Source organism: Curtobacterium sp. MCBD17_013, assembly GCF_003234565.1.
Classification (GTDB): domain Bacteria; phylum Actinomycetota; class Actinomycetes; order Actinomycetales; family Microbacteriaceae; genus Curtobacterium.
On sequence record NZ_QKTU01000004.1, the window covers coordinates 1 to 55492 of the forward strand.

General features: G+C 73.1%; 58 protein-coding genes (1 of these 58 cut by a window edge). 12 read left to right on the top strand and 46 right to left on the bottom strand.

Translation table 11 applies throughout. From position 1 onward, the window contains the following. Positions 1–41 precede the first annotated feature (41 nt). From DEI81_RS06085 to DEI81_RS06110, 5 genes are read right to left on the bottom strand one after another with little or no spacing between them, the layout of a single operon-like run. Positions 42–635, bottom strand: coding sequence for a hypothetical protein (locus tag DEI81_RS06085; RefSeq protein ID WP_111009646.1), 594 nt, complete (start codon positions 633–635; stop codon positions 42–44). Further along, positions 632–1354, bottom strand: a complete 723-nt coding sequence (locus DEI81_RS16170) for a hypothetical protein (RefSeq protein ID WP_181435335.1) — start codon at positions 1352–1354, stop codon at positions 632–634. The genes DEI81_RS06085 and DEI81_RS16170 overlap by 4 nt, the downstream gene beginning before the upstream one ends. Continuing rightward, complete coding sequence (locus tag DEI81_RS16175) at positions 1351–1839, bottom strand: hypothetical protein (protein WP_181435336.1); 489 nt, start codon at positions 1837–1839, stop codon at positions 1351–1353. The genes DEI81_RS16170 and DEI81_RS16175 overlap by 4 nt, the downstream gene beginning before the upstream one ends. Continuing rightward, complete coding sequence (locus DEI81_RS06105) at positions 1836–2027, bottom strand: DUF2273 domain-containing protein (protein ID WP_111009649.1); 192 nt, start codon at positions 2025–2027, stop codon at positions 1836–1838. Before DEI81_RS06105 ends, DEI81_RS16175 begins: the two co-directional genes overlap by 4 nt. Beyond that, positions 2024–2569 carry an Asp23/Gls24 family envelope stress response protein gene (locus DEI81_RS06110; RefSeq protein ID WP_111009650.1) on the bottom strand — a complete coding sequence of 182 codons (546 nt, stop codon included), beginning with the start codon at positions 2567–2569 and terminating at the stop codon, positions 2024–2026. Before DEI81_RS06110 ends, DEI81_RS06105 begins: the two co-directional genes overlap by 4 nt. Before the next feature lie 162 nt (positions 2570–2731). Between DEI81_RS06110 and DEI81_RS06115 the strand changes: the two genes are divergently transcribed. Next, on the top strand, positions 2732–3568 hold the full coding sequence (locus DEI81_RS06115) for an exodeoxyribonuclease III (RefSeq protein ID WP_111009651.1): 837 nt from the start codon (positions 2732–2734) through the stop codon (positions 3566–3568). A gap of 64 nt (positions 3569–3632) precedes the next feature. Here the strand turns inward: DEI81_RS06115 and DEI81_RS06120 are convergent, their stop codons facing one another. Further along, positions 3633–4553, bottom strand: coding sequence for an AEC family transporter (locus tag DEI81_RS06120; RefSeq protein WP_111009652.1), 921 nt, complete (start codon positions 4551–4553; stop codon positions 3633–3635). Between the two features lie 122 nt (positions 4554–4675). On the opposite strand from DEI81_RS06120, the gene DEI81_RS06125 reads away from it, so the two are divergent. Next, positions 4676–5275 carry a nitroreductase family protein gene (locus tag DEI81_RS06125; RefSeq protein WP_111009653.1) on the top strand — a complete coding sequence of 200 codons (600 nt, stop codon included), beginning with the start codon at positions 4676–4678 and terminating at the stop codon, positions 5273–5275. A gap of 127 nt (positions 5276–5402) precedes the next feature. Here DEI81_RS06125 and DEI81_RS06130 read toward each other — a convergent pair whose 3' ends face one another. Then, positions 5403–5918 carry an AAA family ATPase gene (locus DEI81_RS06130; RefSeq protein WP_111009654.1) on the bottom strand — a complete coding sequence of 172 codons (516 nt, stop codon included), beginning with the start codon at positions 5916–5918 and terminating at the stop codon, positions 5403–5405. A 101-nt stretch (positions 5919–6019) separates the two neighbouring features. Between DEI81_RS06130 and DEI81_RS06135 the strand changes: the two genes are divergently transcribed. Beyond that, positions 6020–6790, top strand: coding sequence for an HAD-IIB family hydrolase (locus tag DEI81_RS06135; RefSeq protein WP_111009655.1), 771 nt, complete (start codon positions 6020–6022; stop codon positions 6788–6790). Between the two features lie 183 nt (positions 6791–6973). Here the strand turns inward: DEI81_RS06135 and DEI81_RS06140 are convergent, their stop codons facing one another. After that, positions 6974–7600, bottom strand: coding sequence for a phosphoribosylanthranilate isomerase (locus DEI81_RS06140; protein WP_111009656.1), 627 nt, complete (start codon positions 7598–7600; stop codon positions 6974–6976). A gap of 147 nt (positions 7601–7747) precedes the next feature. Beyond that, a complete protein-coding gene (locus DEI81_RS06145; RefSeq protein ID WP_111009657.1) occupies positions 7748–8815 on the bottom strand; it encodes a serine/threonine-protein kinase in 1068 nt (355 codons plus the stop codon). Between the two features lie 176 nt (positions 8816–8991). On the opposite strand from DEI81_RS06145, the gene DEI81_RS06150 reads away from it, so the two are divergent. After that, complete coding sequence (locus DEI81_RS06150) at positions 8992–9192, top strand: DUF2945 domain-containing protein (protein ID WP_111009884.1); 201 nt, start codon at positions 8992–8994, stop codon at positions 9190–9192. A gap of 177 nt (positions 9193–9369) precedes the next feature. Here DEI81_RS06150 and DEI81_RS06155 read toward each other — a convergent pair whose 3' ends face one another. The 14 genes from DEI81_RS06155 to DEI81_RS06220 form a co-directional block, all read right to left on the bottom strand. Further along, the gene (locus tag DEI81_RS06155; RefSeq protein ID WP_111009658.1) at positions 9370–10035 is read right to left on the bottom strand and encodes a DedA family protein; all 666 of its coding nucleotides are present in this window, start codon (positions 10033–10035) and stop codon (positions 9370–9372) included. A 217-nt stretch (positions 10036–10252) separates the two neighbouring features. Next, positions 10253–10816: a DUF2231 domain-containing protein gene (locus DEI81_RS06160; RefSeq protein ID WP_111009659.1), complete on the bottom strand. Its 564-nt coding sequence runs from the start codon at positions 10814–10816 to the stop codon at positions 10253–10255. Positions 10817–10964: 148 nt separating this feature from the next. Continuing rightward, complete coding sequence (locus DEI81_RS06165) at positions 10965–12158, bottom strand: ABC transporter permease (RefSeq protein ID WP_111009660.1); 1194 nt, start codon at positions 12156–12158, stop codon at positions 10965–10967. After that, on the bottom strand, positions 12155–12973 hold the full coding sequence (locus DEI81_RS06170; RefSeq protein ID WP_111009661.1) for an ABC transporter ATP-binding protein: 819 nt from the start codon (positions 12971–12973) through the stop codon (positions 12155–12157). The genes DEI81_RS06165 and DEI81_RS06170 overlap by 4 nt, the downstream gene beginning before the upstream one ends. Then, positions 12970–14061 (bottom strand): peptidoglycan-binding protein, encoded by a 1092-nt coding sequence (locus DEI81_RS06175; protein ID WP_111009662.1) that lies wholly within the window; start codon positions 14059–14061, stop codon positions 12970–12972. The genes DEI81_RS06170 and DEI81_RS06175 overlap by 4 nt, the downstream gene beginning before the upstream one ends. A gap of 44 nt (positions 14062–14105) precedes the next feature. Further along, a complete protein-coding gene (locus DEI81_RS06180) occupies positions 14106–14654 on the bottom strand; it encodes a hypothetical protein (RefSeq protein WP_146244028.1) in 549 nt (182 codons plus the stop codon). A 68-nt stretch (positions 14655–14722) separates the two neighbouring features. Continuing rightward, positions 14723–15256 carry a hypothetical protein gene (locus tag DEI81_RS06185; protein ID WP_146244029.1) on the bottom strand — a complete coding sequence of 178 codons (534 nt, stop codon included), beginning with the start codon at positions 15254–15256 and terminating at the stop codon, positions 14723–14725. A gap of 47 nt (positions 15257–15303) precedes the next feature. After that, positions 15304–16512: a HAMP domain-containing sensor histidine kinase gene (locus DEI81_RS06190; protein ID WP_146244030.1), complete on the bottom strand. Its 1209-nt coding sequence runs from the start codon at positions 16510–16512 to the stop codon at positions 15304–15306. 50 nt (positions 16513–16562) lie between these two features. Continuing rightward, positions 16563–17216 carry a response regulator transcription factor gene (locus tag DEI81_RS06195; protein WP_111009666.1) on the bottom strand — a complete coding sequence of 218 codons (654 nt, stop codon included), beginning with the start codon at positions 17214–17216 and terminating at the stop codon, positions 16563–16565. A gap of 182 nt (positions 17217–17398) precedes the next feature. Continuing rightward, the gene (locus DEI81_RS06200) at positions 17399–19567 is read right to left on the bottom strand and encodes an ATP-dependent Clp protease ATP-binding subunit (RefSeq protein ID WP_111009667.1); all 2169 of its coding nucleotides are present in this window, start codon (positions 19565–19567) and stop codon (positions 17399–17401) included. A 73-nt stretch (positions 19568–19640) separates the two neighbouring features. Next, positions 19641–21134, bottom strand: coding sequence for an MFS transporter (locus tag DEI81_RS06205; RefSeq protein WP_111009885.1), 1494 nt, complete (start codon positions 21132–21134; stop codon positions 19641–19643). After that, positions 21131–21982, bottom strand: coding sequence for an SDR family oxidoreductase (locus tag DEI81_RS06210; protein ID WP_111009668.1), 852 nt, complete (start codon positions 21980–21982; stop codon positions 21131–21133). The genes DEI81_RS06205 and DEI81_RS06210 overlap by 4 nt, the downstream gene beginning before the upstream one ends. A 176-nt stretch (positions 21983–22158) precedes the next feature. Next, positions 22159–22431 carry a twin-arginine translocase TatA/TatE family subunit gene (tatA, locus tag DEI81_RS06215; protein ID WP_111009886.1) on the bottom strand — a complete coding sequence of 91 codons (273 nt, stop codon included), beginning with the start codon at positions 22429–22431 and terminating at the stop codon, positions 22159–22161. Positions 22432–22578: 147 nt separating this feature from the next. After that, positions 22579–25395 carry a glycoside hydrolase family 2 protein gene (locus DEI81_RS06220; RefSeq protein WP_111009669.1) on the bottom strand — a complete coding sequence of 939 codons (2817 nt, stop codon included), beginning with the start codon at positions 25393–25395 and terminating at the stop codon, positions 22579–22581. 247 nt (positions 25396–25642) lie between these two features. On the opposite strand from DEI81_RS06220, the gene DEI81_RS06225 reads away from it, so the two are divergent. From DEI81_RS06225 to DEI81_RS06235, 3 genes are all read left to right on the top strand, one after another. Then, entirely contained in the window at positions 25643–26068 is a 426-nt protein-coding gene (locus tag DEI81_RS06225; RefSeq protein WP_111009670.1) for a pilus assembly protein CpaE, read from the top strand. Between the two features lie 262 nt (positions 26069–26330). Next, positions 26331–27167, top strand: coding sequence for an aldo/keto reductase (locus DEI81_RS06230; RefSeq protein WP_111009671.1), 837 nt, complete (start codon positions 26331–26333; stop codon positions 27165–27167). Positions 27168–27320: 153 nt separating this feature from the next. Next, a complete protein-coding gene (locus tag DEI81_RS06235) occupies positions 27321–28268 on the top strand; it encodes a hypothetical protein (RefSeq protein ID WP_111009672.1) in 948 nt (315 codons plus the stop codon). Positions 28269–28388: 120 nt separating this feature from the next. On the opposite strand, the gene DEI81_RS06240 is transcribed toward DEI81_RS06235, so the two are convergent. The 9 genes from DEI81_RS06240 to DEI81_RS06280 form a co-directional block, all read right to left on the bottom strand. Then, positions 28389–29537, bottom strand: coding sequence for a class I SAM-dependent methyltransferase (locus tag DEI81_RS06240; protein ID WP_111009673.1), 1149 nt, complete (start codon positions 29535–29537; stop codon positions 28389–28391). A gap of 38 nt (positions 29538–29575) precedes the next feature. Then, positions 29576–29989 (bottom strand): heat shock protein transcriptional repressor HspR, encoded by a 414-nt coding sequence (locus DEI81_RS06245; RefSeq protein ID WP_111009674.1) that lies wholly within the window; start codon positions 29987–29989, stop codon positions 29576–29578. Between the two features lie 4 nt (positions 29990–29993). Beyond that, a complete protein-coding gene (locus tag DEI81_RS06250; RefSeq protein ID WP_111009675.1) occupies positions 29994–30992 on the bottom strand; it encodes a DnaJ C-terminal domain-containing protein in 999 nt (332 codons plus the stop codon). A 104-nt stretch (positions 30993–31096) separates the two neighbouring features. Further along, a complete protein-coding gene (locus DEI81_RS06255) occupies positions 31097–31804 on the bottom strand; it encodes a nucleotide exchange factor GrpE (RefSeq protein ID WP_111009676.1) in 708 nt (235 codons plus the stop codon). Positions 31805–31807: 3 nt separating this feature from the next. Next, positions 31808–33667: a molecular chaperone DnaK gene (gene dnaK / locus DEI81_RS06260; protein ID WP_111009677.1), complete on the bottom strand. Its 1860-nt coding sequence runs from the start codon at positions 33665–33667 to the stop codon at positions 31808–31810. 166 nt (positions 33668–33833) lie between these two features. Then, positions 33834–35093, bottom strand: coding sequence for an ABC transporter permease (locus tag DEI81_RS06265; protein WP_111009678.1), 1260 nt, complete (start codon positions 35091–35093; stop codon positions 33834–33836). Beyond that, entirely contained in the window at positions 35090–36037 is a 948-nt protein-coding gene (locus DEI81_RS06270; protein WP_258368529.1) for an ABC transporter ATP-binding protein, read from the bottom strand. The genes DEI81_RS06265 and DEI81_RS06270 overlap by 4 nt, the downstream gene beginning before the upstream one ends. A gap of 67 nt (positions 36038–36104) precedes the next feature. After that, a complete protein-coding gene (locus DEI81_RS06275; protein ID WP_111009679.1) occupies positions 36105–36971 on the bottom strand; it encodes an alpha/beta fold hydrolase in 867 nt (288 codons plus the stop codon). A gap of 58 nt (positions 36972–37029) precedes the next feature. Further along, positions 37030–37734 carry a GntR family transcriptional regulator gene (locus DEI81_RS06280; RefSeq protein ID WP_111009680.1) on the bottom strand — a complete coding sequence of 235 codons (705 nt, stop codon included), beginning with the start codon at positions 37732–37734 and terminating at the stop codon, positions 37030–37032. Between the two features lie 75 nt (positions 37735–37809). Here DEI81_RS06280 and DEI81_RS06285 point away from each other — a divergent pair, with 75 nt between their 5' ends. After that, positions 37810–38997: an MFS transporter gene (locus tag DEI81_RS06285; protein ID WP_111009681.1), complete on the top strand. Its 1188-nt coding sequence runs from the start codon at positions 37810–37812 to the stop codon at positions 38995–38997. 107 nt (positions 38998–39104) lie between these two features. Here the strand turns inward: DEI81_RS06285 and DEI81_RS06290 are convergent, their stop codons facing one another. Next, a complete protein-coding gene (locus DEI81_RS06290) occupies positions 39105–40322 on the bottom strand; it encodes a Vms1/Ankzf1 family peptidyl-tRNA hydrolase (RefSeq protein WP_111009682.1) in 1218 nt (405 codons plus the stop codon). Beyond that, positions 40303–40614 (bottom strand): hypothetical protein, encoded by a 312-nt coding sequence (locus tag DEI81_RS06295; protein WP_111009683.1) that lies wholly within the window; start codon positions 40612–40614, stop codon positions 40303–40305. The genes DEI81_RS06290 and DEI81_RS06295 overlap by 20 nt, the downstream gene beginning before the upstream one ends. 237 nt (positions 40615–40851) lie before the next feature. Between DEI81_RS06295 and DEI81_RS06300 the strand changes: the two genes are divergently transcribed. Further along, positions 40852–43977 carry a glycoside hydrolase family 2 TIM barrel-domain containing protein gene (locus DEI81_RS06300; RefSeq protein ID WP_111009684.1) on the top strand — a complete coding sequence of 1042 codons (3126 nt, stop codon included), beginning with the start codon at positions 40852–40854 and terminating at the stop codon, positions 43975–43977. 107 nt (positions 43978–44084) lie between these two features. On the opposite strand, the gene DEI81_RS06305 is transcribed toward DEI81_RS06300, so the two are convergent. Next, the gene (locus tag DEI81_RS06305; protein ID WP_181435042.1) at positions 44085–44501 is read right to left on the bottom strand and encodes a DUF3151 domain-containing protein; all 417 of its coding nucleotides are present in this window, start codon (positions 44499–44501) and stop codon (positions 44085–44087) included. Between the two features lie 128 nt (positions 44502–44629). Here DEI81_RS06305 and DEI81_RS06310 point away from each other — a divergent pair, with 128 nt between their 5' ends. Beyond that, entirely contained in the window at positions 44630–45760 is a 1131-nt protein-coding gene (locus DEI81_RS06310) for an L-dopachrome tautomerase-related protein (RefSeq protein ID WP_111009686.1), read from the top strand. 12 nt (positions 45761–45772) lie between these two features. Here the strand turns inward: DEI81_RS06310 and DEI81_RS06315 are convergent, their stop codons facing one another. The 5 genes from DEI81_RS06315 to DEI81_RS06335 all read right to left on the bottom strand — a co-directional run bounded on the left by DEI81_RS06315 (position 45773) and on the right by DEI81_RS06335 (position 48850). Then, positions 45773–46105 carry a DUF3140 domain-containing protein gene (locus DEI81_RS06315; RefSeq protein WP_111009687.1) on the bottom strand — a complete coding sequence of 111 codons (333 nt, stop codon included), beginning with the start codon at positions 46103–46105 and terminating at the stop codon, positions 45773–45775. Between the two features lie 56 nt (positions 46106–46161). Further along, positions 46162–46857 (bottom strand): SDR family oxidoreductase, encoded by a 696-nt coding sequence (locus DEI81_RS06320; protein ID WP_111009688.1) that lies wholly within the window; start codon positions 46855–46857, stop codon positions 46162–46164. A gap of 91 nt (positions 46858–46948) precedes the next feature. Then, the gene (locus tag DEI81_RS06325; RefSeq protein WP_111009689.1) at positions 46949–47983 is read right to left on the bottom strand and encodes a YihY/virulence factor BrkB family protein; all 1035 of its coding nucleotides are present in this window, start codon (positions 47981–47983) and stop codon (positions 46949–46951) included. Between the two features lie 50 nt (positions 47984–48033). Then, positions 48034–48438 (bottom strand): hypothetical protein, encoded by a 405-nt coding sequence (locus DEI81_RS06330; RefSeq protein WP_111009690.1) that lies wholly within the window; start codon positions 48436–48438, stop codon positions 48034–48036. Between the two features lie 7 nt (positions 48439–48445). After that, the gene (locus tag DEI81_RS06335) at positions 48446–48850 is read right to left on the bottom strand and encodes a YtxH domain-containing protein (protein WP_111009691.1); all 405 of its coding nucleotides are present in this window, start codon (positions 48848–48850) and stop codon (positions 48446–48448) included. 167 nt (positions 48851–49017) lie between these two features. On the opposite strand from DEI81_RS06335, the gene DEI81_RS06340 reads away from it, so the two are divergent. Then, entirely contained in the window at positions 49018–49755 is a 738-nt protein-coding gene (locus DEI81_RS06340; RefSeq protein WP_111009692.1) for an MBL fold metallo-hydrolase, read from the top strand. Positions 49756–49876: 121 nt separating this feature from the next. On the opposite strand, the gene DEI81_RS06345 is transcribed toward DEI81_RS06340, so the two are convergent. From DEI81_RS06345 to DEI81_RS06370, 6 genes are all read right to left on the bottom strand, one after another. After that, on the bottom strand, positions 49877–50803 hold the full coding sequence (locus DEI81_RS06345; RefSeq protein WP_111009693.1) for a prenyltransferase: 927 nt from the start codon (positions 50801–50803) through the stop codon (positions 49877–49879). After that, positions 50800–51171: a lycopene cyclase domain-containing protein gene (locus DEI81_RS06350; protein WP_111009694.1), complete on the bottom strand. Its 372-nt coding sequence runs from the start codon at positions 51169–51171 to the stop codon at positions 50800–50802. Before DEI81_RS06350 ends, DEI81_RS06345 begins: the two co-directional genes overlap by 4 nt. Positions 51172–51244: 73 nt before the next feature. Next, entirely contained in the window at positions 51245–51610 is a 366-nt protein-coding gene (locus DEI81_RS06355) for a lycopene cyclase domain-containing protein (RefSeq protein ID WP_111009695.1), read from the bottom strand. Beyond that, the gene (gene crtI / locus DEI81_RS06360; RefSeq protein WP_111009696.1) at positions 51610–53238 is read right to left on the bottom strand and encodes a phytoene desaturase family protein; all 1629 of its coding nucleotides are present in this window, start codon (positions 53236–53238) and stop codon (positions 51610–51612) included. Before crtI ends, DEI81_RS06355 begins: the two co-directional genes overlap by 1 nt. Beyond that, complete coding sequence (locus DEI81_RS06365) at positions 53235–54176, bottom strand: phytoene/squalene synthase family protein (RefSeq protein ID WP_258368532.1); 942 nt, start codon at positions 54174–54176, stop codon at positions 53235–53237. The genes crtI and DEI81_RS06365 overlap by 4 nt, the downstream gene beginning before the upstream one ends. Continuing rightward, positions 54173–55231, bottom strand: coding sequence for a polyprenyl synthetase family protein (locus DEI81_RS06370; protein WP_111009697.1), 1059 nt, complete (start codon positions 55229–55231; stop codon positions 54173–54175). The genes DEI81_RS06365 and DEI81_RS06370 overlap by 4 nt, the downstream gene beginning before the upstream one ends. 21 nt (positions 55232–55252) lie before the next feature. Here DEI81_RS06370 and idi point away from each other — a divergent pair, with 21 nt between their 5' ends. Beyond that, positions 55253–55492 carry the 5' portion of an isopentenyl-diphosphate Delta-isomerase gene (idi, locus tag DEI81_RS06375; RefSeq protein ID WP_111009698.1) on the top strand. Its footprint extends 294 nt past the window's final position, so only the first 240 of its 534 coding nucleotides appear in the window; the start codon lies at positions 55253–55255; its stop codon lies beyond the right edge, outside the window.

Below are 55492 nucleotides of genomic sequence, written 5' to 3' on the forward strand. Positions count from 1 at the left end.
CACCCCCGGTGCCACACGCCCCCCGGCCGGCCAGCCGCCCCTCAGTGCACCCGAACCGGCTGCCCGGCCGCACCCCCGCGTGCGATGTGCAGCAGGACCGGCAGCCGCATCCCGAGCACGGCGTCGAGGTCGCCGACGACGTCCTCGATCCGCGTCGTGAGATCTCGCGGCGCCGAACCCTGCCGGGGCCGGACCCGGATCCGAACGGCACGGGCGCCCCGGACGCGGTAGACGTCCACGGCGAGCGAGTGGACCTCGGGCAGCGCACCGATGGCCGAGGACAGCGCGTGCTGCACCGCGGTGGAGTCGATGGTCACGAGGCCGTCGACGGGGGCGGCGGTGCCCTCGTCCTCGATCACCGTGGCGATCCGACCGCCACCGCGGGTGGCGAGCACCACGAGCGCGAGGACCGCGACGAGCAGGGCCACACCGAGCGCGATGGACCACGCCGTGACCGACGTCGGACGGTCGGCACCGGACCCGAACCCGGCGAGGGCGCCCGGTGCGATGCGGTGCCACGTCCGTGCGGCACCCGGCACGGTGCCGAGCGCGACCACGGCGAGCCCACCGGCCAGGAGCACCAGGCCGACGAGGACGAGCAGCACGCGGCCGAGGGTGCGGTTGCTCGCGGTCATCCGTCGACCCTTCCGGCCGGTTGCACGCGCACCCGCACGCTGATCGCGGGTGTGGGGTCGATCGTGTCGACCTCGGCGCGCACGGCCTCGGTCACGGCGACGACGGGGACGTCGACGCCGGCGGCGGGCCGCAGCACGACCTCGGCGGTTCGGCGCCCGACGGTGCCGACCGCGCCCTCCGGGCCGAGGCGCGTGACGCTGCGGGCGGCGCGCGCGGTGGCGGAGGCCAGCACCTCGTCGTCGACGACGACGGCGAGCCGCTGTGACGGCATCGTGTGCCGCGCGCGCCGCTTCGGCAGCACACCGAGCAGCACGAGGACGAGCCCGAGGAACGCCACGAGCCCGCCCACCACGTCCAGGACCGGGAGGACCGTCCCGGCCGGAGCGGCGACGGCTGCGTCGACGACGGTGCGCGGTTCGAACCCCGCGAGGCGTTCGTGGAGCAGGACGAGGACCGCGGCGAGCGCCACGGCGGCGGCCACGAGGACGACGCAGACCATGGTGACGGAGACGGCGACGGACCGGGAGACGTGCGTCTCGCGCCGCAGGAGCCGACGGTGCACGCGGTCGTGCTCGGCGGGGTCGTCGGCGGACCGGTCACGGGGGTCGCCGAAGCCGGGCGGGGTGGCGAGACCGTGGCGCGATCCGCTGCCGTGGGAGGCGCGGGGACCGTCGGGACCGTCGGGCGAGCCGGCGCGGTCGCCGGTCTCCATGCTCATCGGACCCGCCCCGGGACCTCGACGATCGACGACGTGAACACCACGGACACACGGGACACGTGGCGCCCGGTCACGGTGTGCACCCGTTCGGCGATGACGCCGCGGGCGCGGTGCGTGCGGGCGAGGACCGGCTCGTCGGGCACCCGGTGCGAGCCGAGCTGTGGCAGCGCGAGCGGTCCGCGGACCTCGATCGCCAGGGCACCGCGGCCGTCGTCGGCGACGCGCGCGCGGACCTCGCGGACGGGCACGTGCAGGGCCTCGGCGGCGGCGGCCTGCGCGGTGTGGACGAGGGCGGGCGCGGCGATGCGGTCCCAGCCGGGGACGGGCCTCCCGGCCGACCCGACCGAGGCTGCCGACGCGACCGACCCGACCGACCCGACGGACCGGGCCGACCCGACCGACCCGGCCGACCCGGCCGACCCGGCCGACGCGACCGACCCGGCTGACGCGACCGACCCCGCCGGCCCGTTCGGCTCACTCGTCACGACGAACTCCGGCGTCCACGCAGGACGTCGGCGAGCCGGCGGACGTCGATGTCGCCGCTGACGAGCCGTCCGACCAGGGCGCCGACGGCCATGAACACCGCGACGACGACGAACGCCCAGAACCCGAGCGTCACGGCCACGATCGCGAGGACCGCGCCGGCGCCCATGCCGACCACCGTGGCGTTCACTGGACCCGCGCCTCGGTCGGTTCGCCGTTCAACGCGGGGATGTTGACGTCGTTGATCGCGACGTTGACCTCGGTGACCTCGAGGCCGACGAGCGTGGTCAGGGCGGCGGTGACGGCCGAGCGGACGTCCTGTGCGACCTCCATCATCGGCATCGGGTACTCGACCACGATGGTGAGGTCCACCGCGACCTGGGTCTCGCCGACCTCGACGCGGACGCCCTGCCCGAGGTCGCTCGAGCCGATGGCGTCGCGGATGGCCCCGAACGCGCGGGCGGTGTTGCCGCCGAGGGCGAAGACGCCGGGGACCTCGCGCGCCGCGATCCCGGCCACCTTCGCGACGACCGCGTCGTCGATGACGGTCCGGCCGTGCGTCGTGATCTCGGTGGTCGTGGTGGGGTCCGCGACGACCGCGCTCGAACCGTCGACGCGCGAGGACCCGCCCGCCGTCGTGCGCGCTGTCGTCACCCGCGTCGTGCTCGCGCCGGTCGTGCCCGCGCGGCCGGGGGTCGCCGCTCCGCCCGCGCCGTTCGTGGTGGTTGCCATGTCCGCTCCCGTCGTCGATGTCGTGATGGAGGTCCTGCGACCGTGCGCCGCGGGCGCCGGGTCTGCCGTCCAACCAACACCCTGCCGTGCGGGGCCGACCGCCCCGGTCGGGAGACCCCCAGGGACCGCCGGGCGTCGGGGGCGGCCGGTAGGTTCGTCACCATGCGTGTCGCCTCGTGGAACGTCAACTCGATCCGATCCCGCGCCTCCCGTGTGGTCGACTGGCTCGTGGGTGAGGACGTCGACGTGCTCGGCATGCAGGAGATCAAGTGCAAGCCCGAGCAGTTCCCGGTCGACCTGTTCGAGGCCGCGGGCTACACCGTCGAGGCCCACGGCCTGAACCAGTGGAACGGCGTCGCGTTCGCCAGCCGACTCCCGATGGAGGACGTGACGCGCGACTTCCCGACGCAGCCCGGGTTCCTCAAGGGGCACGAGGGCGACGACGTCCCCGTGGAGGCCCGGGCGATGGGTGTCACGGTCGACGGCGTGCGGCTGTGGAGCCTGTACGTGCCGAACGGCCGCGCGGTCGGCGACCCCCACTACACGTACAAGCTCGACTGGCTCGCGCGGCTGGCAGCCCGCACCGAGGAGTGGATCGCCGCCGCTCCGGACCAGCCGCTCGCGCTCATGGGCGATTGGAACGTCGCCCCCTTCGACGAGGACGTTTGGGACCGCGCGCTGTTCGAGGGCCACACGCACGTGTCCGAGCCGGAGCGGGCCGCGTTCCGCGCGTTCGAGGGCATCGGGCTGACCGACGTCGTCCGCCCGCTCGTGCCCACCGGGTACACCTACTGGGACTACAAGCAGCTGCGGTTCCCGCGGAACGAGGGCATGCGCATCGACTTCGTCATGGGGTCCCCCGCATTCGCCGAGGTCGTCACGGCAGCCGCCATCCACCGCAACGAGCGCAAGGGCGACGCCCCGAGCGACCACGTGCCGGTGAGCGTCGACCTCGACCTCGACACGAGTCTCGACGACGACCGCCCGATGATCTTCTGACGCGGCATCCGCCGGACGGGAGGGCCGGGGCGGCCGGTCCCGCGCCTCCCGGCCGGCGGTGGCGTCAGTGCAGCAGCGCCGCCACGACGACGAGGACGGGCACCGCGCCGATCGTCGACACGAGCACGACGTCCCGCGCGACGGGCACGGCCGCGTCGTACCGCTGCGCGTAGTTGAAGACGTTCTGCGCGGTCGGCAGCCCGGCGAGCACCGTCAGGACGAACAGGTGCTCGTGCGACACGTGGAACACGAAGCGCGCGATGACGTAGGCGAGCACCGGCATCACGAACAGCTTGAGCGCGCTCGCCACGACCACGTCCACCCGGGTGTCCGGGTCACGGAAGGGCGCGTTGCCGTGCAGGCTCATCCCGAACGACAGCAGGACGACGGGTACCGCGGCCGCGCCGACGAGCGAGAACGGCTCCATCACCGGGTCGGGGATCCGCACGCCGGTCAGCGACACGACCAGGCCGAGGAGGGACGCGATGATGAGCGGGTTGCTCACCGGTCCGAGGATCCGCCGCCGCAGGCCCCCGCCCGAGGACGTCGCCGTGTCGAGGATCGTCAGCGCGATCGGCGCGAGCACGACGAGCTGCAGCAGGATGACCGGCACCACGTACGCCGGATGGCCGAGCACGTAGACGGCGACGGGCAGGCCGATGTTGTTCGAGTTGACGTACCCGGCGGCGAGCGCCCCGACCGTGGTCTGGGCGAGGTCGCGGCGCAGCACGAACCGGAACACGGCGGCGGTCCCGAGCGCGACGACGAGCGCGGTCACGAGCGACACCACGAGCATCTCGGACAGCAGCACGTGGATGTCCGCCGTCGCGATCGTGTGGAACAGCAGGCACGGGGTCAGGACGAAGAACACGAGCCGGCTCATGACGAACTGCGCGTGCGGGCCGAGGACCCCGAGCCGTCCGACGAGGTACCCCGTGGCGATCACGACGCCGATGATCGCGAACCCGATCAGCACTCCGCTCACGGGTCCATCCTGGCATCGAGCTCGTCGACGGAGGGACGGCCGTCTGATCCGACATCGGTCGCCGGTCGGAGTCGACGACACCCGTGGGAATACGTTCGCATGGAACACCGTTGGGAGGCACCATGACCGCGACGTCCGACACCACCACGCTGACCCGTTCCACCGACTCCAGCCGCCCGCTCGTGCCGCTGCTCGAGGAGCGCTGGAGCCCCCGCTCGTTCGACGAGACGGCGACGATCGACGACGACACCGTGACCACGCTGCTCGAGGCCGCGCGCTGGGCCCCGTCCGCGTCGAACACCCAGCCCCGCCGGTTCGTGGTGGGCCGCCGCGGCACCCCGACCTTCGACGTGATCATGGAGCACCTCATGGGCTTCAACCAGGCGTGGGCGCACCGTGCGAGCGCCCTCGTCGTCGCGATCGCCGAGACCGCTGACGAGGACGGTCAGCCCCGCCGCTGGGCGGAGTACGACCTGGGTCAGGCGATCGCCGCGCTCGCCGTCCAGGCGCACGCCGAGGGGTTGCACGTGCACCAGCTCGGCGGTATCGACGTCGACGGCCTCCGCACCGCGTTCGCGTTGCCCGAGCGCTTCGTGCCCGTCACGGTGACCGCGATCGGGACGGTCGCCGACCCGTCGCAGCTCGACGAGCAGGCCGCCGCCCGCGAGCTCGCGCCCCGCACGCGCCTGCCCCTCGACGAGCTGGTGCTCGCGCGCGACTGACCCCGGGGCCCCTGTTCCGCCGAGATCGCAGAAGATGCCGCTTCGACCCCTGTCAGAGCGGCATCTTCTGCGATCTCGGCGAGGGGGTGGGCGGGACGCGCCCCGGCAAGGGCGGCCGGCGGGCCCGTCAGGGGCGCGGCGGCCGCACCGCCCCGAGCGCCGCGGCCACCAGGGCCTCGACCGGCTCCGCCGCGTCGAGCACCGTGCGCTCCGCCGCCCATCCGTCGAGGGCGTCCGCACGCCGAGCCAGGGTGTCCCACCCCGGCTCCGGGAGGCGCGTGAAGCGCTGACCCCGGCCCTCCAGACGGGCGCGGTGCCGGTCCGGGTCCGCGAGCCGGAGCTCGAACCAGTGCGTCTCGGCGCCCGACCGTTCGGCGAGCCCGATCCACTGCTCGCGAGCGCGCGGGTCGTCGTTCACAGCGTCGACGACGACCGATCGTCCCACGGCGAGCTGCGCCTCCGCGACGCGTTCCACCACACCGTAGGCGGCGACACCCGTGGTGGACCCGGCAGGCAGCCCGGCCGCGAGCAGTGCGTCCTCGACGAGGTCGACGGCGAGCACGACCGCGTCGACCCGGGCCGCGAGCGCCGCCGCGAACGTCGACTTGCCGACACCGGGCAGCCCCGCCAGGACGATGAGCACGCGCTCACCCTACCGACCCTCAGGAGACCCCTGGCCAGCGCGGCCGGCCTCGTCCCCGCGGACCCTCCTGCCGCCCCGGCGCCTCTGCCAGGATGGTCGCCATGCCCGTACCCCGTCTCGTCGCCTTCGACCTCGACGACACCCTCGCCCCGTCGAAGTCCCCGCTCGACCCCCGCATGCTCGACACCTTCGCCCGCCTGCTCGACGCCGTGCCCGTCGCCGTCATCTCCGGCGGCCAGTTCGCCCAGTTCGACCAGCAGCTCGTCGCCCCGCTCCGGGCCCGCGACGGCCTCCGCCTCGACGACCTGCACCTCATGCCGACCTGCGGTACCCGCTACTACCGCTGGCTCGACGCCGACTGGCACCTGGAGTACGCCGAGGACCTGACCGAGGACGAGCGCACCCGAGCGATCGCCGTCGTCGAGGACCAGGCGAAGCAGGCCGGCCTGTGGGAGACCGAGACCTGGGGGCCGATCATCGAGGACCGCGGCTCGCAGATCACGTTCTCGGCGCTGGGACAGGCCGCTCCGGTCGACGCGAAGAAGGCGTGGGACCCCGACGGCAGCAAGAAGGACCACCTCAAGCGGCTCGTGCAGGCGCAGCTCCCCGACCTCGAGGTCCGCTCGGGCGGCTCCACGTCGATCGACATCACCCGCAAGGGCATCGACAAGGCGTACGGGATGACGAAACTCGCGCAGATCACGGGCATCGCGCTCGACGACATGCTGTTCGTCGGCGACCGCCTCGACCCGGAGGGCAACGACTACCCCGTCAAGGCGCTCGGCGTCCCCTGCCACGCGGTCACGGGCTGGCCGGACACCGCCGACTATCTCGACGAGCTCATCCCCCGCTTCCGCGCGCCCGTCGTCTGACGCCGGCCCGCGCATGCGCTGGCCGGGAGGCCCGGCCCGGCCCCGGCCCTCCTGCCCGGCCGCGCAGGTGCGCGCGTGGACGACGAGTGCGCCTGCAGACGACGGCGCAGTTGTCGTCGGCGCGCGCCCGCTCGTCGTCGGCGCGCGCCCGCGACACCGCGGCCCGCCCCTCCGCGCGGCGGGTCAGGCGATGCTGCGGACGGCCTCGACGAACGCCCGGATGCGCGCCGGGTCCTTGACGCCGCGCGAGGACTCGACCCCGCTCGACACGTCCACGCCGTCCGGGTCCAACAGCTGCACGGCGGCGCGGACGTTCGCCGGCGTGAGTCCACCCGCGAGGATCCAGGCCTCGTCGACGCGTCCGGCGATCGTGCTCGGGTCGACGAGCTTGCCGGCCCCGGGTTCCGCTGCGTCGAGCAGGAGCAGGTCGTGGTCGTACGCGGCGCGCTGCTCGGGCGTCTCGCGGAGGTAGTCCTGGGCAGCCACCGCCCGGATCGTGAAGAACCCGGCGTCGCGTGCGCGCGCGAAGTCCGAGGGGGTCTCGTCGCCGTGGAGCTGGAGCGTCGTGAGCCCCACCGCCGAGGCGACCCCGACGATCTCGTCGATCTCCTGGTCGCGGAACACCCCGACGGCGTCGATGCCCTCCGGCACCCGCTCGACGAGTTCCTTCGCCTGGTCGGCCGTGACCGTGCGGGGGCTCCCCGCCGCGAACACGAAGCCGAGCGCATCGGCTCCGGCGTCGATCGCGGCGTCCACCGTCTCGGGGGTCGACAGTCCGCAGATCTTGATCCAGAGGGCGTCGGTGGTCATGCTCCGATCCTGCCCGACCGCACCTGCGCTGTCACGGCCGCGGGTCCGTCGGCGTCGCCCCGGGCGTTTCCCGTGACCCTCGGTGCTCGACCCGTGCCGACCTCACAGCGCGAGGGTGCACGACGCGTCGTGCACCCGCGGCGTCGTCTAGTGCGCGGCGGCGCCGAGCAGGTACGACCCGAAACAGGCCGCGACGACGCCGATGCCGGCCAGGCTGCCGACGATCGTGTTCCGGCGGCGCCACCGCCGCACCGCGTCGAACGTGCCCCGGCGGGTGTGCCGGTGTGCGGCGCGGTGCAGCCGGTGCTCGGCACGGTGCGACGAACGGGAGGACCGGGTCCGGCCGAGCGGGACCGGTCCCGTGACGCGGGACGCGCCTCCACGCAGGACGCGGGCGACGGTGACGGCGCTCGGTCGCTCCTCGGGGTCACGCGACGTCATCGCCACGAGGAGGTCACGCCACTCGCTGCCGACCGTCTCGGGGATCTCGGGGTCGTGCTGCAACCGGGCGAGGGCGGCCTCGATGACCGTGCCCGAGTACTCCTGCTTGCCGGTGAGGGCCTCGAGGAGCACCAGGCCGAGGGAGTACACGTCGGTCGCGAAGGTGATGGACTCGCCCGCGACCTGCTCGGGGCTGAGGTACGCAGCGGTACCGATGATCGTGCCGTCGCCGGTCAGGCGGGAGCCGTCGACGAAGTGGGCGACGCCGAAGTCGGTGAGCTTGACGGTGCGGGCGAACCCGGCGGACCCCTCGTCGTTGATGAGGATGTTCGCCGGCTTGACGTCCCGGTGCACGATGCCGCGGGCGTGCACGTACGCCAGGGCGTCGGCGAGCTGCGCCCCGAGCGAGGCGACCTCGTAGTTGTGCAGGGGTCCGTCGGCGAGGCGGCGCAGGAGCGTCGGGTCGGAGATGAGCTCCATGACGATGAACCGGTGGGGCCCGTCGACGAGTTCGTGGGTCCCGGCGTCGTACAGCGGGATGAGTCCGGGGTGGCTCAACATGCTCAGCAGCCGGATCTCGCGCTCCTGGCGGACCCGGTCCGCGTGCGTCATCGACTGGGGCGTCGCGAACAGCTTGATGGCGACGTCGCGGTAGGTGTGCTCGTCACGGGCGCGGTACACGGTCCCCATGCCGCCGGTGCCGATCACCTCCGTCAGCCGGTATCGCCCGGCGAGGACGGTGTCGGCCGTCACCGTGCTGGAGACCAGACTCATTCGGGTTCGTCGATCCTCTCGGGGCGCCGGGAGTGCGCAGCGCGCCGCTGGGTGGGCGACGCACCATCCACGCTACGCGTGCACCTTCGGCGCGCATGCCGTGTTATCCACTTGTGACCGGTGGATGTACCGCGAGCGCTGCACTTCCTCGCAGGTCGCCGGGTATGGTCCAGCGCATGGCGATCCACGAGGGCGACGAGGTGCACTGGAACACCTCGCAGGGCGAGACGACCGGCACCGCGCGCGAGAAGAAGACGAAGGACTTCACGTTCGACGGGCAGGACTTCAAGCCCACCGACGACGACCCGTACTGGATCGTCGAGTCGGCCAAGTCCGGCAAGAAGGCCGCGCACAAGGAGTCGGCGCTCCGGTCCTGAGGGCAGTTCCCCGGCCGTACCGGTGATCCCGGCGGCACCTGCGCGTGTCGACGACAACTGCGCGTGCTGGCGCGAGCGCAGTTGTCGTCCGCGCGCGTACGACCCGCGCTCGACGCGCGCGCACGACCCGCGCTCGACGAGCGTGCACGACGAGCCGCGCAGTCGGGCTCGAGGGGCTCAGCCCCGCTGCCGGCGCTCCCGCCCCCGACGCCGGACGCGCCGCACGACGAACACGGCGACGACGGCCACGAGCGCGGCGTACACACCGCGGTCGATCCACGCGGACCAGCCCTCGAGCAGCTCCCACCGCGAGCCGAGCGCCGCGCCCGCGAGGACGAGCGCCGTGTTCCACACAACGCTGCCGAGCACGGTGTACACCGAGAACGTCACGAGGTGCATCCGCCCGGCGCCGGCCGGCAGCGAGACGAGGCTCCGCACGCCCGGGACGAGCCGCCCGAGGAACACCGCCGCCGCTCCGTGCCGGTCGAACCAGTGCGCGGCGCGACGCAGGTCGTCCTCGTCGACGAGCGGCAACCGCGCGGCCCACCCGATCGAGCGCTCGAGTCCGACCCGGGCCCCGAGCGCGTAGAGGGCGAGCGCCCCGAGCCACGAGCCGATGGTCGCCGCGACGAGGACGAGCGCCAGGTCCATCGCTCCCGCGCCGGCGAGGAACCCGGCGAGGGGCAGGATGACCTCGCTCGGGATCGGCGGGAACACGGTCTCCGCGAACAGCAGGAGTCCGACGCCCCACTCGCCCAGGCGGTCGACCACCTCGAGCACGAACCCCGTGAGGCCGCCGACCCCGCTCGGACCGTCGGTGCGGGCGGTGGCGGTCATCGTCATGCCCGCACGGTACCGACGGCGCCTGGACACGCGGTGCCGGGTGGCCGGACACCCCCTCGGAGTGGGAACGGGAGGCGGCGCCCAGTCGGACGCCCGCCTCCCGCCGATGCCACCCCGGCATCTCCACCCCGGCGCCACCCCTGACGCCGGAGACCCCCGGACACTACCGCGTCCGGCCGTGTGCGACCAGTCCCGCCGGTGGCACCCTGCGTCGGTCTCAGGCGCCGACGGGAGGACGCTCGAACGGCACCTCGCCGTGGTCGCTCACGCCTGCACGCTGGCGGTAGGACAGGTGCCCCCCGAGGTAGCCGCCGCCGGACACGACCACGAGTCCGAGCATGCCGAGGACCTTGCCGCGCAGGTGGTTCCCGCGCTTCCGCTGCCACCACGACAGCCCGTAGAGCGTCATCGCGGTGCCGTTCACCACGGCGTGCACGTACCCCGTGCGCTGCTGCTCGCGGTCGAGCTCCGACCAGTCGGTGAGCCCGGCCGTGGTCGCGACGCCGGCCGACACCACGCCGACGCCGACGAGCGTTCGGGACGACCGGTGCGTCCCCGGCAGCAGGTCGAGCAGGGCCGAGGACAGCCACGCGCCGAGGGGTACCTGGACCATGAGCGGGTGCAGCGGGTGCCCGAACGGCACGCCGTGCAGCAGCTGCTTCAGGGCGTCGGGCTGGACGAGGGCCTTGACGGCCTTCACGTCGACGTCGATGAGCTTGTCGAGCACGCTCGCGTGCTCGATCGCGCTGGTCAGACTCTGCAGTGCACGGATCTCCCGCATGACGCTCCCTCGGATCGGCTGTCCCAGACCGTAGTCGGCGGACGGGAGGCCCGCTCGGGTCGGTCCCGGACCTCCCGGCCGGTACGCAGGAACCCGGGGACGGGAGGCGCGGCGACCGTCCGGTGCCGCGCCTCCCGTCCGTCCCGGGTCATGCGGCCGCGAGCGCCGACGTCGGCGGGATCCGTGCCGCCCGCGCGGCTGGGTAGATGCCCGAGACGCCGCCGATGAGGACGGTCGCCCCGACCCCGCCGAGGACCGCCCACGCCGGGATCGCGACCGGCCACCCCTGGGCGAGCGCGAACCCGACCGTCACGGCGACCCCGATCGTGACGCCGGCCACGCCGCCGAGGAGCGACAGGAGCAGCGACTCGACGAGGAACTGGTCGCGGATGTCCCGTCGGCGTGCCCCGAGCGACCGGCGGACCCCGACCTCGGCTCGGCGCTCGAGCACCGTGATGACCATGGTGTTCGCCACGCCGATGCCGCCGACGAGCAGCGCGACACCGCCGATACCGACGAGCAGGCCGGTGAACGAGTCCTGCGACGCGTTCTTCGCGGCGAGCGCGTCGGAGGGCCGGGTCACGGCGACGTCCTTCGGGTGGAGGGGACTGATCGACCGGGGCAACCGTTCGCGGGCCTCGGCGACCGCGTCCGGGTCCACCCGCGTGAGGATCTGCGTCGGATGCCCGTCGAACCCCATCCCTGCGGCCGTGGAGCGCGGGATGAACACCTGCGTGTCGAGCTGCGGCGCGAGGGCGAGTGGCTCGAGGATCCCGACGACCGCCAGCCGATGTCCGTCCGTCCAGATCGCGGTGTCGTCCGTGACCCGGTCGATCCCCAGGCGCTTCGCCGCTTCCGCGCCCAGGACCGCCTGCTCCGGCGCGGATGCGTCGTCCGCGCCGACGAGCCAGTGCCCCGCGGCGAACCGACCGGCGAGCACGCGTGGGACGTCGCCGAACGCGGCCACGAGGCCGATGCCCTTCGACTCGAGCGCGGGGACCCGGGCGCTCCGGTAGACGCGTCCGTCCTCGACCCGCCCGACACCGGCGGCGTCGAGGACGTCGGACTGTCGGACGGCCGTCGACACCCCGTCGACGGGGAGCGGTTCCGGCTCGCCGAAGCCGGTGGCCTGCTGTGCCGCGAGCACGTTCGTCCCGAGCGCGTCGAGCAGGGCGTCGAGCTTCGCCTTGCTCGAGCTCGAGATGCCGACCACCGCGACCATCGCGGCGATGCCGATCGCGATGCCGAGCGCCGAGAGGACGACCCGGGTGGGACGGGTCCGCAGCCCGAACAGTCCGAGCCGCACCAGGTCGCCGGCGTGGACGTGGCCGGTCGCGGTCATGCCCGCGCCTCCGTCCCCGTGCCCGCTGCCCGGATCGCGTCGGCGAGCGTCGTGGCGTCGACGCGCCCACCGCGTCCGTCGTGCCCGTCGCCTCCGCCGTGGGTCTCGTCCGCGATCCGGCCGTCGCGCATGCGCACCTGCCGGGGCAACGAGGCCGCGAGCTCGAGGTCGTGGGTGATCACGAGCACCGTGGTGCCCCCCGCGTTGAGTTCACGGAGCAGGTCGAGCACCGCTGCGCCCGACGCGGTGTCGAGCGCGCCCGTCGGCTCGTCGGCGAGGAGCACGGTGGGGTCGCCCACGATGGCCCGGGCGATCGCGACGCGCTGCTTCTCGCCGCCGGAGAGTTCGTGCGGACGGTGGTCGAGCCGGTGTCCGAGCCCGACCCTGCGGAGCGCGTCCGCGGCCCGTTCGGTGCGCTCGCGGCGGCCGGTGCCCGTGTAGAGCAGGCCGTCGGCGACGTTCTCGACGGCGGTGGCGCCCTGCGCCAGGTGGAAGTGCTGGAACACGAACCCGATGTGGTCCGCGCGGAGCCGCGACACCGCGTCGTCGGACATCGTGCCGACGTCGTGCCCGGCGATGACGACCCGGCCCTCGGTCGGCAGGTCGAGGGTTCCGATGATGTTGAGCATCGTCGACTTGCCGGAGCCACTCGGCCCGACGACCGCGACGAGTTCGCCCGCCGACACCCGCAGGTCGATCCCGCGCAGGGCCTCGACCTCGCCGTACCGCTTCGTGACGCCCTCGAGGACCAGGACGCGGCCCTCCGGGTCGTCCGGCGCCGTCGTCCGCCGGGGGACGGTCGCGACCGCGGTCATGACGGCACCACCACCCGGTCGCCCTCGTGGACCCCGCCGCTGACCTCGACGCGCCCGTCGGCCGCGAACCCGACCTCGACCGGTACCCGCTCGGTCTCGCCCGACGCCCGGACGCGATCCACGGCGTACCCGTCGCCGCGCGCGGCCAGCAGTGCCCCGACCGGGACCGAGAGCACCCCCTTCCGCGTCTCGCCCTCCACCTGGACGTCCACGCCAGCCGCCTCGGCCACGCCCGACGGGACCGCGGCACGGAGGTCGATCTCGACGACCAGGCCGCCGTCGTCCGACGACGGGTCCGCGCCCACCGAGCGCACCGTGCCGTCGACGTGCTCGGTCGATCCGGAGAAGCCGACCGAGACGGTGGACCCGACCGGGAACGAGCCGGCCGCGAGTTCGTCGATCGGGACCGTCACCGTGCGGGTGGTGCTCGTGTACCCGTAGAGCGGTCCACTCGCCGGGGAACCGACCGTGGCCTTCGGCTCGGCGACGCGCACGTCCCCGTCCACGAAGGCGATGTCGTCCGCCGTGAGCCGTCCGGTCACCGCGAACCCGCGGTCCCGCTGCCACTGACGCACCGCCGCGGCCGTCCGAGTGCCGAAGCGGTCGTCCTGCGCGACGTCGTACCCGAGGGCAGCGAGGTTCCGGTTGAGCTGCGCCACGTCGGTGCCGCGCAGGCCCCGTTCGAGCGGACGCCACAGTGGGACCGCGCCGTGCATCGCCCGGACCGGCCGTTCGTCGCGCCAGTACAGCGCCTCGTCCCGGTGCACGACCTGTCCGTAGTCGGGCAGGCCGGTCAGGGTGCCGCTCCCGGACCCGAGCAGGTCCTTCGGCGTCCCGTGGCCGAGCGTGCCCGCGAACGTGCGGCGTTCCGTGAGGTCGCCCCGGACGACGGGTGCCGTGGGGCGTCCGTCCGCGGTGCGCTTCGGGGCTCCGCCCCCGGAGGACGGGGTCGCGCTCGCGGACGCGGCCTTGCCGGGCGCGGCGACCGCGCGATCGTCCTCGGGCACGACGGTCGTCACCGCGACCGTGGCGCTCGCGACCACCACCACGACCGCGGCGCCGACGGTGACCGCCGTCCCGCGGCGCACCCGCGTGGGCCGCGTGGGTCGTCGCGCCGGCCGTACGCGGCGGCTCACTTCGCGATCTCCGCGCCGTGGACCTGCTTCCAGCACGTCTCCTCGGCCGCGAGGAACGCGCTCGAGGGCGGGTCACCGGGGTCGTAGTCCACCTGGCCGTGCACGGGGTCGGGGTAATCGGTGATCCCGTGCTCGCGCATGCACCGGGACACCTCGGGATCGGCGTCCACCGCCTCCGCGGGCTCGGCACCACCGGCGCGTTCCTCCGCGCACGACACGAGTGCACGCTGGTAGGCGTCGGGGTCGACGCCTTCCGGTACCGCTGCACGTTCGCCCCCCTGCGTCGGGTCGCTGTCCTCCATCGGGATCCCCCGGTCCCGCATGCACGCCGAGAACGCGTTCGCGTCCGTGCTCGGTGCCGACGAGCGGGTGCGGCCCGCCTCGTCCCGCCCGCTCCCAGCCGCGCAGCCGGTCGCGCCGGTCACGCTGAGCAGGGCGAGGACGACGGCGAGCGTCACCCGGACCCCGTGGGTCGGTACCGACCCGCCGAGTCCGGAGCGCCGTCCGTCATCGCGGAGCGACCTCGTGGTCGTGGTCATGGTCATGGTGGTCCTCCTGTGCGTCGTGGTCGCCGCCTCCCGGCGACCCGGTTCGGTGAACGGCGTCTCCCGGGTCATCCGGTCGTCCCCCAGTCGGCGAGGTACCGATCGCTGCACTCCTCGTCGGCCTGCGTGACGGTCGGTGAGTCGCGCAGCGGTTCCTCGGCGTACTTGCCGTAGTCGAGCCCCGATTCCGGCTCCGGCTCCGGGAAGTCGTCGAGGCCGTGCTCCCGCATGCACGCCGAGAAGTCGCGGAGCTCCTGGTCCCAGATGGCCTTCTGCTCGTCGGAGGCCCTGGGCGCGTCGTCCCCCCGGCAGCTCGCGGAGGCGCGCTGGAACGCGTCACCGTCCGCGCCGGACGGAGCACGGACGACTCCGGAGGACCACTCCGCCTCGGACGGGTCCTCGATGTCGAACCCCGCGTCCCGCATGCAGGAGCCCCACGCGGCGGCGCCGACGGAGCTGGAGCCCCCGCGCGAGGACGAGGATCCGGGCGCGTCGGAGCACCCGGACAGGACGACGCTCACCGCGAGCGCCATCGTGGAGGACAGGAGGAGCGCCGCACCGGGCCTCCTCCGCGGCCGGTCGGTGTCACTGGTTCGTTCCATGCGGACAGTCCAGCGGGCGGGCCGTTTCGCGGGCGTCCGGTCGACGGTCACACGGGCGAAACACCGTGGACGCGGACCACCAGGCCGCCCGCCGACCGGGGCGTGATCGCCAGGCGCCACCCGTGCGCCCGCACGACGGCGTCGACGACCGACAACCCGATGCCGCTGTGTCGACGGCCCGGGTGTTGCTGCTCCGCGCGCGTGAACGGCTCGGTCAGGGTGCGGGCGGTCTCCGGTGACACGAGTGGCCCACTGTTCTCGACGACGAGCCCGTCGTGGGTCACCTCGATGCGCACGAACCCGTCCGGTCGGTTGTACTCGAGCGCGTTGTCGACGAGGTTCTCGACGAGGTGCCGGACGAGCACCGGATCGCCCGCCACCCGGAGGCCGTCGCCCGGCTGGACGTGGAGGTCCAGGCCCGCGGACCGTGCACGAGTCCGGGACGCGTCCGCGGCGCCCTCGACGACGTCCGCGAGGTCGACCTCCTGGGCCCGGCCGGAGACACCCCGTTCCGCCTCCGCCAGGTCGAGCAGGCCCTCGACCAACTGTTCGTTCCGCCGGTTCGCGTCGAGGAGCTCCTGGCGGACGGCGCGGATCGTGTCGGGGTCGGCGTCGTCCTCGAGCCCGATCTGGATCGCGGCCCGTTGCAGGGCGAGCGGCGTCCGCAGCTCGTGGGACGCCTGGGCGACGAAGCGGCGTTGCCCCTCGAACGCCTGCTCGAGCCGTCCGAACAACGCGTCGATCGTGTCCGCGAGCCGTCGGACCTCGTCGTCGGGGCCGCCGAGGTCGATGCGTTCGTGCAGGGTCGTCGCGGAGATCCGCTCCGCGGTCGCGCGGATCAGACCGATCGGACGGAGCACGGCCCGGGCGACCAGCCAGCCGGCACCGGCGGCGACCAGGCCGGCCGTCCCGATGCCGACCGCCGACCACAGCCACTGCTGCGACGCCACCAGCTGCCCGACACGGGCGACGCCGGCGACGGATCCGCTCGGGCCGGTGTGGCCCTCCGGAGGGGGCGCACCCGGCAGCGCCGCGCGCGCCGACGCGGTCGCCTCGGGGACCGTCCACACCGGGCTCGCGCTCGTGCCGCACCCCGCGACGTCGGCACGGGGACACGCTCCGCCGTCGTCGAGTTCGAGCACCGTCACGATCCCGCGCTGCGTCATGAGGTTCACGAACACCAGGACCGCCGCGGCGAGCACCATCGACAGGCCGCCGAACGCCACCGCGGTGCGCGTGTGGATGCTCCACCGCATCCGCGGTCCTCGACCGGGGCGCGACCCGTCGGCGCGACCCGACCCGGTCGTCACAGCGCGTACCCCTTGCCCGGCACCGTCCTGATCGGATCGGGCTCACCGAGCTTGCGGCGGAGCTTCGACATCGTCACGCGCACGGCGGACGTGAACGGGTCGACGTTGACGTCCCACACCTTCTCGAGCAGCTCCTCCGCGCTCACCAACCGGCCGTCGGCCCGGAGGAGGACCTCGAGCAGCCCGAACTCCTTGGGCGTCAGGTCGAGCGGGCGCCCGTCGCGGGTGGCCATGAGCCGGTTCGTGTCGAGCACGATCCCGTCGTGCCCGAGCACCGGCGGGGCAGCGGGGGCGCTCCGGCGGCCAAGTGCCCGCACCCGCGCGACGAGCTCCGGGTACTCGAAGGGCTTGGGCAGGTAGTCGTCGGCGCCGAGCTCGAGCCCGGCCACGCGGTCCGCCAGGGTCGTCGCGGCGGTCAGCATGAGCACCCGCGTGCACCCACCACGGGCGGTGCAGCGACGAGCGACCTCGTCGCCGTGGAGGCCGGGCAGGTCGCGATCCAGGACGACGACGTCGTAGTCGTTCACCGCCAGGAGTTCGTCCGCCTCGTCGCCGCGGAACACCACGTCGACGGTCATCCCCTGCCGTTCCAGCCCACGGGCGATCAACTCGGCGAGGGACTGCTCGTCATCCACCACCAGCACCCGCATCCCGTGGAGGGTAGGGCCCCGGGTCCGGGATCCGCACCTTCCGCGTACACGACATGGCGCTGCCCACGCGATGTCTCACCCGCCGGATCGCCGGGAGGCACGGCGTCGGTCACCCGCACCACGGACGGGAGGCGCGGCGTGCGTCCTCCGCACCCCGCGCCTCCCGTCCGTCCCGCCGAGCGCTACTCGACGAACTCCGGCACCACGAACGGCTCGACCGTCAGCGACTCGCCGTCGTCGGCGACGTCGACGCGGACGGTGTCGCCGTCGCGGACGTCGCCAGCCAGCAGTGCCCGGGCGAGCTGGTCGTCGATCTGCCGCTGCATGAGGCGACGCAGCGGCCGCGCGCCGTACACCGGGTCGTACCCGCGCTCCGCCAGCCAGGTCCGGGCCGAGGGCGTGACCGCGAGCTCGAGCCGACGGTCCGTGAGGCGCGTCGCGAGTCGGTCGACGGAGAGCGACACGATCTGACCGAGGTCGTCGGTCGTCAGCGCCTGGAACACGACGATGTCGTCGAGGCGGTTGACGAACTCCGGCCGGAACGCCTGCTGCACCATGGCGCGGACGGACTCCTCGCGCTCCGCCGCACCGAGCGACGGGTCGGTCAGGAACTGCGACCCGAGGTTCGACGTGAGCACGAGGATCGTGTTCCGGAAGTCCACCGTGCGGCCCTGACCATCGGTCAGACGGCCGTCGTCGAGCACCTGGAGCAGGACGTCGAAGACCTCGGCGTGCGCCTTCTCGACCTCGTCGAGCAGGATCACGGAGTACGGGCGGCGACGGACGGCCTCGGTGAGCTGGCCGCCGGCCTCGTACCCGACGTACCCGGGCGGGGCGCCGATGAGTCGCGCGACCGAGTGCTTCTCGCCGTACTCGCTCATGTCGATGCGGACGAGGGCCTTCTCGTCGTCGAACAGGAAGTCGGCGAGCGCCTTCGCGAGCTCCGTCTTGCCGACGCCGGTCGGGCCGAGGAACAGGAACGACCCGGTCGGGCGATCGGGGTCGGAGATGCCCGCCCGGGAACGCCGGACGGCCTCGGACACGGCCGTGACGGCCTCGCGCTGACCGATGATCCGCTTGCCGAGTTCGGTCTCGAGGTGCAGGAGCTTCTCGGTCTCGCCCTGGAGCAGCCGCCCCATGGGGATGCCCGTCCACGCGGCGATGACGGCGGCGATGTCCTCGTCGGTCACACGATCGTTCACCATCTGCGGACCGGCCGGCTCGTTGCGCTCGGCCTCCGCGAGTTCCCGCTCGATCACCGGGATCTCGCCGTAGAGCAGCCGGGAGGCCCGCTCCAGGTTGCCTTCGCGCTGGGCGCGCTCGGCCTGCATGCGGAGGTCGTCGAGCCGGGTCTTCAGTTCACCGACGCGGTTCAGGGAGGCCCGCTCGAGCTCCCAGCGCTGCTGCAGCTCCGTCAAGCGCTCCTGCCGCTCCACGAGGTCGGCGCGGAGCTTCTCGAGGCGGTCCTTCGAGGCGTCGTCCTTCTCCTTCTTGAGCGCGAACTCCTCGAGCATGAGGCGGTCGACGCTCCGCTTCAGCTCGTCGATCTCGACGGGGCTCGAGTCGATCTCCATCCGGAGGCGCGACGCGGCCTCGTCGATGAGGTCGATGGCCTTGTCGGGCAGCTGCCGACCGGTGATGTAGCGGTCGCTCAGGGCCGCGGCGGCGACGAGGGCGGAGTCGGCGATCGTGACCTTGTGGTGCGCCTCGTAGCGCTCCTTGAGCCCACGGAGGATCGCGACGGTGTCCTCGACGCTCGGCTCACCGACGTACACCTGCTGGAACCGGCGTTCGAGCGCGGCGTCCTTCTCGATGTACTCGCGGTACTCGTCGAGCGTGGTCGCCCCGATCAGGCGGAGCTCACCGCGGGCGAGCATCGGCTTGAGCATGTTCGCGGCGGCCACGGAGCCCTCGCCCCCGCCGGCGCCCATGAGCGTGTGGAGTTCGTCGATGAACGTGATGACCTGGCCGTCGGAGTCGTCGATCTCCTTGAGGACGGCCTTGAGGCGCTCCTCGAACTCGCCGCGGTACTTCGCCCCGGCGACGAGCGCGGCGAGGTCGAGCGAGACGAGCCGCTTGTCCTTGAGGCTGTCGGCGACGTCACCGGCGACGATGCGCTGCGCGAGCCCCTCGACGACGGCGGTCTTGCCGACGCCGGGCTCGCCGATGAGCACGGGGTTGTTCTTGGTCCGGCGCGTGAGCACCTGCGAGATCCGGCGGATCTCCGAGTCGCGTCCGATCACCGGGTCGAGCTTGCCGCTCCGCGCGATCGCCGTGAGGTCGACGCCGTACTGCTCGAGTGCGGTCTTCTGCTGCTCTTGCGACGCGGGAGCGCCCTGCAGGTTGGCCATGGGGGCGTCCTTTCCTGTGGTCCTGATGTCCTGGTGCGGTGGTTCCGGCACCTTGAGTCTTGTTGGCTCAAGTTTACTCCGACGGCACCGCGTCCGCCAGCGTCGGGCGATCGCGGCGCGGGTTCCTGATGCCGATCGCCGACACGGTGCCGCCCGCCACGAGCAACGCGGCCATGACGACGACCGCGCGGTGGAAGCCGGCCACGCTCATGCCGTCGGCGCCGAGCACGACCCCCGCCAGGGCCACGAGCACCAGGCTCGCGATCCGTGCGACCGCGTTGTTCACGGCCGAGCCGACACCCGCCCGCGTCTCCGCGACGGACCCGAGCACGGCACTCGTCAACGGCGCCACCATGAGGGTCAACCCGACACCCATGAGGAGCATGCCCGGGAACACGGTCGCGAAGTACCGCGGGCGGTCCCCGGCGCCGAGCATGACCAGGACGCCGAGCCCCGCGAGCACCGGACCGCCCGCCATGAACCACCGGGGCCCCGTGCGGCCGGACCACCGCCCGACCGTCGTGGAGAACCCGAGCAGCACGAGCGTCGGGGGCAGGGTCGCCACGCCCGCCAACCAGGCGGAGAGCCCCCAGACCTCCTGCAGGAACAGCGTCACCGTGAACCCGGACAGGCCGAGCGCGCCGTAGACCGCGAGCGTCGTGAGGTTCCCGACCGTGAACGACCGGGCACGGAACAGGTCGAGGGGCAGCAACGGGGCCGCCACGCGGCGCTCCCACGGCACGAACACGGCGAGCGCCCCCACCCCGACGGCGAGTGCGACGACCACGAGCGGCGACGCCCACCCGAGGCGCTCCTGCTCGATGAGACCGAGGACGAGCGCCCCCACCCCGAGCACGGCGAGGCCGGCACCCACGACGTCGATCGCGGGCCGGTCCGTCGCGCGCACGTCCCCGGTGACCCGACGGACGAGCGGGATCGTCACCGCGATCGGCGCCGCCGTGAGGACGAACACCCAGCGCCAGCCGATCGAGTCCACCACGACCCCACCGATCACGGGCCCGGCGATGACCGACGCGCTCGACCACGCCGTCCACGTGCCGATCGCCCGGGCCCGTGCCGCACCCCGGTACGCGGCGATGACGAGCGCGAGCGAACTCGGCGTCACGAGCGCGCCCCCGACGCCCTGCACGGCCCTCGCGCCCACGAGCACGCCGCCCGTCGGGGCGATCGCACACGCGACCGACGCGAGCCCGAACAGGACGAGTCCCCAGGTGACGACCCGGACCCGCCCGACGAGGTCGGACACCGAGCCCGCGACCAGGATGAGCGCCCCGAGGGTCACGAGGTAGGCGTCGACCGTCCACTGCTGCACGACGATCCCGCCGCCGAGCTCCCGGCCGATCGACGGCAGGGCGACGTTCACGACGCTGCTGTCGAGGCCGACGACGAACGTGGCGAGGACCGCGACCACGAGCACGACGCGACGGTCGCGGTGGAGGGGTGCCGGGCCTCCCGGCCGATCGGCGTCGACGCTGCCGGACGCGCCGGACGCGCCGGACGCGCCGGATCTGCCGGAGGCGCCGGATCCGTCGGCCCCGTCGGTCATCCGGCGGCCGGCTCGCCGGCGTGCGTCCCGCCCTGCGCAGCGAGCGACACCGGCTCCCACTCCACCCAGGTCCGCAGGCGGTCGGCATAGAGCGTCTTGACGAGGTGCGTCGGCTGCTCCCCGAACAGCACCCGCAGGGGCTTGTCGTCGGCGTCGACGATGCGGAGCAGCGCCGCCCCGGTCGCCGTGGGGTCACCCCGGCCGGCACTCGCGGCGGCCCGCCCCGCGAGGACCTGCTCACGGAGCCCGTCGTACGCCGGCAGGGGCGCGGAGTGCCGGGCGCTCGACCCGGCCCAGTCCGTCGAGAACCCGCCGGGCTCGACGAGCGTCACGTCGACGCCGAAGCCGCGCACCTCCTGCGCGAGGGCCTCGGTCAGCCCCTCGAGCGCCCACTTCGACGCGTGGTACGCCCCGATCATCGGGAACGCCGCGATGCCGCCGATCGTCGAGATCTGCACGATGTGACCGGAGCCCTGCGCCCGCAGGATCGGGAGCACCGCCTGCGTCACGTGCAGCACCCCGAACAGGTTCGTGTCGAGCTGGTCCTGGAGCTCGGCGTCGGTGAGCTCCTCGACGAACCCGAAGTGGCCGTACCCGGCGTTGTTGACCACCACGTCGAGGCGTCCGAAGCGTTCGTGCGCGCGGCGGACCGCGTCGTCGACCTGCGCGCGGTCGGTGACGTCGAGCGTCAGCGGCAGGACCGCGTCACCGTAGGCGGCCACCACGTCGTCGAGCGTCGCCGCGTCGCGCGCCGTCGCCGCGACCCGGTCACCGCGCCCCAGGGCGGCGAGGGCGAACTCACGGCCGAGTCCGCGGGACGTGCCCGTGATGAACCACACCTTGCCCATGGGGGCCTCCTCTCGGCGCCCACGCGTCGGGCACCGCCACCGACGCTATCCCCGGGAACGACGAGACCGCCGCGCCTCACAGAGGCTGCGGCGGTCTCGGTCCCGGGGCTGGGAGTCCTCCGGCGGTGCCGGCGGGGCATGCAGCGGGCCGCGCGCGGCGACCCGGACGCGGTGTCTCAGACGCGGTGGTCCGACTGCGGCTGGACCGACGGGGCCGGGTTGAGGACCGGCTCCTGCTGCACGGTCGGCTGCACGGTGCCGGCCTGCGGCGCCGCCGTCGTGGTGGTCGTCGTGGTCGGAGCGTCGTGGTTGGTCTCCATCTCCTTCTTGAAGATGGTGATCGACTGCCCCAGACCCTTGGCGAGGGCCGGCAGCTTCGTCGCACCGAACAGCAGCACGATGATGCCGAGGATGATGATCAGGTGGATGCCGGTGAGGCCCTGGAACATGATGTCCACTCCTTGTCTGGAACTCGTCGGGAGCGCATCGCCGTCGAAGCGACCCCGGGGAGTCCGTGATGCTCCATGGTACCGCCGCCTCGCCCGGAAGCCCAGTGGCACCGGGATGCTCTCAGGACAGGCTCGGTGCCGCCCGGGCTAGCGGGTACTGGCGGCCGCGGCCTCGTCCGCGAGCACCCGGTCGAGCGTGAGCAGCACGGGCGCCCGCACGAGCTCGGCGCTCCGGTCGGCCCGGACGCCGTCGAGCCGGAAGGGCACGCGCTCCCCCGGCAGCAGCGTCATGAACCCGCGGTCGACGCGGCCCGTCGGACTCACCCGGTCGGGCTGGACGAGCAGGTCGCGGACGAGCCCCTGCGCCTCGACCGTGAGCACCGACCCCGACGCGGCGTCCTCGACCCACACGCGGTACTCGGCCGGCCGCCAGTGCATCTCCTGGTCCGGCAGGGGCGTCCACACCGCCCGGCGCCAGTCCATGTCCGCCACGATGAGCTCCTCGGCGGGGTCGTCGACGACACCGACGTGGTCGGGCACCGCGAGCCGCAGCACGCCCGGTCCGGCGAGCTCGACCGGCAGGACGACCTCTTGCAGGATCCGTCCGGACATGTCGATCCGTCGCACCCGCACCGTGGTCGTCAGTCCCCGCCGGGAGGACCGGATCGCGATCTCGACGGGCACGCGGCGGTCCGCCTCCCGGTCGCGTCGTCGACCGCGCACGGTCCCGGGGTCGATGACCGCGGTGTCCGCGAGGTCCCCGAGGGCCTCCTCGTCGCTGCCGACCGTCGGACGGCCCGGCTCGGTGGCGGGGTCGGCCGCCCCGGGGACGGGGAGGGACAGGGTCGCGGGGTGCGCGCCTCCCGGGTCGGCGGCACGGTCCCGTCCGTCGAGAGGCCGGTCCCGCTCCCCCGCCGCGGGTGGCTCGATCGGCACGATCGCCAGGAGCACGTCGTCGTACAGGCGGCGCAGCTCGTGGAACAGGGGCTTCGGACGTCCGGCGCCGTCGACGGCCGACCACGACGCGACCGGCCACAGGTCGTTGAGCTGCCACACCACGACGCCCGTGTTGTGCGGCCAGTGCGTGCGCCAGTGCTCCACACCCGTCGCGATGGCCCGGGTCTGCTGCAGCTGCGTCAGGTAGTGCCAGCGGTCGAACACGTCGTCGGTGTCGCCCTGCGGCACGGGGAACCGCGGCGCGAGGCCACGGGCGAGCTTGCCCATGCCGTCCTCGGCCTTCTGGTGGTGCACCACGCCGGGCGACGTCGGGGTCATCGGGTCGTCGTCGACGGCCTCCCGGATCGTCCGCCACTGCGGGGGTGCCTGCCAGCCGAACTCGCTGACGAACCGCGGCACGCTGTCGCGGTAGTGCTCGTCGCCGATCTGGTTCCAGACCTGCCACGAGTGGTGGGTCTCGTGGTCGACGTCGTTCGCGTACACGCGCTCGTCGCCGGACCAGGGGCTCGCCGCCGTGTAGAAGCGCGACGGGTCCACCGCGTCGACGATGGTCGGCAGCAGGTCCAGGTAGTAGTCGAGGCCCCACGGTCGGTCACCGAGCTCCGCCGCCCAGCCCATGTCGTCGTGGAGCCAGATGTTCTCGTTGTTGCCGTTCCAGACGACCAGGCTCGGGTGCCGGCTCAGGCGCGCCACGTTGTCCCGGGCCTCGGCGATGACCTCGGAGCGCATGGGCTCGCCCTCCGGGTACGCCGAGCAGGCGAACAGGAAGTCCTGCCACACGAGCAGGCCCCGGGCGTCGCACTCCTCGTAGAAGTCCCGCGACTCGTACACGCCGCCGCCCCACACCCGCACGAGGTTCGCGTTGCACGCCGTCGCCTGGGCGAGCCGCGCGGCGTACCGGGCGCGGTCGACCCGGGACACGATGACGTCGTCGGGGATCCAGTTCACCCCGCGCACGTCGATCGGCACGCCGTTCACCACGATCGTGAACGGGCGGCCGGTGGCGTCGGGCTGGGTGTCGACCCGGAGGGACCGGAAGCCCGTCCGGAACACGTCGCGGTCGAGGACCTCGCCGTCGGTGGTCTGCACCTGCACCTCGACGTCGTACAGCGCCTGCTCGCCGTACCCCCGGGGCCACCAGAGCCGCGCGTCGGGGATCCGGACCGTCACGACGGCCTCGTCCTCCTTCGGTGTCACCGTCACCCGCGACCGCTGCTTCGTGTCGTGCCCGGACACCGTGACGACGAGCACGAGGTCGTCGTCCTCACCGTCGTGGTCGCGGTCCGCCGTCGTCGCACCGGCCGGCGTCGGACCGGAGCGTTCGATCGCGATGTGCGCGTCGAGGACGCCCTCGCCCGCCTCGACGTCGACGAGCGGACGGACGTCGCGCAGCCGGGCGGTCGACCAGCGCTCGATCGCGATCGGCCGCCAGGGCCCGCTCGTCACGCACGTCAGGCCCCAGTCCCAGCCGAAGTTCGACGCCATCTTCCGCACGTACGCGAACGGCTCGTCGTAGGGGCCGGGCATGCTGCCGAACCGGTCCGCCATGCGCTCGGTCTCGCGGTAGGGCGACTCGAACAGGATCTCGAGCTCGCGGTCCGTGCGTTCGTTCGTGCCCCCGGTCCGGTCCCGCAGGTCGAACCGGTAGCGCCGGTGCATGTTCCGTGTCGACCCGATCGACACGCCGTCGAGGGACAGCGACGCCACCGTGTCGAGACCGTCCGCGACGAGGTCGACCCGGTCGTGTCCGCGCGGGTCGACGTCGATCCGCCGCCGGTACGCCCAGTCAGCCTGGCCGACCCAGCGCACGAGCTCCTCGTCGCGGTTGCGCGTCGGGTCGGGCACGAGGCCCACACGCTCCAGGTCCGTGTGGATCTGCCCCGGCACCGTCGCCGGGATCGCCGTGCCGCGGACCCCTGCCGGGAGGCCCGTGGGCACCCCGCTCGTGGCGTCCTCCGCGAGCATGGCGGTCCAGTCGGTTCGCAGTTCCTCGCGTTCGAGGGTCATCTGGGTCCTTCTCTCGGCCCCGCGCTGCGGTGCCGGCGGTCGGGACACGGTGCGGCATCGGCCGCGTCGGGCCCCCACCGCTCCGGTCGTCGTCACCTTGCGGCGCGGTCCCCGGACCTCCCGGGGACGCCGCCTTGAGCTGCGACGGAATGTTAGTCCCTGCGTCCACGACACTCCGTCAGACTCCGTGTACCGGCGGTCGGCGGCACCCGAGTCCGGATCCACCACCGCGTGGCATGGTGGAGCCATGATCAGCGTCGACCTGGCCCGGACCCTGCGCGAGGCGGGACTCCGGTGGCACCCCGAGACCGGGGACCGCTTCGTCATCGACAAGCCCGGGGTCGACGACGACGTCTACACCGTGTCCGAGATGACGATCGAGAAGCACGAGTACCCGAGCGGCACGATCCTCGGCTTCAACGGCACGACCGAGTGGGCGCTCGACTCCGTGGCGGCCGACGACGCACTCTGGATCCCACGCGAGGACCAGCTCCGGACGCTGCTCGGGCCGGCGTTCGTGGGGCTCACGCGCATCGAGACCGCGGACCGGGGCGCCGTGCACACCGTGACCTGCCGCATCGACGACGTCGAGCGGACCTTCGCCGCGCCGGACGCCGCGACGGCCTACGGCGAGGCGCTGCGCTCCTACATCACGGCCTCGCTGGCCATCTGAGGGACCGGGCCCGATCACCGGGCGGGAGGCGGGCCTCCCGCCCGGACCTGCCGCGGGCGGTGCCGGGCCTCCCGGCCGGACCGGACCTGCCGCGGGCGGTGCCGGGCCTCCCGGCCGGACGCGCCCGCCGGACGGGTGCCGGGCCTCCCGGCCGATCCCAGCCGGACGTTCCCGGAGCGTCCGCTCGGAGCGGGGTGTTGACTCGACGGGTGCCGTTCGGCACGGGTGCCGCACGGCACCACGACCCAGACCAAGGAGCACCGTGACCAGCACCGTTCCCGACATCACCCTGAACGACGGCCGCACCATTCCGCAGCTCGGCTTCGGGGTGTTCCAGATCCCCGCGGAGCAGACCAAGGAGGCGGTGCTCACCGCCCTCGAGGTCGGCTACCGCCACATCGACACGGCCGAGATGTACGGCAACGAGAAGGAGGTCGGCGAGGCCGTCGCCGCATCGGGGATCCCTCGTGAGGAGATCTTCATCACCTCGAAGCTCAACAACGGGTTCCACGCTCCCGACGCCGCGCTCGAGAACGGCAAGAAGTCGGCCGAGCTGCTCGGTGGCTACATGGACCTGTTCCTCATCCACTGGCCGCTCGCGACCGTGATCGACTTCGTGCCGACGTGGAAGGCGCTCGAGGAGCTCTACCACGCGGGGACGTCCCGCTCGATCGGCGTCTCGAACTTCCAGGCGCACCACCTGCACCGTCTGCGCGACGAGACGACGGTCACCCCCGCGGTGAACCAGATCGAGGTGCACCCCTACCTCGTGCAGGACCCGCTGCGTGCGGCCGACAGCGAGCTCGGGATCGCCACCGAGGCGTGGTCCCCGATCGCGCAGGGCCTCGTGCTCGACGACCCGACGATCACCCGCATCGCCTCGGCCCTCGACAAGACGCCCGCGCAGGTCGTGCTCCGCTGGCACATCCAGCGCGGCGACATCGTGTTCCCGAAGTCGGTCACCCGATCCCGCGTCGAGGAAAACTTCGCCCTGTTCGACTTCGAGCTCTCGGGCGAGGACATGACCGACATCACGTCGCTCGACAAGGGGCAGCGGACCGGGCCGGACCCCGACACGTTCGACTACGTGCCCGCCTGAGGGCCGGCGCGCGCGGCTCCGCTCGCCGGAGTGCGCGTGACAACGACAAGTGCGCGGTCGTCTGACCGCGCACTTCGTCGTTCCGGCGCGCACTGCACGCCCGCCCTGTGGAGAGCGCCAGCGCGACGACGCCGGGACCGGGAGCATCGGCAGATGCTCGAACTCATCCGCGTCGACGTCCGCACCCCGCCGGACGTCGCTCGCTCGCTGCAACGCGCCGCCCTGCAGGCACAGCCGGGAGGCACGGCGCGGGAACCGACGCTGGTCCGGCTCCTCCGCGGAACCTACGTCCACCGGGACGCGTGGGAGCGCCTCGACGAGCGTGAGCGGCACCTCGTCCGGATCGCGGCCGTCGCGCCGACACTCGGGGAACGCCGGATCGTCGCGCACTGCTCGGCCGCCGCGGTCCACGACTGGTCGGTCCTCGGCGGGTGGCCGGACCGGGTCGCCCTCACCGAGCCGGACCGGGTCCGCAGCGAGACCCGCCGCCGCTCCGTCGTGCTCCACCCCACCACGTCCACCGACAGCATCGCCGTCACGGTGCTCGGCCACCTGGTGCGCGCGAGCAGCCCCACCGCCACGGCCGCCGACCTCGCCCGCACCATGGCCTTCCGCTCGTCGGTGATCGTGCTGGACCAGGCGCTCCGGCGGGGCCTCGACCGTCGGTCCGTCCTCGCACTGGTCCACGGCGCGGGGCCTCGCGGGGCGGCACGAGCCACTCGGGCGATCGCGTTCGCCGATGCCCGAGCGGAGTCCGTCGGCGAGAGCCTGATGCGGGTCGTGCTGCACGAACTCGGCGCACCGACGCCCGTGCTCCAGCACGAGTTCCGTTCACCGCGCGGCAGCCTCGCCCGTGTCGACTTCTGGTTCCCGGACCAGGGCGTCGTGCTCGAGTTCGACGGCGAGGGGAAGTACCGCGATCCGGCACTCCGTGGCGGCCGGAGCGCGGAGCAGGTCGTCATCGACGAGAAGTACCGGGAGGACTGGGTGCGGGCGCTGCCCGAGGTCCGAGCCGTCCGCCGCGTTCGGTGGGCGGAGCTCTTTCGGCACCACGACCTCGCGCGCAAACTGCTCGGTGCGGGGCTACCGCTGCGACCATGACCGGCGAGGGTGCGCTCGCCCGCGACGAGTGCGCGCGAGAGTGCGCTCGCCCGCGACGAGTGCGCGCGTCAACGACGGCGCAGTTGTCGCTGGGGCGCGCAAGCGAGGCGACGGACGAGCTCAGCGGCGCGTCGAGGCCGTCACCGTGAACTTCGGGGTGCGCGTGACCTGCCGGGTCGGCCCCACGAGGCGCTCCAGGATCGGGCGGTAGCGCAGGTGCGAGTTCCAGACGACCCAGAGCTCGCCGCCCGGGCGGAGGACCGTGGCCGCGTGCCGGAACATCTCCACCGCGACGTCCGTGGTCACCGCGGTCTCGTCGTGGAACGGCGGGTTGCACAGCACGAGGTCGGCGCTCTCGTCGTCGAGCTCGTCGCCGGCGTCGGACCGCACCGTCGTCACCCGGTCGCCGACCCCCGCGAGGTCCGCCGTCAGCCGCGCCGAGGTCACGGCCGACGTGGCGACGTCGGTCGCGACGACGTGCACCCCACGCCGACGGCGCGCGACCGCGGTCGCGATCACACCGCTGCCGCACCCCAGGTCGACCACGTCCCGGGCGCCGGGCACCGCGTCGTCGACCACGTCGAGCAACACCCGCGTGCCCTGGTCGAGCGCGGTGCCCGCGAACACCCCGCCGTGCGCGGCGACGGTGAACCCGAGTTCGTCCGAGAACACCCGTCGGGGCCACGGGTCCGTGATCGAGGCCCGGTTCGCCGCGGCCCGGAGCGGGTCCGTCGCGACGAGCAGGCGGGAACGGTGGCGCCCCCGGCTCGCCGTGACGTCACCGAACGAGCGGCGGAGGACGTCGTTCTGCGACAGCGTCATGTACTTCGTCCGGCCCCCGGCCAGGAGCACGACGTCGGGAGCGGCGAACCGCGCCACCGATCGGGCGATCTCGTCGAGCCGGTCGAGCGACTTCGGCAGGCGGAACAGCACGAGGCGCGCGTCCTCGAAGGCCTCCTCGTCGTTCTGCGGGTGCTGGAAGCCGCCGCGGCCGAACGTGCCGGCGTTGGCGGCGAGCGCCCGCTCCCCCACGAGCGAGTCCTGCAGGACGCGGACCTCGCTCGCGCCGTGCAGCGCGATCACACCGAGGGTGAGCACCCCGAACTGGTCGTCGACGACGGTGACGGCGCCGGGGTGCCGGAGCGCGTCGCCGTGGATGAGCGGCGCCTCGTCGAGCATGAACCGGTCGGTGCCGTCGATCGCCATGAGATCGGGCTCCTCGACCTCCGGGAAACGCCGGAAGTGGTCCACGAAGTCGAACGAGGGCATCGTGGGAGGCTACCGGGCCGCGCTGGGAACGCCGGGCCTCAGTCCCCCCGGGGACGCCAGAGCACGACGGCCGTGTTGCGCTCCGGCCGGGACCCCGCACGGAGCGGTACCGCCCCTCCGGTCATGGTCGCCGCGAAGATCCGTGCGCCGGGACGGCTGATGAGCTCGTCGGCGAGTGCGCTCTCGAGCTCGCGGACCCGGGCGCGGAGCGCGGTGTTCTCGTTCTCGAGGTCGATCACGCGGCGGATGCCCTCGAGGCTGACGCCCTCGGCGCCGAGCCGCGCGACCTCGCGCAGCTGCGTGACGTCGCGCATGGAGTACCGGCGGGACCCACCCCGCGTCCGCTGCGGCACGACCAGCCCGAGCCGGTCGTACTGCCGCAGCGTCTGCGGGTGGAGCCCCGCCAGTTCCGCCGCCATCGCGATCGCGAGGACCGGCGAGTACTCGTCCATGGCCTCAGGACTCCCGGGCGCGCGCGATCAGGTCGTCGCGCGGGTTCTCGGCCGGGAGGGCCGTGGCGAGTGCCTCCACCGCCTCGCGTGCCGACGGGGTCAGGTGGGACGGCACGGCGACCTGGACGGTCGCGAGCAGGTCGCCCGTCCCGTTCTTCGTCGTCACGCCGCGGCCCTTGACGCGCAGGACGCGTCCGGACGGTGTCCCCGGAGCCACCCGGAGCTTGACCGGGCCGCCGCCGAGCGTCGGGACCTCGATGGTGGCGCCGAGCGCGGCCTCGACGAACGTCACGGGGACGTCGACGCGGAGGTTCAGCCCGTCGCGCTCGAACACCGGGTGCTTGCGGACCTGGACGGTCACGACGAGGTCGCCGGCCTCGCCACCGTCGGGGCTCGGCTCGCCCCGACCCTTGAGCCGGATCTTCTGGCCGTCGGCCACACCGGCGGGGATGCGGACGTTGACGGGGCGTCCGGAGCCCTGCGTCAGCTTGACCGTGTCGCCCGCGATGGCGGTCGTGAAGTCGAGCGTGGTCGACGCGGTGACGTCGCGGCCCTTCGTCGGACCGCCGAACCCGCGGTAGCCGCCGGAGGACTGGCCGAAGCCACCGCCCCCGCCGAACATGCCGCCGAGGATGTCCTCGAAGCCACCGCCGCCGCCCTGGCCGAAGCGGACGCGCTGACCGCCGCCGCCCCCACCGAACATGCCGCCGAAGACGTCCTCGAAGCCACCGGCACCGCCCGGCGCACCCGCCGTGAAGCGCGCACCGGAGCCCATGGCGCGGATCTGGTCGTACTCGGCGCGCTGCTCCTTGTCGGAGAGCACGGAGTAGGCCTCGGAGATCTCCTTGAACTTCGCCTCAGCCGAGGCGTTACCCGGGTTCGAGTCCGGGTGGTACTGCCGCGCGAGCTTGCGGTAGGTCTTCTTGATGTCCGCGTCCGACGCGTCCTTGGAGACGCCGAGGACCGCGTAGAAGTCCTTGTCGAACCAGTCCTGACTGGCCAACCGACACCTCCTTCGTCATGTCGTCTCGGGGTCCCGGGGCGGGTCGCACCCGGAACCGGGGCGAGCGGGAGCCCACACGGGCTCCCGCTCGCCGGGGTCGATCGTCAGGCGGGCACCGACACCGCGACCTTGGCGGCGCGGAGCACCCGCTCGCCGAGCTTGTAGCCCGGCTCGACGACGTCGGCGACGGTCTGTTCCGTCGCACCCGGCGTCGGGAGCTGCACGATCGCCTCGTGGACCTGCGGGTCGAACTTCTCGCCCTTCTCGCCGATCGGGGTGAGGCCGAAGCGGTCGAACCCGCCGCGGAGCTTCGACGCGATGACCTGCATCGGGCCCTCGGCGAGGTCGCCGTGGGCCTCGGCGCGGTTGAGGTCGTCGAGTGCCGGGAGCAGCGCGCGCACGACCTCGGCGATCACGGCGTCGCGGTTGGCCTCGCGGTCGCGCTCGACGCGCTTCCGGAAGTTCACCAGCTCGGCCTGTGCCCGGAGCATGTCCGCGCGCATCTCGGCGACCAGGTCGCGCTCGTCGACGGTGAGTGTGTCCTCGCGGAGGCCGCGGGCCGCGTCGTCGAGCAGTGCCTGGTCCTCCGGGCTCAGCTCGACGTCGGCGTCCTCGGCGTCCACCAGGTCCTCGGTGCCGTCGACGTCTGCCGTGCCGCCGTCCTCGGACGTCTGGCCGGGGGTGCCGGCGGGGGCGTCGTCCGCCCCCGCCGCCGACTCCGACCGCAGCTCGCCCGTCTCGGGGTCGATCCGCCGCTTGTCGCGGACGATCGGCTCCTCGTGTTCGTTCTCGTTGCGGTTCTCGTCTGCCATGGGTTACTTCTTGTCGTCCTCGTCGTCCACGACCTCGGCGTCGACGATGTCCTCGTCGTCACCGGTCGCGGCACCGTCGGTCGCACCGGCGGCACCGGCTGCGTCGGCCTGCTGGCCCTGGGCGTAGATCGCCTGGCCCAGCTTGCTCTGCGACTCGTTCAGCTTGTCGAACGCGGACTTGACCGCCGCGTCGTCGTCGCCGTTGAGCGCGGACTTGAGCGCGTCGACGTCACCCTGGACCTCGGACTTGACGTCCGCGGGGAGCTTGTCGTCGTTCTCCTTGATGAGCTTCTCGATCGAGTAGGCGAGCTGCTCGGCCGAGTTGCGGGTCTCCTGGGCCTCACGACGCGCCTTGTCCTCGGCCGCGTGCTCCTCGGCCTCGCGGACCATGCGCTCGATGTCGTCCTTGGACAGCGACGAGCCGCCCGAGATGACCATCGACTGCTCCTTGCCGGTGCCCTTGTCCTTCGCGGACACGTGCACGATGCCGTTGGCGTCGATGTCGAACGTGACCTCGATCTGCGGGATGCCGCGCGGGGCCGGTGCGATGCCGGTGAGCTCGAACGTGCCGAGCGCCTTGTTGTCGCGGGTGAACTCGCGCTCGCCCTGGAACACCTGGATCGCGACCGACGGCTGGTTGTCGTCGGCGGTCGTGAAGGTCTCGCTGCGCTTGGTCGGGATCGCGGTGTTGCGGTCGATGAGCTTGGTCATCGTGCCGCCCTTGGTCTCGATGCCGAGCGAGAGCGGCGTGACGTCGATGAGGAGGACGTCCTTGCGCTCGCCCTTGAGGACACCGGCCTGGAGCGCGGCACCGACGGCGACGACCTCATCCGGGTTGACGCCCTTGTTCGGCTCCTTGCCACCGGTGAGCTGCCGCACGACGTCGGCCACGGCCGGCATGCGGGTGGAGCCACCGACGAGCACGACGTGCGCGATGTCGGAGACCTTGACCCCGGCCTCGCGGATGACGTCGTTGAACGGCTTCTTGGTGCGGTCGAGCAGGTCGGAGGTCATCTGCTCGAACTGCGCGCGAGAGATGGTCTCGTCGAGGTTGAGGGGGCCGTCGCTCGTCAGCGTGAGGTACGGGAGCTGGATGCTCGCGCTCATCTGGGAGCTGAGCTCCTTCTTCGCCTGCTCCGCGGCCTCCTTGAGGCGCTGGCGCGCGATCTTGTCCGTGGACAGGTCGACACCGTGGGCGTCCTTGAACTTCTTGACGAGGTGGTCGACGATCCGGGCGTCCCAGTCGTCACCACCGAGGCGGTTGTCACCGGCGGTGGCGCGGACCTGGATGGTGGAGAAGTCGTCGTCCTTACCCACCTCGAGCAGGGAGACGTCGAACGTGCCACCACCGAGGTCGAAGACGAGGATGAGCTCGTCCTCCTTGCCCTTGTCGAGGCCGTACGCGAGCGCCGCGGCGGTGGGCTCGTTGATGATGCGGAGCACGTTGAGGCCGGAGATCTCACCGGCCTCCTTCGTGGCCTGCCGCTCGGCGTCGTTGAAGTACGCCGGCACCGTGATGACGGCGTCGGTGACGTCCTCGCCCAGGTACTGCTCCGCGTCGCGCTTGAGCTTGCCGAGGATGCGCGCCGAGATCTCCTGCGGGGTGTACCCCTTGCCGTCGACGTCGACCTTCCAGTTCGTGCCCATGTGGCGCTTGACCGAGGCGATGGTGCGGTCGACGTTCGTGACGGCCTGCCGCTTGGCGGTCTCGCCGACGAGGACCTCGCCGTCCTTCGTGAACGCCACGATCGACGGCGTGGTGCGCATGCCCTCGGCGTTCGCGATGACGGTGGGCTCACCACCCTCGAGGACCGAGACGACCGAGTTGGTCGTTCCGAGGTCGATGCCTACTGCACGTCCCATGTGTTGGGTCTCCTTCTGTTGGTGCTGGCCCTGCCGTCACGGCGGGACCGATGGAAGTCGTCGCAGGACTTGCGCCTGCTGGACTCAACTTTACTCACCACCAGCTGGACGTCAAGTCCACGTGCCGGAACTTGCGTCGACCCGACGCAAGTCCGTGTGTGACCGGTCAGGAGGCCGAGGACGAGTCCGTCGGTCGGCGCGCGGACCGCCAGGACCGCACCTGCCGCAGCGTCACCTTGCTGCCGTACTGCGCGACGGAGTGCCGGAAGAGGAACACCGCGAAGCGGAGGACGAGGAACGCCGCCACGTAGAGCTCGAGGACGCACACCACCGACGCGACCGGGTCCAGGGTCCCCATCGCGTTCCGGAGCATCGCGGTGACCGGCGTGAACGTCGGGAAGTACGTGAACACCGCCGTCACCGGGGACGTCGGGTTCGTCAGCACGAAGAAGACCGCGTACACGGGGATGAGCACCGAGAACAGCGCCACCGACTGCAGAGCACTGGCGTCCTTGATGGTCGGTACCGCGGCGCCGACCGTCACGAACAGGCTCGACGCCAGGAGCACGCCGCCGACGAGCAGCAGCGCCCCGACGAGCATCCGCCACGGGTCGACGGGGATCGGCCCGAACCGCGCCGCCAGCACGGGCAGGACGACCCCGATCGTCGCGAGCGACGGCACGAGGAACACCGCGAGCTGCACGAGCACGACGAGCAGCATCGCGATCACCTTGCCGCGGACGAGCACGGTCGCGTCGAGCGTCGTCAGGATCATCTCGGAGATGCGGTTCTCCTTCTCCTCGACCACGACCGTGACCATGCGCGCCGCCAGCAACAGCACGAGCGCGAAGAACGCCGCCGCGAACACCATCGGCGGGAGCGCGGACGCCCATCCGGGGGCGACGTGTCCGTGCGCGTAGGCGGTGACGTTCGTGGCGGGGGTCCCCCGCAGGAGCCGGACGGCCTCCGGGTCGTGCACGCGTGCGGCGACGCTCGCGTGCAGGACCTTCGTCGCCGTGTTCGCGTACTTCTGGTTGCCGAAGAGTCCGGCGTCGCGTGCCGCGACCTCGATCGTGCCCGTCGCCGGGTCGGCCGGGAACTCGACGAAGGCGTCGAGCGTGCCGGCACGGACGCGGGCGACCGCCGCCCGCGCGTCGGACGTGGGCGTGCCTCCCCACCGTGCCGCGACCCGTTCCGAGACGAGACCCGAGTGGTCGACGTAGGTGAACGGGACCTTCGTCGCCGCACCGATGCTCGTGACGGAGTCGGCTCCGGCCGCGTTGCCCGCGCCCACGAGCAGCCCGACGACGACGATGAGCACGGGGAGCGCCAGCGTGCCGATCCAGAACGACGGCTTCTTGACCGTGCGGACGAACTCGAACCGGACGACGGTGCCCAGCCGGCCGCTGCCGAACCGCCCGCTCACGCCCGGGCCTCCGCCGCGACCGGCGTGGGCACGGGCGTCTCGACACCGGCGTCGTGCCCGTAGACCTGCACGAAGATCTCGTCGAGCGGGATGCGCCGCATCTCGAACCCGGTCACGCCGATGCCTGCCGCGACGAGCGAGGCCAGCAGGTCCGCGCCGTCGGTCGGCTCGGTCGGCGCCAGGTCGGTCACGTGGCCCTCGCGCCGGATGACGCGGTAGCGCGGGCTCACGGGGACCTCGCGCTCGGCGTGCACGCGGGCGACGGCCCCGCCGAACAGGTCCTGCACCTCGGGGATCGACCCGTACGCCGCCGCGACGCCGTCTCGGAGGAGCAGGATCCGGTCGCAGAGCCGCTCGACCTCGTCCATGTGGTGCGTCACGAGGATGACGGTCGCGCCGTCGGCCCGGCGTTCGTCGACGAGGTCGAGCAGCAACCGCCGGTTCACCGGGTCCAGGCCCTTGGTCGGCTCGTCGAGGATGAGCAGCCGGGGCCGGTCCATGATCGTGATGCCGAGCTGGACCTTCTGCTGCTGACCGCCGGACAGCTTGTCGACGCGGAGCCGCCCCTTGTCGGCGAGCCCGACGCGCTCGAGGTACGCCTGCGACCACACGCTCGCGTGCCGCGACGTCATCCCCTTGAGCCGCGCGAAGTACGTCATGACGTCGAGGACGGTCTCCTTGCGGTAGAGCCCGCGGTCCTCGGGCAGGTACCCGACCCCGCCGCCTGCCGTGGCCCGGTAGCGGGCACCGTCGATCGTCAGGGACCCGGACGTCGGCTCGGTGATGCCGAGGAGCGCCCGGATCGTGGTCGTCTTGCCCGAACCGTTGCTGCCGAGCAGTCCGAAGGTCTCGCCCGCACCCACCTGGAACGACAGGCCGTCCACCACCGTGCGGTCGCCGAACCGCATCACGAAGTCGTCGACGGCGATCGCGGCACCGGACACGTGGCCTCCTCGGGTGGGGTCGCTGCCGAACCTACCCGGAAGGACCGGCGCTCCGTGCGTCCGGCGCTCAGGCGTCCGCGAGGAACCCGTCGAGCAGCCTCGCGGTCGCCTCCGGAGCCTCGACCGCCGGGCTGTGCGCGCTGTCCGGGATCACCGCGTACCGCGCGCCGAGCCGTTCGGCCATGTCGTGCTGCCACACCTGCGGCCAGGCGGCGTCGTCCTGGCCGTGCGCGACGAGGGTCGGCAGCCCGGTGTCCCGGAGCGCCGCGGTGGTGTCGTCGGGCAGCTCGAGGATCGCGGCCGTCGTCGTGATGCCGACCGTGCTCGACCGGTCCATCCGCATGCGGGCGAACCGCGTCGCCTGGTCGAGGGCCGCGTCCGCGACGCCGATCGCGATCGGGTTCTGGGCGTCGAACAGCGCCCGGTTGCCCTGCTCCGCCGCCAGACGTCGAGCCAGGAACATCCGGTTCGGCCACCCGTGCGGCCCGGAGCACAACATCGTGACGGACCGGAACGCGCTCGGGCTCGCGATGGCCGCCGCCCGCGCGATCACACCGCCCAGCGAGTGCCCGAGCAGGTGCACGGGCGCGCCGTCGTCGACCAGGGCCGCGACCCGGACGACGTCGGCCGCTTCCTCGTCGAGCGTGTACGCAGCCGGGTCGGCGGGCGCCGCCGAGTCCCCCTGCCCCCGCCTGCTCATCGCGAGCACCGACCACCCCGCATCGCGCAGGAGCGGCACGAGCGGGCGGAAGTCCTCCTTCGACCCGGTGAACCCGGGCACGAGCAGGACGCTGCCGCGGCTCGGGCCGTCCGGCAGGCCGCGGTACGCGGTCAGCCGACCGACGGGCAGGTCGACCCCGACGACGTCGACGCCGTCGGGGGTGGGCAGGTCGCCGAACGGCGGGACGGTCTGGAGGCGGTGCACACGACCCATGCTGCTCCTCCCGTCCGACGTCGGCCTGGAGACGCGGCGTCGGCCTGGAGGCGCGGCGTCAGTCGAGCGTGCTGCTCCCGACCACGGCCATGCCGGCGCCGCGCAGGCGGCGCCGCTCCTGCGCGATGAACGCCATGAGGCGGTCGTTCGTGCCGGAGACGTGGGCGGCGAGGAGCTCCGCGGCGCGGTCCGCGTCCCGCCTCGCCACGGCGTCGAGGATGGCGCTGTGCTCGTCCCACGCGGCGTCCCGGGCCTCGGGCGTGCGCACCTCGAGCCACCGGCTCCGTTCCAGGCGGGTCATCGCGTCGGCGATCGCCTCGGTGACGAACCGGTTGCCGCCGAGCGTGGCGAGGTCGAGGTGGAACGTGCTGCCGGCCTGCACACCGGCGGCCTCGTCGGGCGCCGGACGGAGGGTCTCGAGGTGCGCCCGGACCTCGGCGAGCGCCGCGTCCGTCGCGCGCTCCACCGCCAGACGGGCGGCGGCCGGCTCGAGCACGACGCGGAGTTCCGCGAGCGCTGCGATCTCGTCGAGGTCGATCGGCGTGACGGTCCACGACCGCCCCTCGTGCAGGATGAGGCCCTCGCGTTCGAGACGGGACAGTGCTGCCCGGACGGGCGTGCGTGAGGCGTGGAACCGGGCCTCCAGACCGCGTTCCGAGATCCGCTCGCCGGGCGCGATCCCGAGCGACAGGATCGCGGCCCGCAGGTTGTCGTAGAGCAGGGTGGTCTGCGACACGGGCGCGGCGTCGATCGGTGCGGTCACGGTCGGTCAGCGTAGCCGAGGGGCCCGCGCGATGGTATACCGTCTTGGTATACCAACGGCTCGGGAGGCGGTGACATGGCGACGACGACGGTCACCACGACGAGGGCGTGGGTCATGCTCGCCCTCGGCGTCGCCGCACAGGCAGCGGGGACGCTCGTGGTCTCGGCGCCCGCGTTCCTCATCCCCCTCCTCACCCGGCAGGGCATGCCGCTCACGGCCGCGGGGTTCCTGGCCGGCGCGCCGACGTTCGGCATGGTCCTGACCCTCATCGCCTGGGGCGCCGTGACCGACCGACACGGCGAGCGCGTCGTCATCGCCGGGGGCCTGGTGCTCACCGCCCTGGCCACGACCGGCGCCCTGCTCGCCGCGGGGAACCCGGTCCTCCTCGGCGTCGCGTTCCTCGCCGCGGGGATGACGAGCGCCTCGACGAACGCCGCCAGCGGCCGCGTGGTCGTCGGCTGGTTCCCGAAGCACCGGCGCGGACTCGCGATGGGGATCCGTCAGATGTCGCAGCCGCTCGGGGTCACGCTCGCGGCGCTGACCGTCCCGACCATCGCCGGGAGCGCGGGGGTCCGGGCGGCGCTCGTGCTGCCGATCGCGCTCACCGCCGTGCTCGCCGTCTGCTGTGCGCTCGCCGTGGTGGATCCGCCGCGTCCGAGCCGCGACGCCGCGGAGGTCGTGACGAACCCCTACCGCGAGTCCGCGTTCCTCTGGCGCATCCACGCCGTGTCCGTGTTGCTCGTCGTGCCCCAGTTCACGCTCTCGACGTACGGCCTCGTGTGGCTGACGCGGGACCTCGGCTGGAGCGCGCTCGCCGCCGGGGTGCTCGTCGGCGCGTCGCAGTTCGTCGGTGCGCTCGGGCGGATCGTCGTCGGGCTGTGGAGCGACCGTGCCGGGTCCCGCGTCGGACCCCTGCGCGTCGTGGCCGTGTCCGCCGCCGTCGTGATGGGCGTCCTCGCGGCCGTCGACGCGACGCACCTGGCCGCCGCGGCGGTGTTCCTCGTCGTGGCGACCGCCGTGACCGTGGCGGACAACGGGCTCGCGTTCACGTCCGTCGCCGAGGCCGCGGGGCCGCACTGGTCGGGTCGGGCGCTCGGGGCGCAGAACACGGGGCAGTTCGTGGCGGCGTCGGCGGTCGGACCCGGGGTCGGCGCCCTGGTCGGCGCGGTGGGGTTCGCCGGGAGCTTCCTCGTCGTCGCGGCGTTGCCCGTCGTCGCCCTGGCCCTCGTCCCGCGGAGGGACCGGGAGCACGGCCCGGCCTGACCGCCCCCCTTCACCCTCCGCCTCCCTCCGCCCCCTCCGCGAGATCGCAGTATCTGCCGCTCTGGAGGCCCGCTGAACGGCATCTCCTGCGATCTCGCGGGGGGAGGTCAGCCCCGGTCGGGGCCCTCGCCCCGCCCGGTCGCACCGGCCGCGGGCCCCGCCCCGGGCACGTCCGGCCCGACGTGCCAGCGGAGCAACGCGGCGACCGGCGCCCCGGACGGCACGGACGCCGCGTTCACGAGCACGACCTCCGCGTCGGTCACGAGCGCCGCACGGGTGATGCCGACCGCAGCCGGGACGGACCCGAGCACGGTGGTGCCGAGGGCCTCCTCGGGCGCGGTCGCGATCCAGGGCGCGGCGTCGAGCGCGAGCACCGTGCGGTCCTCGAACGCGGCCGGGTCGACGACGACGATCGACGCCTGCGCTTGCTGGAGCGCCGACACGACCGGTCCGACACCGGTGACGGCCTCGCGGTCGCCACGGCCGACGTGCGTGCGGAGCAGGTCCTCCACGTCGTGGCGGCGCTGGGCCACCACCCGCGCGAGGGCGATCTCGACGTGCTCGACGAGGGCGTTCTCGGACGCGTCCGGTGCCCGGGTGTCGACCGGCACCTCGGACACGAGCGGCCGGGTCGCGGTGCTCAGCTGGTCGATGAACAGCTGGCGCGCGCGGATGTCCCCGGCGACGACGACGAGCCGCGGCCGCAGCCGGTCGACCGCCTGTTCGACGGCCTCGACGACCTGTGCCTCGTTCTCGCGCCAGATCTCCTCGGTGTGGTGCTGCCAGCGCAGGTGCGCCCAGCCGCCGCCCTGGAACTTGTGGAGCGTGTCCGTCCGGCCCGCGACGTACTCCTCCTCCTGCTGCCCGCTCGGCTCGGCGTGCCCGAGTCGGTAGGCGCGGTAGCCGCCGCCCTCGCGTCCGACCTCGACCACGAGGAACGGCACGTCGAGCGGCCGGTGGGCGAGCAGCGGCACGAGGTCCGGGACGGCGCCGTACCCGACGCTCTCGGGTCCGTGCATGTGCCCGGGCAGGACCTCGCTGACGACGAGCTCGCCGTCGCGCGCCAGGACGAACCGAGCGACCGGGGCGGGCACGCCGGGTGCCTCACCGAGTTCGCGTTCGATCGCCTCGACGTCGGCGGACGGTGCCCCCTGCGCCATGAGCTGGTCGCGGGCGGCGCGGACCTGGAGCGCGGCGAGGTGCTGCGGGTCCTCCCGGTCGCCCGAGACGTCGACGTACGCCCACGACCAGGTGCCGGGCTGCGCGAGGAGGGCAGCGAGCCCCCGGTGTTCCTCCGAGACCTGCTCAGCGGTCGTCGGCGCCATGGTCCACCACCTTCCCCTCCGAGACCTGGTCCGTCTCGGTCGTGTACACGGTCGTGTCGATGCCGTCGGCGTCGTCCTCGGGCAGCGCGTGCGTCGCGTCGTCGACGAACTCGCCGTCGTAGCCGGACGCCGCGAGGGTCTCGGGGGCGTCGGTGTCGTCGGTGACGGGTTCCGATTGCCGGAACTCCTCCACGTGGGAGGAACTGCCGTGCCCCTGGACGATGCTCTGCGCCTCGTGCGCCATCTGCTCGTCGACCTCCGGGCTGTGGGTGGTGTTGCCCCGTTCGATCATGTCGATCTCCTTCCGTCGGTCCCGCCATGGTCGGCGGCCGCGCCTGCGTGTGTCCGCAGCTCACGGCGGACGTCGAGGTCGGGAGGGCCGGGGCGGGCCGGTCCCGCGCCTCCCGTCCGGCGGGCGCCCCGTACGGACGGGACGCCCGGGCCGCAGGGGACGCTCGCTAGGGTTGAAGCACCCGCCGGCCGGCGGACCAGGATCGACGACGACCCTCGCGGTCGAGGACAGCACCCAATGACGGACATCGCCACCGCGCCCGCTCCCCGGGCGATCTCGGACCTCCACTCGACCGCTCCCGGCTCGGCCTCGCGCCGTCGCCCCCGCGCCCACCTGCACACCGACGCACCGTCGCTGTCGCTCGACGGGGACTGGCGGTTCCGCTGGTCGCCCGTCGCCGAGGTCGCCGAGGACTTCGCGGCCGACACGTTCGACGACGCCGACTGGCAGACCCTGCCCGTCCCGTCGCACTGGGTGCTGCACGGGCACGGCGCGCCGATCTACACGAACGTGCAGTACCCGTTCCCGATCGACGCACCGCACCCGCCGGAGGAGAACCCGACGGGCGACCACCGCCGCACGTTCGAGCTCCCGGCGTCGTTCGCGGACGCCGACCGGGTCGTCCTGCGGTTCGACGGGGTCGAGTCGCACTTTCGCGTCTGGCTCAACGGCGTCGAGGTCGGCTGGTCGACGGGGTCGCGCCTCGTGACCGAGTTCGACGTCACGGCGCTGCTCCGCCCGGGCGCGAACACGGTCGCGGTCCGGGTGCACCAGTGGTCCGCCGCGAGTTACCTCGAGGACCAGGACCAGTGGTGGTTGCCCGGGGTCTTCCGCGACGTCACGCTGCTCGCGCGCCCGGTCGCCGCGATCGAGGACGCCTTCGTCCGCGCCGACTGGGCTCCGCTGCTCGCGTCGGCCGCCGCCGCCGGCACCGCTGCGTCCGGCGCCCCCGCCACCGGCGTCGGTACCGTCACGGTCGAGCTCGACGCCGTGTTCCCGGTGGTGTTCCGGATCCCGGAGCTCGGCCTGGAGGAACGGTGGGCGACCGCCGCGGACGTCCAGCCCGTCACGCTGCCGGCCGTCGAGCCCTGGAGCGCCGAGGTCCCCCGCCGGTACGAGGCGACCCTGACGTCGGGGACGACCGCGGGCGGGACGGGCGCTGGCGAGACCGTGACGCTGCGACTCGGGTTCCGCACGGTCGAGATCCGCGGCGACCGGTTCCTCGTCAACGGCGAGCGCGTCGTGTTCCACGGTGTCAACCGGCACGAGACCCACCCGGAGCGGGGCCGCGTGTTCGACGAGGCCCACGCGCGCGCGGACATGGCGATGATGAAGCGCGCGAACGTCAACGCCATCCGAACCTCGCACTACCCGCCGCACCCCCGGGTGCTCGACCTCGCCGACGAGCTCGGGTTCTGGGTGGTCCTCGAGTGCGACCTCGAGACGCACGGGTTCGAGCACCTGGGCTGGGTCGGCAACCCGTCGGACGACCCGGCGTGGCAGGACGCCTACCTCGACCGCATCGCCCGGACGGTGGAGCGGGACAAGAACCACCCGTCGATCGTCCTGTGGTCCCTCGGCAACGAGTCCGGCACGGGCCGGAACCTCGCGGCGATGTCGCACTGGGTCCACCGCCGTGACCGCTCGCGCCCGGTCCACTACGAGGGCGACTACACGGGCTCCTACACGGACGTCTACTCGCGCATGTACCCCTCGCTCGTCGAGACCGAGTCGATCGGCGGCGGCCCCGTCGTGACCCCGCTCCTCGGGTGCGGTCCGGCCGAGGCGGCACGCCAGCGGTCGAAGCCGTTCCTGCACTGCGAGTACGTGCACGCGATGGGCAACGGACCGGGCCAGATCGCGGAGTACGAGGCCCTCGTGGACCGGTACCCGCGCCTCCACGGCGGGTTCGTGTGGGAGTGGCGCGACCACGGCCTGCTCAGCCACACGGCCGACGGCACCCCCTACCACGCGTACGGCGGCGACTTCCGCGAGGTCGTGCACGACGGCAACTTCGTGATGGACGGTCTGGTCCTGCCCGACGACACCCCGACGCCGGGCCTCGCCGAGTTCGCCGCGGTCGTCGCGCCGATCCGGATCAGCGTCTCCACGACGGTCGCCGGGGGCACGGTGCTCGTCGAGAACCGGTACCACTCCGCGTCCACCGCGGGACTGCGCTTCTGTTGGACGCTCGAGCGCGACGGCGTCGCGGTCGCGGCCGGGAGGCTCGCCCCGGGCCTGGTCGCGGCCGGCGCCTCCGCCACGGTTCCGGTCCCGCCCGAGGTCCTCGCGGTCGCCGCCGAGGGCGTCGAGGGCGAGTTGTTCCTCGACGTGACGGCCGAACTCGCCGGGCCGACCGCCTGGGCCGACACCGGGCACGTCCTCGCCCGCACGCAGGTGCCCGTCCCCGTCGTGGCGGACGCCACCGGCCGGGCGACCGACGCTCGCGGGGTGGGCACGCACCGGGCCTCCCGGCCGTCGTGGCAGGGCGACGCCCTGGGGATCGCGACGTTCGACGCCCGAGGCGACCTGGCGACGTGGCACGGCCTGCCCGTCGCCGGGCCGCGCCTCGAGCTCTGGCGCGCGCCCACCGACAACGACCGCGGTGCGTCCCAGGGCTCGTACGAGGTCGCCGACCCCGCGCTCACCCTGGGCGTCGGCGGCATCGCTCCCGCCTCGGCCGTGCGGTGGGAGGCCCACGGGCTGCACCGCCTGACGCACCGGCTGGTCGCCGTCGAGCGCACCGAGCACGGGCTCGTCCAGCGGGTCCGGGTGTCCGCGGCGAACAGCGGCGCCGGGGTCGACGTCGTGCACCGGTGGACCGCGACCACCGAGGGCGTGCTGCTCCGCACCGAGGCCGTCCCCTTCGGCGCGTGGGACTGCACCTGGCCGCGGATCGGCGTCCGGTTCGACCTGCCCGGTTCGCTGGCCGACTCGGACGTGACCTGGCTCGGGACGGGGCCCGACGAGTCCTACGCCGACTCGTCCCACGCCGTCCGCGTCGGTCGGTTCACCGCCGCGGTCGACGACCTGTCCGTCCGGTACTCACGGCCCCAGGAGACCGGGCACCGGCCGGACCTGCGGTGGCTCGAGCTCGGGCCGCTCCGCGTGACGACCGTGCCCGCGGCCGGATCCGGGCACGGTGCGCACGCCGGTCACCGCGCGGGGTTCACGCTGTCGCGCTGGACCGCGCAGCAGATCACCGCGGCCGGGCACCCGCACGAGCTGCCGGCCTCGGACGCGCTGTACCTGTACCTCGACGAGGCGCAGCACGGGCTCGGGTCGCGCGCGTGCGGGCTCGACGTCCTGCCGGAGCACCAGCTGTGGCCGGCGGCGCGGGCGTGGGAGGTGCTGCTCGGGTAGGGCACCCGGGCCTGCCGGTGTCGCACCGGTTCCTTCCGTTCGAACCCCGCGATGCGGGTGTTCGACGGGACGGAGGCGGTGCACCTCGCGACGGGCCCGCGGCGGCGTCAGCGCTGCTCGGCGGCGATCGCGTCCGCGGCGGCGGGGTCGGCGTCGTGGAGGAACGTCGACAGGCGCTCGACCTCCGGCTCCTCGCCGATGCCGTCGGCCGCCCGGCGCAGCGCGAACAGCGAGCGGAGCACGCCCCGGTTCGGCTCGTGCGCCCACGGGATCGGGCCCTGCCCGCGCCAGCCGGCCTTCCGGAGGGCATCGAGGCCACGGTGGTACCCCACGCGGGCGTAGGCGTACGACTCGAGCGCGGCGCCGCGGTCCCAGGCCTCGTCGGCGAGGAGCGCCCACGCCAGGCTCGATGACGGGTGCGCCGTCGCGACGTCGGCCACGGGAGTGCCCGCGGCGAGCGCGGCGGTGACGTCCGGATCGTCGGGCAGGCGGGTCTCGGGCACGCCGAGGAGGTTGTCGGTCATACGCACCAGCCTCGCACGGCGCACCGTGACAGCACGGCCGACGCGGTCCGCGCGACGACGACATGCGCGGCCAGACGCCGGGGGACGCGCACCGGCGACCCCCAGGCCCCGCGCCTACCGTCCACCGCATGAGCGACTTCGACGCCGACCACGCCGCCCCGACCGCCCCCGAAGACGAACCACGCGGCGACCTCGAGGTGGTCCACGAGTTCACCGACGGCCCGATGCCCACCGGCGTGAGCGTCTCCCACGGCGGCCGGGTGTTCGTGAACTTCCCGAAGTGGGGCGACGACGTCCCGGCCACGGTCGTCGAACTCGTGGACGGGCAGGCGGTGCCCTACCCGTCGGTCGAGATCAACCAGGCACGGTCCATCGACGACGCCGAGCGGCTCGTCAGCGTGCAGAGCATCGTCGTCGCGCCGGACGACCGCCTGTGGATCCTCGACACGGGCAGCCCGATGATGGGTCCGACCAAGGAGGGCGGCCCGAAGCTCGTGTGCGTCGACCTCGGCACGGACCGCGTCGTGCAGACGATCGTCCTCCCGCGCAGCGTCGCGTACGAGACGACGTACCTCAACGACGTGCGGTTCGACCTCCGCCGCGGCGAGGCCGGGTTCGCGTTCGTCACGGACTCGGCGTCCGAGGGCCCGAACGCGATCATCGTCGTGGACCTCGCCACCGGTGAGGCGTGGCGGCGGCTCGAGGACCATCCGTCCACCAAGGCCTGCCCGCCGCAGGACATGGTCCCGATGGCCGAGGGACGGGTGCTCGCACAGCGCGCCCCGGGTGCGGCCCCGAAGCCGGTGACGATGGGCGCGGACGGCATCGCGATCTCGGCGGACGGCGAGCGGCTCTGGTACTGCCCGCTCATCAGCCGCCGCTGGTACAGCGTGTCGGTGGGGGCGCTCGTCGACCGGGCGATCTCGGAGGAGACCGTCGCTGGGACCGTCGTCGACGAGGGCGACAAGGGCGGGGGCGCGGACGGCCTGGAGTCCGACGACCAGGGCCGCCTGTACGCCACGAACTGGGAGCACGAGTCGATCACCCGGCGGCTGCCGACCGGCGAGATCCAGACCCTCGTGCACGACCCGCGCCTGCTGTGGACCGACACGATGTCCGTCGCGACGGACGGCTACCTCTACGTCACCGCGAACCAGCTGCACCGTCAGGCGGACTACCAGGGCGGCGAGGACCTCCGCGTGTACCCGTACTCGCTGTTCCGCTTCCGGATCGACGCGGGTCCCGTGCTCCTGCGCTGAGCAGGCGCCCGGTCACTTCTCGGGGTCGTGGCCCCAGTTCATGAGGGAGTACCGCCAGCGCGTGTGCGTGTCGTCGCCCGAGGGACGCTGGGCGGAGTGCCGGGCGACGTAGCCGACGACCTTCCGCATGTGCGCGTAGTCGTCGTCCGTGTACTCGCCCTGTCGCTCCTCGAGGATCCGGACGATGTGCCGGCCGCTCTCGTGGCCGGTCGACTCGCCGCCGCCGTCGGGCTTCTGCCCCACGGCCTTCGAGTCGTCGGTGTCGAGCCAGTGCCGCAGCTCGGTCGCGGTCATGTTCACGGCGCGGTGGAAGTCCTCGCGGGTCTGCTGCTCGTCGTCGGCCATGTCCCGATCCTGCGCGGCGCACCTCCGTGCCTGGCGCTCCGCGGTGTACCCCGGGGTCAGCGCTTGCGGGTGGGCCGCACGCTGAGCAGCTCGACGGTGCCGCGCTCCGGCAGGTCGACCACGGTCCGCACCGCGGCGGCGACGTCCTCGGGCGCCAGGTAGTAGCGGGTGTCGTAGTCCTCGCCGAGCTTCGTGGCGAGGGCGACCTGCATGTCGGTGTCGACGCGTCCCGGGTGGACGCCGGACACCCGGACCCCGTGCTCGCGCTCCTCCTCGCGGAGGGCGTCGGCGAAGGCCCGCAGGGCGAACTTCGACGCACCGTAGACGCCGCCGCCGGGCCCGCTCACGAACCCCGAGCCGCTGTTGATCGTGACGACGAGGCCGCGGACGGACCGGAGCGCGGGCAGCGCCAGCCGGGTGAGTTCCGCGACCGCGACGACGTTCGTGGCGAGGACGCGCTCCCACACCTCGCGGGGGGTGTCGGCGACGCGGCCGCCCTCCTCGATGCCGGCGGAGTGCACGAGCACGTCGAGCCGGTCCGGCAGCGGTGGCAGCGGGCCCGCGACGAGGTCGGCCACGAACGGCTCGGCGGACGGCAGCGCGTCGACGACGGCGGCGACGGCAGCGGCGGACCGCCCACCGACGAGCACGTGGTGCGTGCGGCCGAGGTCGGCCGCGATCGCGCGTCCGATCCCCCGGGTCGCCCCGGTCACGAGTGCGGTCGGTCGGACGGGAGGCACGGTGTCGGTCACCGTGTCAGCCTACGGAACGCGGCTGCGGTGCCGGGCCGAGTCGGGCCTCCCGGCCGCGACGCGCGCGGCGCAACGGACGGGAGGCCCCTGCTCACTTCTCTCGACCGGCACTCTCGCGGATCTCGATGCCGGAGAGGACGTCCTTCGCGTGCTTCTCGTCCTGCTTGTCGATCTGGCGGGTGTCGCGCTCGGGGAGCTGGATGTCCTCCTCGGCGTGGATGCCGGCCTGGAGTTCGCGGCCGCGCTCGACCTCGGCGTCGAACTCGGCGCCGAACAGCAGGGCGCAGTTCGTGATCCAGATCCACAGGAGGAACACGATCACGCCGCCGAGCGACCCGTACGTCTTGTTGTAGTGCGAGAAGTTCGCGACGTAGAACGCGAACGCGATCGAGGCGATGATCCAGATGAGGAGCGCCAGGAGCGCGCCCAGGCTCATCCAGCGGAACTTCGGCTGCCGGACGTTCGGCGACCAGTAGTAGAGGATCGCGATGATCACGACCGCGATCGCCGCGAGGATCGGGAGCTTGGCGTAGTCCCAGACGGTCACCGCGACGGAACCGAGTCCGATCGCATTGCCGACCGCCTCGGCCACCGGGCCGGAGAGCACGAGCATGAGCGCGCCGATGACGAGCAGGACGACCGTGAACACCGTCACACCGAGCATCGTCGGGCGGAGCTTCCAGATCGGACGCCCCTCACGGATGCCGTAGATGCGGTTCATCGCACGGCCGAACGACCCGACGTACCCGGACGCGGACCACAGCGCACCGAGCACACCGACGATGAACGCGAGCGGGGCCGCGGGCGACCGGACGAGACCGTTGATCGGGCCCTTGAGCAGGTCGACGACCTGGTTCGAACCGACGTTGCCGAGCACCTTCATGACCTGGTCGACCGTCGCCTGCCCCTCGCCGAACAGGCCGAGGATCGAGACGATCGCGAGGATCGCGGGGAACACTGCCAGGACGGCGTGGTACGTCAGGCCGGCTGCCAGGTCGGTGCACTGGTCACTCGAGAACTCGCGGAGCGTCTTCTTGAGCGTGTACTGCCACGAGGGCTTCGTCAGGTCGGTCGGGTCGTCCGGCTTGCGGGGGTCGTCCGGGTCCGGTGCGGTGTTCCTTGCCATCGGTGGCTCCTCCTGTGGTCGACGTCGTCAGCGGGTCGCGGGGTGGCGACTCACCGGTCGTCGGCGTCGCGACGCTTCTGGACGGGGTTCAGCTTGTCGGGCTTGCGGGCGAAGGCGGCCTTCTTCCGCTTGCCGCTCTTCTTGGTCTTGCCGGGCTTGTAGACGGGCAGCAGCATCGGCTCCCGCGCGGCGTCGAGGCGCCCCGCGTCCGTCCGACCGATGACCACGCCGCCGACGATCGCCACGAGTCCCGCACCGGCCGTGACGGCCATGGCCACGAGGGGCGTCGGGTCCCGGTGCAACTGCTGACGCGCCTTCGCGACCGCCAAGCGCCACTGCGCGGGGACGTCCGAGCGCCGCACGACCTCGTTCACGGTGTGGCGCAGGTCCTCGCGCGTCCGCACGTTCTGGAGTTCGAGTTGCGGGATGCTGTCGCGCGATCCGCTGTCGGCCATACCGGGCCTACACCGCGTCCGGCGACGGCGTGCCTGCCGTACCGGTCGTGTCGGTCTCGCTCGACGTGGCGGCGCTCGGCGCCTCCGGCTTGCCCGCAGCGCTCGGACCCGCGGTTCCGGGTCCGCCGGCCACGGTGTCGGTGCTCGAGGCGTCGGTGTCGGTGTCGCCCGACGACTTCACCTTGCTCTGCACGGCGCCGGCGGCACTCGTCGCCGCGTCCTTGACCTTGCTCGCGACGACCGGTGCCTTGTCCTTGACGAAGCCCTCGGCGTCGTGGAGGCCCTTCTGCACCTTCGGGTCCGACCACACGCCCTGCGCCCGGGTGCGGATGCGCTCGTACGAGGAGCGTCCGGCTCGGGCTCCGAGCACGTACCCCAGCGCGATGCCGGCGATGAACAGCAGTCTCTTCATGGTGGTCCTCTCGTGTGGAGTCGTCCACCGTCGTGCCTACTCGGAGTCGAGTGGACGCTCATGCGGCTCGCACCGGTCTCCCAGGCGCCGACGTCGGCCGTCCCCCGGTCACGCACGCCGTCGTGCCGCCGACGGCCCGCGCGGGCGCCGACGAGTAGCCTGCGGCCATGCTGTTCCGAGACGTCGCCGAGGGGATCCACCGCCTCGAGATCGCCCACACGAACCTCTACCTCGTCGAGACCGGCGACCAACTGCTCGTCGTCGACAGCGGTCTGCCCGCCGCGTGGCCGCACCTGCTCGTCGCGATCACCGAGCTTGGGTACACCCCCGACGCCGTCGAGGGCATCGCGCTCACGCACGGGCACTTCGACCACGTCGGCACCGCGGCCCGTGCGCGTCGGGAGTGGGACGTGCCCGTGCTCGTGCACCCGCGGGACGCGGAGCTGGCCGCTCACCCCTACCGGTACCGGACGGAGCGGAACCGGCTCGTGTACCCGCTGACACACCCCGCCGGCCTCCCGAAGCTCGCGCGGATGGTGGTCGCGGGAGCGCTCATGGTCGAGGGTGTGACCGACACGAAGCCGCTCGACGAGCGGGACGCCGTGCAGGCCTCCCCGTGGATCATCGAGACGCCCGGGCACACCGACGGCCACGTCGCGCTGTACTTCGCCGACCGCGACGCCCTCATCGCCGGCGACGCGATCGTCACGCTCGACCCGTACACCGGTGGGATCGGCCCGCAGATCGTCGCCGGGTCGGCCACCGCGGACAGCGGCGCCGCCCTGGAGTCGCTCGACCGGCTCGTCGACACCGAGGCACGGATCGTGCTCCCCGGGCACGGCCCCCAGTGGCGCCGGGGCATCCGGAGCGCGGTCGAGCAGGCCAAGCGCCGCTCCGCGCACTGAGGTCGGGGTTCGCCGACGTGACCCAGCGGGTCGCGTGAGGTCGGGCGCGGGTCGCGTGGATACGGGGCGCGGGTCGGGTGGAGTCGGACGGGGGTCGCGAGCGTTCGGACGCCGCCGCGACTCAGCGGGTCGCGGCGTAGCCGATGAGCACCATGGTGACGAGGAACCCCGCCAGGTAGTTCACGAGCAGGAACCGGCGCCACCCGGCGTTCGCCGCGTCGGCGTCGGCGTCGGCGACCGACCACCACGGCAGGACGTTCAGCGCGTAGGGCACGACGACGATCGCCGCGAACGGCCCCGGGAACGGCGTCGCGAGCACGACGAGCCCCGCGACGACGTAGGCCACGAACGCCAGGCGCACCGTGGCCCGGGCGCCGATGACCGTCGCGACGGATCCGATGCCCCCGGCGCGGTCGGCCTCGACGTCCTGGACCGCACCGAACGCGTGGCTCGCGACGCCCCAGAGGAAGAACGACACGCACACGGCCAGGAGCGACCCCGTCCAGTGCGCTCCCGCGAGCGTCAGGCCGTACACCGCCGGGGACACGAAGTGCGTGCTCGAGGTCAGGGAGTCGAGGAACGGCCGCTCCTTGAACCGCAACCCCGGCGCGGAGTACGCGACGACGGCGAACACGCTGACGGCGAGCACGAGCCAGCTCCACGGGCCGCCGAGCAACACGAGTGCGACGAGGAACGGCACGTTCGTCACGACGACGGCGACGAGGGTCGTCCGATGCACACTGCGGTCGAGCAGGGCGCCCTCGACGCCGCCCTTGCGCGGGTTCCGCAGGTCCGACTCGTAGTCGAACACGTCGTTGATCCCGTACATCGCGAGGTTGTAGGGGACGAGGAAGTACACGACCCCGAGCACGAGGACCGCGAGGTGGAAGCCGTCCGCCTCGTGTGTCCCGACCCCGGTGCCGAGCACGTACGCGGCCGCGAACGGGTACGCGGTGTTCACCCAGCTCACCGGCCGGGACGACACGAACAGCGCCCGGAGTGTCGACCCCGCGCGGCGCGGTCGGGCCGTCGGACTCGCGGCGCTCATCGTTCCGACCTCGATCGGGGCCCGAACAGCACGACGAGCGACGGCAGCAGCAGGACCGCCGCGATCGCGTACGCCAGGTCCTCGACCGGGACGACGCCGAGACGGATGCCGCTGATCCGCTGCGCGTCGTACGCCACGATGCCGGTGCCGACGATCACGTTGTCGAACACGACCGTCGCCACGACCAGGACGACGCCCGCCACCAGGCCGGTAAGGAGGACCGTGCGACGCCACCGCACGACGGCCTCCGGTCCGCGCCGGAGCGCCACCCGACGCACCGCGACGACCGCGGCGACCACGGCCACGAGGACCACGACGGCGAGGAACGCGAGGTCGAGGAGGGCGTAGGTCGCCGCGCCCGCGGTCATCGGAGCACCACCCCGGCGGCCGGGAGCACCGAGAGCACCGAGAGCACGCGGGCCACCCGCGGCGGCACCCCGCTCACCGCGCCACCCCGTTCGTCCGGCGGGCGGGAGGTTCGACGCGCGGCGGGGCCGTGCGCTCGACGACGGGTCGGACGAAGCCGATGAGGTCCATCGTCACGTAGCAGAGCAGCGCGAGGAAGAACAACTCCTCGACCGGGACCTCCGGCGCCACCTGGACACCGATGAGCCACGAGGACGGTCCGCGGTGGAAGACACCGAGCCCGATCCCCGCGAGGTCCCACACGAGGAAGTACGCGATCCCGACGGCCATGACGGCGGCAGCCCGCCGTGGGCCCCGCCAGAAGAACAGGCGGAACCGGGCGTCGAGCACCGTCATGCCGACGAGCGCGACCACGAGACCCGCCAGGTAGAGCCCGGGCATCAGGGCCGCCGTCGCTCGAGCGGCTCCGGGAGCGGCTCGGTCGAGGTGTCGCCGTGGATCCGTTTGAGCAGCACCTCGGCACTGATGAGGCACATCGGCAGCCCGATGCCGGGGATCGTCGACGCCCCGACGTGGTAGAGCCCGTCGACCCGGGTCGAGGCGTTCCGTGCCCGGAAGAAGGCGCTCTGCCGCAGGGTGTGGGCCGGCCCGAGCATGCTCCCGCTCCACGCGTTGTAGTCGTCGGCGAAGTCCCTCGGCCCCACGGTGCGGCGCACCCGGATGCGGTCGACGAGATCGGGGACACCCGCACGCTCGGCGAGCGCCGCGATCGCCCGGTCCGCGATGCGCTCGACCTCGGGATCCCCCGCACCGTCGATCCCGCCACGTCCGATCCCGACGTCGGCCGGCAACGGGACGAGCACGAACACGTTGCTCGACCCCGCCGGCGCGGCGGTGGGGTCGGTCTCCGAGGTCGCGGACACGTAGATCGACGCGGGGTCGGGCACGTGGCGTTCCTTGCCGAAGATCGCGCCGAAGTTCGCGTGCCAGTCCGCCGTGAAGACGAGCGTGTGGTGCAGCAGGCCGGGGACGGGTCCGTCGATGCCCAGGTAGACGAGCACCGCACTCGGACCCGGGTCGCCACGTTCCCAGTAGGCGTCGCCGTGCGATCGGTACCGCGGCGGCAGCAGGTCGGTCTCGGTGTGGTGCAGGTCGGCCGCACTGACGACGAGGTCGGCCGGGGTCGTGACCGCGTCGCCGTCGGACGTCGTGTGGTGCACGCCCGTCACCGCGCCGTGCTCGACGACGATCCGGTCGACCGTGGCCCCGGTCACGATCCTCGCGCCCTCGGCCGATGCCATCCGCTCGACCGCGTCGATCACCGTGCTGATGCCGCCCTGCGGGTACAGGACGCCGTCGGCGAGGTCGAGGTGGCTCATCAGGTGGTACATGCTCGGCGCGGCATACGGGCTCGTCCCGAGGAACACGGCGGGGTACCCCAGCACTTGCTGCAGGCGCCGGTCCTGCACGGTGGCCTCGACGAAGGACGACAACGGCCGGGTGAGCAGGCGGAGCAGCCGCCCGGCGCGACGGAGCACGTCGGGTGTCGCGAGCCGCCGCAGGTCCTGGAAGCTCGTGTAGAGGAACCGGCGCACGGCCATCGCGTAGGTCTCGGCCGCCGAGTCGAGGTAGCGCTCGAGCCGACGGCCCGATCCCGGCTCGATCGACTCGAAGAGCGCGACGTTGGCCTCGCGGGTCGCGGCGAGGTCGATGGGTTCGTCGTGGCCCTCGCTGTACACGCGGTACCCGGGGTCGAGTCGGACGAGGTCGAGCTGCTCGGCCGCGGACGTCCCGAGCAGCCGGAAGAAGTGGTCGAACACCTCGGGCATGAGGTACCAGCTCGGCCCGGTGTCGAACCGGAAGCCACCGGCCGACCAGGTCCCGGCGCGCCCCCCGAGCTCGGACCGCTGCTCGAGCACGGTCACGGCGTAGCCGTCGCGCGCGAGCAGTGCGGCGGCGGCGAGCCCGCTGATGCCGCCACCCACGACGACGACGCGACGGGCGGGGACGCGGCGGCCGGACGGTGCGGTGTCGGCGGCCTGGTCGGCCGCCGTGGTCTCGGTGCTCATGCCGTGCCTCCCGGCCGGTTGCCGCGTCGAACGCGAGGGACGGGGGCGCGGCCGACGAGCACCCGGGCGGCCAGAGCGGCCTTGACCGGGTCGGGGACCCGGACACGCGTCGTGACGAGCCGTTCGGCCGGGGTCGCGCCGATCCGGTCGTTGAGTTCCTGGAACAGTGCGTGCGCGAGGGTCACCGCAGGACGTGCCCGGCCGGGCAGGAGCGGGAGCGCACGCGCGGCGGCGTCGAGGTCGTCCTGCACGTCGGCCACGAGCCGCGCCTTCGTCGCCTCGTCGAAGGACCGGACGTCGACCCCGGGGAAGTACGACCGGCCGAGCTCGAGGAAGTCCGCCCGCAGGTCGCGCAGGAAGTTCACCTTCTGGAACGCGGCCCCGAGCCGACGAGCCCCCGTGACGAGCACCGCCTCGTCGAAGGTCGGCCGTCCCGCCCGGTACACGAATGCGCGGAGGCACATGAGTCCGACGACCTCGGCGGAGCCGTACACGTAGTCGACGAACGAGGCGTCGTCGTGTTCGCTGCGCGTGAGGTCGGCCCGCATGGACCGGAAGAACGGTTGCGTCAGCTCGGCCCCGAACCCGGTGGTCCGGGCGGTCCGGGCGAAGGCGTGCACGACCGGGTTGACGGAGAACCCGATGGTCATCGCACGCTCGGTGTCCTGTTCGAGCTCGTCGAGCAGGCGGCCCGCGAGTGTCGGGTCCAGACCGGCCTCGGTCGCGGGGCCGTCGACGATCTCGTCGGCCACGCGGACGAGCGCGTACACGTGTTCGATGTGCTCGCGGATGTGCGCTGGCAGCAGGCGCGATGCGAGCCCGAACGACGTCGAGTACCGGCGGATGACGACCGACGAGGCGGCCGCCGCGGTCGCGTCGTACAGGCCGAGCCCCGTGGTCACGGTCGGGGCCGCGCCCGCCACGTCGCCCCGGGTCACCGGACCCGGTCCACGAGTTCGGTCGCGATCGCCGCCAGCTGGCACCGCAGGTCGTCCGGGAGGCCTGCCAGCGCTGCCGTCGCGAGGCTCGCGTGGCGCTCGACCCGCTCCTGCGCGACGTCACGCGCGCCACTGCAGAGCAGACGGAAGCGCAGGTGCTCCGCTTGATCGTCGGTGAGGTCCCGGTTCCCGAGGAACGGCTCGATGGCGGCCCAGTGCTCGGTCGTCGCCGCGTGGGCCACGAGCACGGTGCGCTTGCCCTCGCGCAGGTCGCCCACCGCGGTCTTGCCCGTCGTGGCCTCGTCGCCGAACACCCCGAGGATGTCGTCGACCACCTGGTACGCGACCCCGATCTCGCGCCCGAACACCCCGAGCGCGGCGACCACCGCGTCCGACGCCCCCGCGAGCACCGCGCCGGACTGCAGCGGTGCCTCGAACGAGTACACCGAGGTCTTCGCGCGCTCCATGGCGAGGATCTCGTCCACGCTCGGCATGACCCCGATCGACAGGTCGACGTCGGTCATCTCGCCCGCGGCGCTCGCGAACACGGCCTCGTCCAACAGGTCGAGCAGTCGCGTCCGGCGCTCGCCGTCGACACCGCTCGACTCGATGAGCCGCGGCGCGCCCGCGAGGGCCAGGTCCCCCGCGATGACGGCCGCGCTCGTGCCGCGGTGCTCGGCCACCGGCGTCGGGATGCCGCCCGTCGTGGCCTCGTCCCGGTAGCTGCCGGCGACGTTCGGCACGCCCCGCCGGGACCAGTCGCGGTCGATGACGTCGTCGTGCACCACGAGCGCGGTGTGCAGCAGCTCGTATGCCGCGCCGACGTGGGCCGCCGCATGGAGGTCCCGCCCGCCGAGTCCGGTGTAGGCGGTGAGCACCATCCGCGGGCGGAACTGCTTGCCGCCGGTGCTGGCGCGCTTGAGCACACGCCAGAGGTCCTCGGACGCACGGCCGTAGGTGCTGGCCCGACGCGCGGCGAGTGCGAAGAACCGCTCGAGGCACTCGTCGACGAGCGTGAGTCCGTCCCGGGCGACGGCGGTCGCGTCGTCGTTCATTGGCCTAACCTATCCATCGCGATGAGCACTTTCCCGGAAACCGTCGTCCTGCTGGACGACGACGGCGCCCCCATCGGTGTGGCCGACAAGTTCGCAGTGCACACCGACGCGACGCCGCTGCACCTGGCGTTCTCGTGCCACGTGTCGGATCCCGAGGGGAACATCCTGGTCACACGCCGGGCCCTGACGAAGGCCACCTGGCCCGGGGTGTGGACGAACACGTTCTGTGGACATCCCGGGCCGGACGAGTCCTTCGAGGAT

Coding starts and splice junctions, on each gene's coding strand:
- DEI81_RS06220 (WP_111009669.1), bottom strand. CDS start 25,395: ATGACCCTCGAACGCGAGGAACTGCGAACCGACTGGACCGCCATGCTC.
- dnaK (WP_111009677.1), bottom strand. CDS start 33,667: ATGGGACGTGCAGTAGGCATCGACCTCGGAACGACCAACTCGGTCGTC.
- DEI81_RS06200 (WP_111009667.1), bottom strand. CDS start 19,567: ATGGCCAACCTGCAGGGCGCTCCCGCGTCGCAAGAGCAGCAGAAGACC.
- DEI81_RS06115 (WP_111009651.1), top strand. CDS start 2,732: ATGCGTGTCGCCTCGTGGAACGTCAACTCGATCCGATCCCGCGCCTCC.
- DEI81_RS06125 (WP_111009653.1), top strand. CDS start 4,676: ATGACCGCGACGTCCGACACCACCACGCTGACCCGTTCCACCGACTCC.
- DEI81_RS06355 (WP_111009695.1), bottom strand. CDS start 51,610: ATGCCCGGGCTCTACCTGGCGGGTCTCGTGGTCGCGCTCGTCGGCATG.
- DEI81_RS06325 (WP_111009689.1), bottom strand. CDS start 47,983: ATGGCAAGGAACACCGCACCGGACCCGGACGACCCCCGCAAGCCGGAC.
- DEI81_RS06225 (WP_111009670.1), top strand. CDS start 25,643: ATGATCAGCGTCGACCTGGCCCGGACCCTGCGCGAGGCGGGACTCCGG.
- DEI81_RS06160 (WP_111009659.1), bottom strand. CDS start 10,816: ATGCGGGAGATCCGTGCACTGCAGAGTCTGACCAGCGCGATCGAGCAC.
- DEI81_RS06185 (WP_146244029.1), bottom strand. CDS start 15,256: ATGGAACGAACCAGTGACACCGACCGGCCGCGGAGGAGGCCCGGTGCG.
- DEI81_RS06235 (WP_111009672.1), top strand. CDS start 27,321: ATGCTCGAACTCATCCGCGTCGACGTCCGCACCCCGCCGGACGTCGCT.
- DEI81_RS06255 (WP_111009676.1), bottom strand. CDS start 31,804: ATGGCAGACGAGAACCGCAACGAGAACGAACACGAGGAGCCGATCGTC.
- DEI81_RS06285 (WP_111009681.1), top strand. CDS start 37,810: ATGGCGACGACGACGGTCACCACGACGAGGGCGTGGGTCATGCTCGCC.
- DEI81_RS06180 (WP_146244028.1), bottom strand. CDS start 14,654: ATGACCATGACCACGACCACGAGGTCGCTCCGCGATGACGGACGGCGC.
- DEI81_RS06165 (WP_111009660.1), bottom strand. CDS start 12,158: ATGACCGCGACCGGCCACGTCCACGCCGGCGACCTGGTGCGGCTCGGA.
- DEI81_RS06330 (WP_111009690.1), bottom strand. CDS start 48,438: ATGGCCGACAGCGGATCGCGCGACAGCATCCCGCAACTCGAACTCCAG.
- DEI81_RS06345 (WP_111009693.1), bottom strand. CDS start 50,803: ATGAGCGCCGCGAGTCCGACGGCCCGACCGCGCCGCGCGGGGTCGACA.
- DEI81_RS06300 (WP_111009684.1), top strand. CDS start 40,852: ATGACGGACATCGCCACCGCGCCCGCTCCCCGGGCGATCTCGGACCTC.
- DEI81_RS06335 (WP_111009691.1), bottom strand. CDS start 48,850: ATGAAGAGACTGCTGTTCATCGCCGGCATCGCGCTGGGGTACGTGCTC.
- DEI81_RS06135 (WP_111009655.1), top strand. CDS start 6,020: ATGCCCGTACCCCGTCTCGTCGCCTTCGACCTCGACGACACCCTCGCC.
- tatA (WP_111009886.1), bottom strand. CDS start 22,431: ATGTTCCAGGGCCTCACCGGCATCCACCTGATCATCATCCTCGGCATC.
- crtI (WP_111009696.1), bottom strand. CDS start 53,238: ATGAGCACCGAGACCACGGCGGCCGACCAGGCCGCCGACACCGCACCG.
- DEI81_RS06145 (WP_111009657.1), bottom strand. CDS start 8,815: ATGAGTCTGGTCTCCAGCACGGTGACGGCCGACACCGTCCTCGCCGGG.
- DEI81_RS06140 (WP_111009656.1), bottom strand. CDS start 7,600: ATGACCACCGACGCCCTCTGGATCAAGATCTGCGGACTGTCGACCCCC.
- DEI81_RS06155 (WP_111009658.1), bottom strand. CDS start 10,035: ATGACGATGACCGCCACCGCCCGCACCGACGGTCCGAGCGGGGTCGGC.
- DEI81_RS16170 (WP_181435335.1), bottom strand. CDS start 1,354: ATGAGCATGGAGACCGGCGACCGCGCCGGCTCGCCCGACGGTCCCGAC.
- DEI81_RS06275 (WP_111009679.1), bottom strand. CDS start 36,971: ATGGGTCGTGTGCACCGCCTCCAGACCGTCCCGCCGTTCGGCGACCTG.
- DEI81_RS06205 (WP_111009885.1), bottom strand. CDS start 21,134: ATGACCGACGGGGCCGACGGATCCGGCGCCTCCGGCAGATCCGGCGCG.
- DEI81_RS06170 (WP_111009661.1), bottom strand. CDS start 12,973: ATGACCGCGGTCGCGACCGTCCCCCGGCGGACGACGGCGCCGGACGAC.
- DEI81_RS06190 (WP_146244030.1), bottom strand. CDS start 16,512: ATGCGGTGGAGCATCCACACGCGCACCGCGGTGGCGTTCGGCGGCCTG.
- DEI81_RS06310 (WP_111009686.1), top strand. CDS start 44,630: ATGAGCGACTTCGACGCCGACCACGCCGCCCCGACCGCCCCCGAAGAC.
- DEI81_RS06110 (WP_111009650.1), bottom strand. CDS start 2,569: ATGGCAACCACCACGAACGGCGCGGGCGGAGCGGCGACCCCCGGCCGC.
- DEI81_RS06350 (WP_111009694.1), bottom strand. CDS start 51,171: ATGACCGCGGGCGCGGCGACCTACGCCCTCCTCGACCTCGCGTTCCTC.
- DEI81_RS06305 (WP_181435042.1), bottom strand. CDS start 44,501: ATGACCGACAACCTCCTCGGCGTGCCCGAGACCCGCCTGCCCGACGAT.
- DEI81_RS06150 (WP_111009884.1), top strand. CDS start 8,992: ATGGCGATCCACGAGGGCGACGAGGTGCACTGGAACACCTCGCAGGGC.
- DEI81_RS06195 (WP_111009666.1), bottom strand. CDS start 17,216: ATGCGGGTGCTGGTGGTGGATGACGAGCAGTCCCTCGCCGAGTTGATC.
- DEI81_RS06340 (WP_111009692.1), top strand. CDS start 49,018: ATGCTGTTCCGAGACGTCGCCGAGGGGATCCACCGCCTCGAGATCGCC.
- DEI81_RS06315 (WP_111009687.1), bottom strand. CDS start 46,105: ATGGCCGACGACGAGCAGCAGACCCGCGAGGACTTCCACCGCGCCGTG.
- DEI81_RS06210 (WP_111009668.1), bottom strand. CDS start 21,982: ATGGGCAAGGTGTGGTTCATCACGGGCACGTCCCGCGGACTCGGCCGT.
- DEI81_RS06085 (WP_111009646.1), bottom strand. CDS start 635: ATGACCGCGAGCAACCGCACCCTCGGCCGCGTGCTGCTCGTCCTCGTC.
- DEI81_RS06245 (WP_111009674.1), bottom strand. CDS start 29,989: ATGGACGAGTACTCGCCGGTCCTCGCGATCGCGATGGCGGCGGAACTG.
- DEI81_RS06290 (WP_111009682.1), bottom strand. CDS start 40,322: ATGGCGCCGACGACCGCTGAGCAGGTCTCGGAGGAACACCGGGGGCTC.
- DEI81_RS06370 (WP_111009697.1), bottom strand. CDS start 55,231: ATGAACGACGACGCGACCGCCGTCGCCCGGGACGGACTCACGCTCGTC.
- DEI81_RS06295 (WP_111009683.1), bottom strand. CDS start 40,614: ATGATCGAACGGGGCAACACCACCCACAGCCCGGAGGTCGACGAGCAG.
- DEI81_RS06240 (WP_111009673.1), bottom strand. CDS start 29,537: ATGCCCTCGTTCGACTTCGTGGACCACTTCCGGCGTTTCCCGGAGGTC.